Origin of the sequence: Mesorhizobium sp. M0898, assembly GCF_040319695.1 — a bacterium.
In the GTDB taxonomy this organism is placed as follows: Bacteria; Pseudomonadota; Alphaproteobacteria; order Rhizobiales; family Rhizobiaceae; genus Mesorhizobium.
The window spans coordinates 1-53594 of the sequence record NZ_JAMYOE010000016.1; the positions used below are offsets into that span (position 1 = coordinate 1).

The window sequence follows — 53594 nt, forward strand, 5'->3', positions numbered from 1 at the left end:
CCGCCCCCCGTGCGGCGTGCGGGGGGGGGGGGGGCGTCTTCTACTCGCGCGCGGGGGGGGGGGGGGGGCGTCGGGCCGTGGCCTCGTTTGGCCTGGGCCCGCCGGTCTGGGTCCATGGCGACGTCGCCTCGGGCAATCTGCTCGTCGAAGATGGCAAGCTCTACGCGGTCGTCGATTTCGGTAGTTCGGCTATCGGCGATCCTGCCTGTGATCTGGTGATCGCGTGGACGGAATTTTACGGCGAGAGCCGTCAGGCGTTCCGCGACGCCATTGCCCTTGACGAGCACAGCTGGGCGCGCGCACGGGGCTGGGCGTTGTGGAAGGCGCTGATCGTCGCTTCGGGACATGACGGCAACCAGCGCGAGGCGGAAAAATCGTGGCGGGTCATCGATGAGGTGCTGGCGGATCACACAAACAGTCGAAGCGGGAAGGCTAATTCAGTCTGAACGCGTCCCGCTCGAATAACGAAAGCATTACTGCCCGCCCATCTCCTTCCTGAACGTATCGAAATCGACCTGCATGCCGTTGAAGATGGTGCTCCAATGGCGGGTCAGCGCTGAAACGGCGACCGCCTCCTGGATCTCCTCGTCGGTGGCGCCGGCGCGCTTGGCGTCCTGCGTGTCCGACCAGATACAGTAGTTGCACGGGATTTGCGCCGCTACTGCCAGCGAGATCAGCGACTTGACCTTCGGCGGCAGCGCCGTCTTGTCGCTGAGCTGGATGGCCTTGACCTCGGCCCATGCACCAGGCAGACCGACTTTCGGGAACTGCATTACGAAACTCGGTACGCCGCCCATGGTCGACTGGATGTCCTTGACGGTCGCGTCATACTCATCGGCATAAGAAGGAGCTGCAGCCAGGGTCAGCACACAGGTGGCGGCGAGCAGGCAGGCGCGGCGGATGGAAGAATGCGTTGATGAAAGAGTACGATAGGCAGACATGACATTCTCCTCTGGCGTTTGTTGGCCTTACGGTGTAAGGTAACGTCGAAAATGAACCTTACATCGTAAGTTGTCAAGCGGCACCATGGACACATCGATCAAAAAAAAGCGACCGCGCGGCCGGCTGTCTCGCGAGATGATCGAGAATGCCGCTTTGAAGGTGATCGAGAGCGAGGGCCTCGCCGGGTTTTCGATGCGCAAGCTGGCGGCAGAACTCGGCTGCGAAGCCATGAGCATCTATCACCACTTTCCTTCGGTGGCGCATCTCTTCGAAGCCTTGGTGGATCGGCTGATCGGCTCCCTCGAAATGCCCGACGCGGACCTCCCTTGGCGACAAAGGTTACGCATTGCCGTGCAGGATTTCCGCCGCGTCGCGCGTGAGCACCCGGCCTTTGCCACGTTCCTTGTAACCTACCGGATGAATTCGCCGACGTGTCTCACTTGGCTGAACGGCATCCTTGGCCTGTTCGAGGCCGGCGGCTTCGGACCGGAACTGGGTGCGCGGCTGTTCCGCACCACTGGCTATTATCTGATGGGTGCCATCCTCGACGAGACTGCCGGCTATGCAAAGGGGCCTTCGGCCGTGACCATCGTCAGCGACGAGCAACTGGCGCAGGATTTTCCAAAAATAGCTGCGGCCGGGCGTTATTTCGGCACCGCCGACTTCGACCGGACGTTTGATCTTGGCCTTGACATGCTCCTGGACGAAATGGAGAACGCCCGCGACCGCGCCATCGCGCCGAACACCGGGTCTTGATGTCATGCGCTCCCTGTTCGCCCTGATACTGCTCATCGGTACCGGCATCGGCGTCGTCTATCCCTGGGCGATGACCAATTTCTCCGGCCGTGAGATCGGCACCTGGCGAGTTTACGACCAGGGCCGGTTCAAGCCGGTGACCGTGCCCCTGAGCGCACGCGACGGGCCGCTACGCCTGCTGGTCGACCTTACGGCAAGAGCCGAGCGCATCGTCTCGCAGCAGCGCACTGTGTTGACCCTCACTGCCGCCACCGGCGGCAGGACGGTGCTCGCCTCGACGCTGCAGTTCAACCATTCCGACAATCCGCGCCAGGTCAGCCCGCAACTGCCGGACAGGATCTTTCGCGACGAGGCTGGCCTGATCCCGACCGTTACCCCTGGTTCCTACATCTTCACCGTCGGTCCGGGCGACGCCGAAGGCATTCCGATGCGGGCCGTCGATCTCGTCCTGCGCTCGGGGGCCGGCGAGGTCGACCGCCGGGCGCGCCCGGTTGGTTTTTCCCTGATGGCGGCGGGCCTGGTCGGGCTGGTGCTGGCATTCCGTTTCGGCGGCCGCCGGCCGGAAAATCCGAACTCGCAGCCGCCACCGCCGCGCTGGGGCAGGGGCTCCAATTGAACTATCGCCATGCCTACCATGCCGGGAACTTCGCCGACGTCGTCAAGCATGTCGTGCTCAGCCGGCTGATTGAATATCTGAAACAGAAGGACAAGGCGTTTCGGGTCATCGACACCCATGCCGGGATCGGCCGTTACGATCTGTCCTCGACCGAAGCGCAAAAGACCGGCGAATGGCAAGGCGGCATCGGCCGGCTCGTCGATGCGGCCCTCGATGCGCCGGCGGCAGCACTGCTGGCGCCGTATCTTGAAGCCGTCCGCTCGCTCAATCCGGACGGCGGCGTGAAAAAATATCCGGGTTCGCCGTTGATCGCCCGGCACCTGATGCGCAAGCAGGACCGGCTGTCGGCGGTCGAACTGCACCCTAAGGATGCCGCCAGGCTGAAGGCGCTGTTCGACGGCGACTTCCAGACCCGGGTGATCGAGCTCGACGGTTGGCTGGCCCTCGGCGCGCATCTGCCGCCAAAGGAAAAGCGCGGCCTCGTGCTCATCGATCCGCCTTTCGAGGAAGAGGGCGAGTTCGGTCGCTTGGTCGACGGGCTGCAAAGAGCCCATCGGCGCTGGCCAGGAGGGATTTACGCGCTGTGGTATCCGCTCAAGGACCGCAGGGCGGTCGCCGCCTTCCGCAAGGCGCTGAAGCAGACGGGCATTTCGAAGCTGCTCGACATCGGTTTTGAGATCAGGCCGGACGCCGTCGAGCCGAGCCTCGACGGCTGCGGCATGGTGGTGGTCAATCCGCCCTTCACGCTGGAAGGCGAGTTACGGACGCTGCTGCCGGCGCTGCACCGGCTGCTTGCACTTGAGCAGCCGTCGCATTGGACGCTGGACTGGCTGGCGGGAGAGTAGTTTGAGGGCGCGGCCCTGCCGTTCCGTCAGCGCAACCATCGTCACCACAACCACGGTCGCTACAACCGCTTGACCGCGCGTCAGCGAATCCGCACAGTGCGCGCAGTCGACCTTGAGAGGCTGCCATGACTCGCTTCGCCCAATCCGCCCTTGCCGCACTGCTCGCCTTTTGCACGCCGCTGGCCGCGCCTCTTGGCGTCACCCAGGCAGTCCAGGCGGCCGACCTTGCAATCTATACCGACGAGGATAGCGGCGTCTGCGGCGAGGCCTGGGTGCTGAACAAGATCACCGACCGCTTCTCCTATCAGGTGCATCACGTGCCGCATCTGCCGGATGTGCAGATCGTCGACTTCCAGCGCATCCACCAGCATCGCTATCTGCCGGCCGACGACACCTGGCCGATCGGCCGCCGTTATTGCGGCGCCACCGTCAGCCTCTCCGACGGCGGCGCTCGCACCATCTGGTACCTGATCGAGGAAGGCCAGGGCTTTGCCTCGATCGGCGACAATGTCGAATTCTGCGTCTCGGGCTTCGACCGCTGGATGGTCTACAACGGCCGGTGCCGCGTCCTGCGCTGACCAGCGCCTTCCGATCCCGACGGATTGTTGCGTCACTTAGGTGGTCGAGAAAAGGAACACCTGACGGCCATCAGGATCACGGACGATCACACGTCTGCCCATAGCCGTCGCCTTGACGTCCGCAATGATTCCAAAGCCGTTGGCCTTGGCGGCAGAAGCAGCTTCATCTGCGTTGGCGACTTCGAAGCCGATCATCGTTCCCGCTCCTTCCGGCGTCGTTGCTTCTGCCGGGTAGAGTTCGATCGCAAGCCCTTCACCTTGGAACGCGAAATGTATCGGACCGGAGCCATGCTGCTCTTGCCTGAAGACAATTCCAAAATTCGCGTAGAAAGCCGCGGCTGATCTGGGATCAGCCGAAAACCATGTGACAAATGCCAAGCTCGGCAAGGAGGACATTCATACCTCTCTGGTGTTGAGGGTCCAAGGTCGGACGAGGTTGCGAAAATCGGAGACTTCCATGCATGTCAACGCCAACCGACCACATCGATCATTTTGCGGGGGAAACAGCACCACATGGATTCGCTTGTTTATACTGTTACTCTCGGCGCGGTCGTTGCAGGCTTCGTCCAGGGGCTTTCCGGGTTCGCTTTCAGCCTGGTTGCCATGTCCATTTGGGTTTGGACCGTGGAGCCCCAGCTTGCTGCCGCCATGGCGGTCTTTGGGGCGCTCACCGGCCAGATCATCGCCGCCGTCACCGTCCGCCGGGGCTTCGACCTCAAGCTTCTGCTGCCATTCCTGATCGGGGGGATCATCGGGATTCCGGTCGGTGTCGCCATCCTGCCTTTGCTGGATGTGCAGTTGTTCAAGTTGGTGTTCGGAGCGCTGCTGGTCGTTTGGTGTCCCTTGATGCTCTTTGCGCCTCGCCTCCCTCCCATCACGGTCGGGGGTCCTGTTGCAGACGGTGCAATAGGTCTGGTCGGCGGCATCATGGGTGGACTTGGCGGCTTCACCGGCCCGGTTCCAACGCTGTGGTGCGTGCTGCGCCAATGGGAAAAGGACAGGCAGCGTATTGTCATCCAGAATTTCAACCTTGTGACCCTCTCCATGACGATGGCTGCCTATCTTGCGGCCGGAAAGATCAAGCTCGAAATGCTGCCGATGTTTGCCCTCGTCGCGCCGGCGATGTTGATACCGACACTCCTTGGCGCGAGACTCTACATCGGCGTTAGCGAGGCGACTTTTCGAAAGATCGTCCTCACACTCTTGGCCGCATCAGGTGCGGCATTGTTGGCATCGTCCTTGCCGCGCCTCATAAGCCGGGTTTGAACGACACACAGAAATCCCGACTTCCGCCGTGCCATGCGCTATCGACCGATGCGGCCTGCTCCCGATAGGTAGGCGCAGATCAGTTCGACGAGTTGCTTTTGCAGCTCCGGCGCGGCGAGCATGTTCCGGCGTGCCGCGTTGTGGATCACACCTTCGATCGCTGACGACAGCACGCGCGCCACGGTCTCCGTGTCGGCGCCTTTCCTTGGCTTGCGATAAGTGGCGACAGCAGTCGCATAGTGATTGAGGTATTGTGCCTGGAACGAAGCATGGGCGGCCCTGGAGCCGCGATCGCCCGGCGCCTCGTCGAGCAGCACCTGATGTAGTGTCGGGTGAATGCTGTGCGCCGCGATCATGCCGCGCACCAGCTCCTGCGCGAATTTCCTTAGCGGCTTTTGGTCTTCCGCCGAATCGCGAATGACCGACAGCACATGATCGAAGTGACGGCGCCGGACGGCAGCGAGCAGGGAAAGCTTGTCGGGAAAGTACTGGTAGAGCGTGCCGATGCTTACACCTGCTGTCTCGGCAACCTTGTTGGTGGTGAAGCCGGCCCAGCCCAGCCCGCTCAGAACATGAGCCGCCGCCTCGATGATCGCCTCGACGGTTGCCCTGGAACGCGCCTGGCGCGGCTGTTTGCGCATGCGCGGATGCGGTTTTGCAATGCGAGTAGACACGTTCGCCCATTCTCCTGAAAATATAAACAACATACTCGCATTTCCGGAAAAGGACACCGACCATGAATGCGCTCGCTCTGCTTCGCAGCCTGTTTGCCTATCAGGCCTGGGCCAATGACGAACTGCTGGAAAAGCTCGCGAGTCTCGACCCGCATGTTCACGGCAAGGAACGGCAGGCCGTGATAGGGCTCATCGATCACAGCCATGTGGTGTCGCGGATATTCTCGGCGCACCTGGTTGATGCAAGCCATGGCTACTCCGCCGACACCACCGAGGACACGCCGGCGTTCGACGAACTTCGCGCCGCGGTCGCAGCGACCGATCGCTGGTATCTCGATTATCTCGAAACCGTTTCGTCGCGGCAGCTGTCCGAGTCCGTCGCATTCGTGTTCACCGACGGGGATAAGGCATTGATGTCGCGACAGGAAATGCTGACCCACGTCGTACTGCACGGCGGCTATCATCGCGGTGAAGCGGGGCGCATCCTGGCGCAGATTTCGGTCATGCCGCCATGGGATACCTTCGCCGTCCATCTCCACAGGGCCGAGCCTTCGCGCCGGCTGCAGATGAGCCGTGAGCCGCTCGGCGCCTGAACGGCCGAGCGCATTCGATCACGAGGTCGGCTCGACCGGATCTATCGAGCGATATCCTGTCCTTCAGAAATGCGAGCTATCTGCTTACTTTCATCGCGTCGTGCAAGATAGTGCAGCGGCGTGCTCGTCGCGTTGCTTCCTACTTACCTGTAGTTTATCTTTTCGAACAAGACGAGGCGGGCGACCGCCTTCGTTCTTGACAATGTTCGCGCTGAGCGTCGGACGTTGAAGCGCAAAAGCTGGTCGAAAAGGTCCTGAGCTTGACGAGAAGACCGGTCGAGATAGAGCGACCAGAATTTCTGTCGCAGAACTTCGCTGCGGGACACAAAGATTCGCAGCCGGTTTTTGCGCGGGTAAAATGGTCGCGCGCTCGCCGTAACCGAAACTTAAGCTGCAAAAATCATTCTAATGCTTCGCTGGCTAGCAAGCCGCGAGTCAGATATGCAATGCGCGCCGGGTCAATAACGGCCGTCGGCACAACGGAAGGGGCATGATATGGCTAAGCAGTCATCCAAAGCGCCGGCATCCAAGGCACCGGCAAAGTCACCGGCAAAGAAAGCACCGGCAAAAGCAGCCGCGGCAAAGGCCGCAACTGCTGTGAAGAAAGCAGCACCCGCGGCCAAAGCGAAGGCCGCTGCGCCTAAGGCAAAAGCAGCGCCGGCCAAAAAGCCGGCCGCCAAGGCCGCGGCAAAACCGGCCGTGAAGAAAGCAGCACCTGCCAAGGCGAAAGCAGCACCGGCCAAGGCCAAGGCTGCACCGGCCAAGAAGCCGGCTGCAAAGGCCGTGGCGAAGCCCGCTGCGAAGAAGGCAGCACCGGCAAAGGCCGCCGCTGCGAAATCTTCTGCAGCAGTGAAGAAAGCAGCGCCCGCGGCCAAGCCGAAGGCAGCGCCCGCAAAGGCGAAGGCCAAGAAGTAGTCGCCGTTCTCCGATCGCCGGGGACAGTACTCAAGACAGCCATGGCGGGATGCCTAATAGGCGCCTCGCTTGCTGGCTGACGGTCGGGCAGGACGAGAAAGAGGCGGGAGGAAGACATCTTTTCGCAGCTCCCAGGACTTCGCCGTGCGGCGAAGTCCGGTGGGATTTTTGTGGCTGCCAAAACCAAACCTTCGGTGCAAGGCCTAGTTGGTAGTTGCTCGGATCTGGATTGTCCGACGTGCTCGCGTCTGCCGACGCACCTCCGATTCATCGCATCCGAACGCGAGACAATGGTTGTACGCTGGCGGCGGGGTTTTCCGCCTCTGGCCGTTGATGAACCCTGCATGATCGGTCAACAGTGCCCATGCACGAGCCCCTGTCGGAATCGATTTTCGGTGAGGGTCATGCGCGAAGTCACAATGCTACCGCATCCTTTGCGCGTCCAATGAGGCATATGGAGCTGTAGCCGGCAAACAGGAATCGACAATGCCCAGACTGCTCTACGCGTCTACTTCTCCCTACAGTTCCAAGGTGCGCATGGCAGCACTTCATGCCGGCATCGCCGTCGATCTCGTGCCGATAAAGACCGAGGAAAGACCGGCCGCGCTGATCGGCGCCAATCCGCTCGGCAAGATCCCGGTGCTGGTGCTCGACGACGGCCGCTCGGTCCATGACAGCCGCGCCATCACCCAGCATCTCAACCGGATGTCGAAGAACGCATTGTTTCCGCGCAATCCCGACAAGCGCCTCGAGGCGGAGGTGCTGGAGGCATTGGCCGACGGCATCTGCGACTGCGCGCTGTCGATGGTCTACGAGCGGCGCACACGGCCGGAAGAGATGGTCTACCAGCCTTGGCTCGAGCGCCAGTGGACGAAGATTTCGGACGCGCTCGATCTGCTCAACGCGAACCCGCCGAAGCTGCCGAAGAAAATCACCCTCGGCCAGATCGCATTGCGCGCCTGCCTCGGCTATCTCTCGCTGCGCTTCGCTGGAAAATGGGAAAAGGGCCGCGGCCGGCTGACGCGCTGGGCGGCACGCTTCGACGAGAAATTCCCGGAGCTGAAGCCCGCCATCCCGGCTTGAGGGCGGGCGGCCTCAACCGGTGCCACAAAAAAAGCCGGGCGCGAGGCCCGGCTTTTTCGTGTCGTGGCTTGGACGACTTAGAACTTCATACCGACGCCGAAAGTGACGCGATTGTCGGTCGACTTGACCTTGCCGATACCGTCGAAGTCCTTCCTGCCGAAGTCCGTGTAACGATACTCGACACGGCCGAACACATTGTCGGTGATCTTGATGTCGGTACCGACGCCGGCTGTCCAGCCAAACTGCGTGTTGGTATCGCTTACGCCGGCAGCTTCAATCTTCTGGTTCTTCAGCGCGCCACCGGCGGTGCCGTAGAGCAGGATGTCCGGGGTGACAGCGTAGCCGAGGCGGGCACGCAGCGAGCCCTCGAAGCCACCCTTGGCCTCGATGCCGGCATCGTCGCCCTTGACGCCGTTGTAGCCGATATCGGCTTCGGCACCGTAGACGAAGTTCTCCTGCTGCCAATTATAGCCGCCGAAGACGCCGCCGACAAAACCCTTGGTGTCGACGTCGACACCAATGTCTTTGGCTTTGGCGTGGCCGGCGAAGCCGTAGCCGACGCTCACACCGGCATAGGGACCGGCCCAGGATGCGACCGGAAGTTCTGCGATCGGGGCAGGTGCCGGCGGCTCTTCCTGAACCACGTCCGCGGCATAGGCGGTTCCGCCGAGGGCGAACAGCCCAAACGCCACCGCGAGCGGTCGCGCAAATTTAAGATTGGCTTGCATTGTTCTTTACTCCTTAAGCCACAGGACACAGGCTTGTTGTTTATGAGCGCCCTCAACCCGTCCGGGGGATGAAACGGATCCGGCGTTCAACGGTTCCAAATGTCGTGTCGAAATGCGGCTGAAGCGAACCTGAACTTGGGTCATTCCCTGGCACGAATGAGGCAGAACCTTGACGTTGCATCTTCGCAACAGCGAATGTCAGCAGGTTCGCCGTGCTGCACTGCACACGGCTTGGTGTAAGGGCTCCAGAGCCCTATATTGCGGGCGGGCTGGCCCGAATTCCGGTCGAGCCAAAACGCCCACCGGGCACTTTGCCACAATCCTGCCCCAGGTGGAAATGGGATTTAACGCTTGGCGGGCCATAATTTGCCGGCGCGATCCCGGCAGGCCGGAATCGGCATCGGATTAAGGATTGACAGATGAGCAAGGTCGCCGCGACGGCACTGGTGACGGGCGGTGCGAAACGGATCGGCAGGGCGATCGTCGAAGATCTTGCCGCGCATGGTTTTGCCGTCGCCATTCACTGCAATCGCTCGCTGGCCGAGGCGGAGGCACTGGCGGCCGAAATCAACAGTGGTCATTTTGGTCGACATGGCCGGGCCGCAGTGATTGCTGCCGACCTGACCGAGATGGACGCCGTCAGCAACCTGGTCGGTCGCGCGGCGGCGGCGCTCGGGCCGGTGTCGCTGCTGGTCAACAACGCCTCGCTGTTCGAGCACGACAGCGTTGAGGATTTCGACTGGCCGGCCTGGGATCGCCATTTCGCCATGCATGTCAAGGCGCCGGCGCTGTTGGCACAGACTTTCGCCCGGGCCTTGCCGCAGAACAGTGAGGGGCTGATCGTCAACATGATCGATCAGCGCGTCTGGCGACCGACGCCGCGTTATTTCTCCTATGCGCTGTCGAAGTCGACCTTGTGGGCGGCGACCGAGATGATGGCGCAGGCGCTGGGTCCCCGCATCCGTGTCAACGCCATTGGTCCTGGCCCGACCTTGAAGAACACGCGCCAGCACGACAGCGATTTCGATGCCCAGATTGCCGGGCTGATCCTGAAACGCGGCCCGGAATTGCCGGAATTCGGTGCCACTATCCGTTATCTCTGGGCGGCACGCTCGGTCACCGGCCAGATGATCGCGCTTGACGGCGGCCAGCATCTTGCATGGCAGACGCCCGATGTGACAGGCATGACGGAATGAGCCCCATGGACCAGAAACAAAAAACGCGCGGTGGCGCCGACGACCTGCCGCCCGAAATCGACCTCGAGGACGAGGCGGCCGAGGAAGTCGTCGAGCCTGCAGCCAGCGGTCCGGACGTTACCTTCACCGCCATCGACTGGACCCCGCATGCCGGCGACGCCGACGGCATGGTCGGCGCCGAGGTGATCCAGACGCTGGTAAAGCGGCTGCCCAATGCGCCCGGCGTCTACCGCATGATGAATGCCGCCGGCGACGTGCTCTATGTCGGCAAGGCACGCAGCCTGAAGAAGCGGGTCACCAGCTACGCGCAAGGCCGGTTCCACACCAGCCGTATCGGCCGCATGGTGCGCGAGACATCGACCATGGAGTTCGTCGTCACCCGCACCGAGATCGAAGCGCTGCTGCTTGAAGCCAACCTCATCAAGCGCTTGCGGCCACGCTTCAACGTGCTGATGCGCGACGACAAGTCGTTCCCCTATATCCTGTTGACCGGCGACCATGTCTCGCCCGGTATTTACAAGCACCGCGGCGCGCGCTCGCGCAAGGGCGACTATTTCGGCCCCTTCGCCTCGGCCGGCGCGGTTGGCCGTACCATCAACTCGCTGCAGCGCGCCTTCCTGCTCAGGAGCTGCACCGACTCCTTCTACGAGAACCGCACCCGGCCTTGCCTTTTGTTCCAGATCAAGCGCTGCGCCGGCCCGTGCACCGGCGAAATCTCGCACGGCGACTATGCAAGGCTTGTCGCCGAGGCGAGGGATTTTCTCTCCGGCCGCAGCCAGAAGGTGAAGACGGAGATCTCCGCCGCCATGCAGCAGGCTTCGGAGAACCTCGATTTCGAACGCGCCGCCATCTATCGCGATCGGCTGGCGGCGCTGTCGCATGTGCAGAGCCATCAAGGCATCAATCCGCAGACCGTCGATGAGGCCGATGTCTTCGCCATCCATCAGGAGGGCGGCCAGGTCTGCATCCAGGTGTTCTTCTTCCGCACCGGCCAGAACTGGGGCAACCGCGCCTATTTTCCCAAGGCCGATCCGGCGCTCGAAGCCGGCGAGGTGCTGGGATCGTTCCTGGCGCAGTTCTACGACGACAAGCCGACGCCGCGCACCATCCTGTTGTCGCATGGCGTCGAGGACCAGGAATTGCTGGCGGAGGCCCTCTCCACCCGCGCCGGCCGCAAGGTGTCGATCTCCGTGCCGCAGCGCGGCGAGAAGAAGGACCTGACCGACAACGCGCTGCAGAACGCGCGCGAGGCGCTCGGCCGGCGGCTCGCCGAAACTTCGACCCAGGCGCGGCTGCTCACTGGCTTTGCCGAGACCTTCGGCCTGGAAAAACCGCCGGTGCGCATCGAGGTCTATGACAACTCGCATATCATGGGCACCAATGCCGTCGGCGCTATGGTCGTCGCCGGGCCGGAAGGTTTTGTGAAGAACCAGTATCGAAAGTTCAACATCCGCTCGACCGAGATCACGCCAGGCGACGATTTCGGCATGATGCGCGAGGTGATGCAGCGGCGCTTTTCGCGGCTGTTGAAGGAACATGGCGACGCCCCGCAAACCGAGGGCGCGGGCGAGGCGAGCCCTACCGAACCGGGCGACGATATCGAGGACGCGGGCGGCTTCCCCGCCTGGCCCGACGTCATCCTCATCGACGGCGGCCAGGGCCAGATGACGGCGGTGCGCGAGATCCTCGCCGATCTCGGCATCGAGGACCGCGTCGTGGCCATCGGCATCGCCAAGGGTCAGGACCGCGATGCCGGCCGCGAACGCTTCTTCGTCAAGGGCAAGGCCCCATTCTCGCTGCCCGTTCGCGATCCGGTGCTCTATTTCGTGCAGCGGCTGCGCGACGAGGTCCATCGCTTCGCCATCGGTTCGCACCGCGCCCGCCGCAAGAAGGAGATGGTCAAGAGCCCGCTCGACGAGATCAGCGGCATCGGACCTGGCCGCAAGCGCGCGCTGCTGATGCATTTCGGCACGGCCAAGGCGGTCAGCCGTGCCGCCGTCGAGGACCTGGTCAAGGTCGACGGCATTTCCGAGCAGGTGGCGAAATTGGTCTACAATCATTTTCACGAGAGCTAAGACGTATTGCCGACATTTCGGCTGGCTAATCGATTCTGGCCTGTTGACCCCCCACATTCGCTTCTGATTTGACTAAGCAGGCAGAAAGAGTTCCCAAAACATGGCTCAGCGCGCATTCAACCTGCCCAACATGCTCACCTATGCCCGCATCCTGGCGGTGCCGCTGGTGGTGCTGTGCTTCTTCCTGGAAGGGCATCTGAAATCGAGCGACTTCGCGCGCTGGTCGGCGCTCATCATTTTCCTGCTCGCCTCGATCACCGATTACTTCGACGGCTATCTGGCGCGCGCCTGGCAGCAGACCTCCAACATCGGCAAGATGCTCGACCCGATCGCCGACAAGCTGCTCGTCGCCACATGCCTGCTGCTGCTCGCCGCCGACACCGATCGCCATGCCGGCATCGCCGGCTGGTCGCTGTGGGCGGCGATCATCATCCTGTGCCGCGAGATCCTGGTCTCGGGCCTGCGCGAATATCTGGCGGCCTTGAAGGTCTCGGTGCCGGTGACGCAGCTCGCCAAATGGAAGACCACCATCCAGATGATCGCCATCGCCTTCCTGCTTGCAGGTCCCGCCGGCGACAAGATCTTCCCGCTGACCACGCAGACCGGGCTGGTGCTGCTGTGGATCGCAGCCCTGGTGACGCTCTACACCGGCTACGACTATTTCCGCGCGGGCCTCAAGCACATCATGGATGAATAGAATGTCGACGAAGCTCATCTATTTCGCCTGGGTGCGCGAGCGGATCGGCAGACCGGAGGAAGAGGTCGAACTGCCGGCCGGCATCGAAACGGTCGCCGACCTGCTGCGCTGGCTGAAATCGCGCGGCGAGGAGTACGAGAACGCGCTGCAATATCCTGACGTGATCCGCGTCGCCATCAACCAGGAACATGTCGAGCACCGCGAGAAAATTGCCGGCGCGCGCGAGATCGCGCTGTTCCCGCCGATGACCGGTGGCTGAACCATGTCCGCGGTGGTGCCCGTCGTGCGCATCCAGGCTGAGGATTTCGACGTCGCCGCCGAGATCGCCAGGCTGACCAGGGGTCGCAAGGACATCGGCGCTGTGGTGACCTTCTCCGGCCTTTGCCGCGACGAGCAAGGCAGGCTCTCGGCGCTCGAGCTCGAACATTATCCCGGCATGGCGGAAGCCGAGATATCCCGCATCGCCGGCGAGGCAATCGAGCGCTGGCCGCTGCAGGGGCTCACCGTCATCCATCGCCACGGCAAGATCGCGCCGGGCGAAAACATCGTGCTGGTGGTGTCCGCTTCCGCCCACCGGCAGGCGGCGTTCGAGGCCGCGAATTTCCTGATGGATTATTTGAAATCACGGGCGCCGTTCTGGAAAAAGGAACACCATAGCGACGGTTCCGAGGGCGGCTGGGTCGACGCCAAGGATGCCGACGACAAGGCGGCGAGCCGCTGGAAGCAGCCGCCGTCCGAATAAATCCCGCGACAGCCATTCATTGACCGTAATCCTGCGAAACCCTTTGCCGGAAGGGGAGCAGGATCATGCTGGACAGGATCGCCGAGTTCTTCATCTTCGGACTGGTGCCGCTGGCCGTCGGCATCCTGGCCGTCCCGGATCGTTCCGCGGCTGCCGAAAAGACCCTCAAGGGCGAGGTGATGTATCGCGAGCGCATCGCGCTGCCGCCCAATGCCGTGCTTTCCGTGCAGCTTGCCGACGTGTCGCTGGCCGACGCGCCGGCCGCAATCATCGGCGAGCGCAAGGTGGTGCCGGCCGGCCAGGTGCCGATCAAGTTCGAGATCAGCTTCGACCCGCGGGTGATCCGGCCTGATATGACCTACGCGCTGCAGGCGCGCATCACTGTCGACGACCGGCTGCTGTTCGTCACAGATGCGCGCCATCAGGTCGACCCGCTCAGCGACGCGCCACAGACCATCATGCTGAAAATGGCGGCGCCGAGCGATGCGCCGGCGGCAGCCTCGGTGTTCGGCCAAAGCTGGCTGGTCGAATATATCGACGGTGTCGGCGTGATTGCCGAGCCGCGGGCGACATTCCGCATCAGCGAAGCCGGCAAGGCCGGCGGCAGCGGCCCTTGCAACGTCTATTTCGCCACTGCCAAGGTAGACGGCTCGACGATCGCCGTCAGCGACATCGGCTCGACCTTCAAGGCCTGCGCGCCTCAGGTCATGGCCGAGGAAAAGGCGCTGTTCGAGGCGCTGGCCAAAGCAGCATCCTACCACGTCGACGCCGGCAAGCTTGTCATCGCCGACAGAGACGGCCGCGACATCCTGCGCTTCAACGCCGCGAGCTAGCGCATCACCCAAGCCGATTACTCTCTGCGGCAGCTGCATGCCGATCACATTGTGTTTCAGCGGGAATAGGCCGGGCAGAGGGCGCGTTAGTTCCACATAAAATGGCGGGTAAGGCAAAAGGGACGTTGTCCCTTCGTTGAAGCCGCCAGAATGGCTGCGGCTCGTTCTGGCCTTAACTCAAAGGAGTCCAGACATGAAAACGCACACGCTTATCCTTGCCGCCACCGGTGCATCGCTCCTTGCCTTTACCGGCCTTGCCAAGGCGGACGACCATCTCGTCAATGCTCTTGACCACGGTCTCAAAGCGGACAGCCAACCGTTCCAGACCAACAAGGCCGGCCATAGCGGCGATCTCGCACCGGGGCAGGGCAGCCCGTTTTCAGGTGAAGAGACCAAGACCCCGTCCACCGACACGGAAGCGGCGAACGAACATGCGAACGTGAAGGAACGCGAGGCGAAATAGACTGGCAGAACCCGCCGCTAGGGGGCGGCGGGCGACATGTATCGGGCGACGATGCCGCATTTCATGCGATATTTCTCAATTCGTCGCGAGTTTGAATACCGCGCCATAGTGATAGGGCGGCACATCAACCAGCTCGGCGAGCTTGAACCCGCTCGCTTCCACCGACGCGGTGGTCTGTTCGGGTGACAGCCTCAGCTCGGTCTTTGGCCCGCGCGGCTCGCCCAGGACCGTGGTCTGCTCGCGCGGATACTGGTGCCAGTTGACGATGGCAAAACGACCGGCAGGGCCAAGCGTCGCGCGCACGGCGCGGGCAAGCCGCGGCCGATCCGGAACGCCGTGGAAAGCGTTGGCGATAAAGACGAAGTCGACGGTTTGAGGCACCAGCCTGGCAAGTTCATAGGCGTCGCCCGCCAAAAACTCGCAATTGCTCGCGCCTCCTTCGGCCAGCCGCAGCCTGGCGACTTCGAGCAGATCGGCATCGATGTCGATGGCGATTACATGACGGGCGACCCTGGCGATTGGCAGCGTGAACCAGCCGTCGCCGCAGCAGAGATCGACCACGTCCGTGCCGGGCTTCATGCCGACCGCCGCCAGGACGCTGGCGGGCTCGGGCCACAGCGCTTCCCACCAGCCGCCGGTTGGCATTTCGGTGCCTTGGAAGAAACCGGGAATGGTGCTGGTCATGGCCTGGTCGGCTCCATTGTCGGGACCGCGTTTGATCCGCCCCTCCGAGCTTAACGCACCCGTGACCCGTCGAGGAGCCTGAAGCTGAAAATGTCCGCCACTGCATGTCGCGCAAAACTGTGCAGCGGTTTTGCGATAACGACATGCATCAAGACAAGAACCTGAAGCCCGTCGCAGGAGGCCGGTCGAACGCGACGCGCTTTAGCAAAAAAGGCCGGCTTTGTGCCGGCCTTCTTGATGGGGTTCGGGATGCCGGCTCAGCCGACGATCTCGGTGTCCGAGAACCAGTATTTGATCTCCTGCGCGGCGGTTTCGGGCGCATCGGAACCATGCACGGAATTCTCGCCGATCGACAGCGCGTGCAGCTTGCGGATGGTGCCTTCGGCGGCGCTTGTCGGATTGGTGGCGCCCATCACTTCGCGGTTCTTGGCAATGGCGTTCTCGCCTTCCAGTACCTGCACGACTGTCGGGCCCGACGACATGGATTCGACCAGCTCGCCGAAGAACGGACGCTCCTTGTGGACGGCATAGAAACCTTCCGCCTCGCGGCGGCTCATCCACACCCGGCGCGAAGCGACGACGCGCAGGCCGGCATCTTCCAGTATCTTGGTGATAGCGCCGGTGAGGTTGCGACGGGTCGCGTCCGGCTTGATCATGGAAAAAGTGCGTTCGAGCGCCATGGGATCGTCCTTGTGATGGAGAGTGGAATTGAAGGTGGCGGGCTCTATACAAGCCGCCCGCCGGCTTGCCAAGGGGAGGCCGGTGCAGCGCGCATTTCTGCGCTGGGGCAGCGGACTTTCAAGTCGAACCATGCCGCCGCTCATCTTTTTGCTGAGCATCGGATTTTCCGACAACCGGTACCCACTTTGGAGCCGACCGACTGGCCGCCCTATAGCGCGTCGTCGCCAGCCTGAGACTACGTCGTCATAACTGCATCTCGATCGTCAGGTTGGCCGTGTCGCCAGCCCCGAGGCCTTCGCGAACCCGCACCGCGGTCTTGATCGGCAAGAGCAGGCTGCCGGATTTCTTGTCGGGAAACAGCGATGTCCGCCATCTGGTCTGGCCGATGACGGCTTCCACGCCAAGCGAGCCCCAGGGTCTTGCCATCCCCACCATCGCCGTCTTGATCCGGGCTCCAAGCTCCGGCGGCAGCGTCACGAAATGCCAGCCGCCCTTGCCCGGATAGACCCAGATCTCGGCCTGCATGTCGTAGCGAAACATTCTATGCCCTTCCTCAGGTCAAGCCCGTCACGACTGGCTTTGCCATGGTGTCTTGCTGGCAATGATGACGATCGGCGAAACCATCCATGACATCCACAGCCCTGCAGGAAGGAGTCATTTTTCCCCGCGCCATTCCACTACCGCCTTGTCACGATAGACGGCCGCCGCGTTTCCCAGCCTTCCCGTTCCAGTTCCGGCACGCTGTGGTTCTCGCTGGGGTAGCCGATGCAGAAGTAACCGATCAGCGTCCACTCCGGCGCCACATCCAGGATCGTCGCCATCTCGGCCGGATCGAGGATCGAGACCCAGCCCATGCCTATTCCTTCGGCGCGCGCCGCCAGCCACATCGTGTGGACCGCCATGACAGCCGAATAGTCTATGGTGGCTGGCATGGTCTGGCGGCCGAGCCCATGCCCTTGCTCGGTTGCGCGGTCGGCGAAAACCGCAAGCTGGCAAGGCGCCTCATTCAGGCCGGCAAGCTTTAGGCGCGAATACAGGGCGGCGCGTTCACCGCAAAAGCTTTGGAGTGCCTCCGCGTTGCAGCGCTCGAAGCAGGCCCTGACGGCGGCGCGGCATGCTTCGCTCTCGGCGACGACGAAGCGCCAGGGCTGGCTCAGCCCGACGGACGGCGCGGCGCTGGCAAGCTCCAGTAGCCGCTCCAGCGCTCCATCGGGGAGCGGCGTCGGCTTAAATCGCCTGACGTCGCGCCGCCACAGGAAAAGGTTAGCGAGCGCAGCGCGAAAATCGGCCGGGAACTCTGGGTTTGCGGTCATGGCGCGCTGCCTTTGTTGTGATTGCCCGGTTCGCCGGATGTTCGTCTTGTTTGCTTCGATCCAGGCGCTGATGAGGCGCTTCGAGCGACACTTCGTCTACCCGCATTGTCGCATTTCGCCGGCTGGCAACTTTCAGCTAAGGCCGGACGACATCGCCGCGATCTTCGCCGTTGGACCTCGATCGGCAAAACAAAACCCGCCTCGGCAGGCCGGGCGGGCGTCGGTGCGAATCATCACCATATCGAGATTAGTAGCATAGCTGCCGGCACAAAGCAAGAACAAAATGTGCCGCCGCCGATGAAAACTGCCGATTTCAACTCTCAAGGCGGGAGATCGCGGCCGCCGCGACGTTGCGGCCGAGGCCGCCATGGAGATCGAGGCATCGTTCGAACCATTGCGCCACGACGTCGCCGTCGTCGAGCAGCCGGTAGGGCGTGGCGATGCGCGCCCATTGCAACGCGCCGAAGACGATGTAATCGGCAAACAGCGCCGACCGGCCGCCGATGAAGGGCTGATAGCCAAGCATCGAGCGCAGCGGCTCCAGCGAGGCGCGGAAGTCGGCGAGCCCGGCGTCGCGGGTGGCGTAAATCGCCTCCAGGGGCTCGCCGAAGCGCTGCTCGCGGTTCTGCCGGAAATAGGCGGCGTTCGCCTCGTCCTGCATGGCGTGCAGGTCCAGTATCGCCGCGGTGGTGACGTAGGGATGGATGGTCAGCTGCGACCAGCGTTCGATGAAGCGCGCCGTCGCCTTGCCGCCGTCGCCGGAAAACAATGTCGGCCGCTCGGGATAGGCCTCCTCGAGATAGAGCGCGATGGCGAAGGAATCGGCGACCACCGTCTCGCCGTCTCGGATCACCGGAACGAGCTTCGAGACGCCGCCTTCCACCTTCGGCACTTCGAGGAAACGGGTCGGCACGCTGGTGATGTCGAGCCCTTTGTGGGCCAGCGCCATCGCCGCCTTCCAGCAATGTGGGCTGAATGGGCGGGCGGCATCGCGTCCGACAAGGTCATAGAGCAGAATGGTCATTGGCGGCAGCGTCCTTGCAGTCTAACTATGCCCGAAACGGACCCGCGCAGGGGGTCTCGCAGGTCGGGAGAAAATGAAACAGCATTTCAGGATGTTTGCGGCCTACAATCAATGGGCCAACGGCCGCATCTACGATGCCGCCGCCGATCTCGACGAGGAAGAGTTCGACCGCAATGTCGGCGTCTTCTTCGGTTCGATGATGGGAACGCTCAACCACCTCCTGGCAGCCGACCGTATCTGGATGAAACGCTTCACCGGCGAGGGCGACGCGCCGGCAAGGCTCGACACGGTCCTGCACCGCGCCTTGCCAGGCTTGCGGCTGGCGCGCGAGGCCGAGGACAAACGGATCATCGACTGGGTCGACGGCCTGAGCGACAAGGCGCTGTCGGGCCGCTTCTCCTACATGACCGTCTCGGATATGCGCACCGTCTCTCAGCGGCTGGCGCCGGCGCTCGACCACTTCTTCAACCACCAGACCCACCACCGCGGCCAGGCGCATGCGATCCTGACCATTCTGGGCAAGCCAAGCCTCGGACTGGACCTGACGATGTTCCAGCGCAGCGAGGAGGGCAGGGCTTTCGCCTGAATCTGGGGCGGCTGGTGACGCGGACGGTGGATAGAGGACAATCTGCCGAGATTGCAAAACGCGCCGAAACATTTTATGGAGCGGACGGTCGTGAGGGCGGCCGCTTCAGCAGCATTCAGCAGCAACAGCGAGAATTGGCACGCATGCCCAATGAACCCTTGCGCCTCGTGGCGTTCTTCGCCGTGGTCCTGGCGCTTCTCAACTCCGGTTATTATTTCCACCAGGGCGACATTGTCGCGACCATCTATTTCATGATCGGCGCCATTCTTGTGACCGCGGTCACCCGGATGAGCATCAGACGGCAGCTGATTTAGGACCGATCTCCTTATCTGGCCGCCATCTCGACGGCTGGTTTCGCTTCGACTGCGATCGAATTGAAGCAAAGTCTTAGGACTTCGTTTGCGCTGTTGCTTCAAGGTAGCCGGCTGAAGCAGGAGCAAAAGCATGCAGATCGATTTGTCCCCGACGAGCTGGGGCAGGGTCGTGGCGGTTACCGTCGCGGGCACGGCAGTCTGCATTGCAGCCGCATTCCTCGTCGATTCCTTCAATTTCCCGTATTTGTCGCCGGAAGCGCTGTGGCGGGCGCAGCTCACAGACCTGCTGCTGCCGCTTGTCCTGGCCAGCTCGTTCTTCTTCTTCCTCATGTGGAAAATGCGCCAGCTGGCGATCGCGCAGAAGGTACTGGCCGTCGTCGCGGCGACCGACAGCCTGACGGCGGTATTCAACCGGGGTGCATTTTCCATGCTCGTCGAGGCCTATCTCGAACAGGCCCGCAGCCATTCCGTCGTAAATGCCGGAGCCTTGCTGATCGTCGATGCCGACCATTTCAAATCCGTCAACGACCGCCTCGGCCACGACTGCGGAGACCAGGCGCTCAAGCTGATCGCCAGGACAATCCAGGGCCAGCTGCGCGGCGCCGACATCGTCGGCCGGATCGGCGGCGAGGAATTTGCGGTTTTCCTTCCCGGCGCAGATCCTTCGCAGTCCTGGCTGGTGGCGGAGACAATTCGCCGGCGCGTCCGTGAGGCGGAGTTCTCGCCTGGCGGCCGGCCCTGTCCTCTCTCGGTCAGCATCGGCGGCGTCGCCTTCAGCGGGCCGACCACCTACGCCGAGATGTTCGTGGTGGCGGACAAGCACCTTTACAGGGCCAAATCGAACGGCCGTGATCAGGTCAGTTTCGAAACCGCGGCAGCGGGCGACCCGCCGGGCGGCGGCCCGATGACGGTCCATTGATGGTCGTTTCTGTCAGGCGGCGTAGCCGCCGAGGCCCCGGGCGACCGGCTTGACCGAGACCGCCGGCTGGGCGGCCGGCCAGAGGATGCCTGCCGTTACGGCAAAGGTGATCAGGGCGTCGCGTGCCGCTTCGGCCGAGATATCGCCGGCACGTGCCGCCTCGCAGGCCTTCACCGCGGCGCCATAGCTCAGCCGGCGGCGCGAAGGCGGGAACTCGGTCAGGAATTCGTGCATCTCGGAGAACGAAGCGATCGTACGCTTGTAGCCGGCGCCAACGGTTAGGGCGACCGGGGTGGAAAACGTCCTGTCGTGCATTCTGGCCTCTCGAATGGGCGGAGGTCACGGCGGACGCCGTTCTCCGGTCTGGGGGTCGGGCAGAAACGCGGATCACGGCGCGAGGTTCCATGTTGCCGGGATTGTTTTTTCGCCGGCTCCGGGAGCGGTCGCCGGGCGAGCAGCGCCGACGTCGAGGCGGGTGCCTATTTCCACATGCCGCGCATGCGGGCGCCGAGGTCGACACGTACCTGCGGCTGGCGGCGCGGATCGTCTCTGGCCTGGACGCTGGCCCATGCCACCTGCTCGAAGGCGCCGAGGATCGAGCGCGGGATGAAGCGCGTGCGCGAGGCATAGACATGGCGGTCGCCGCGCGCCGCCTGGCCATGGACGAAAAAGCGATGCGGCATGACCAGGTGCAGGCTGTCCTTGGCCCGCGTCATCGCCACGTAGAGCAGCCGCCGCTCCTCGTCGACATCCTCCTTGCTGCCGACGCCGAGATCGATCGGGATGCAGCCGTCGACGGTGTTGAGCACGAAGACGTTCTTCCACTCCTGGCCCTTGGCCGAATGGATCGTCGAAAGGATCAGATAATCCTCGTCGCGGTGTGGCGGGCCGGCCTCGTCGCTGGTCGCGTCCGGCGGATCGAGTGTCAGCTCGGTAAGGAAGCGCTCGCGCGACGCATAGCCGGAAGCGATCTGCTCGAGCTGCAGGAGATCGGCCCGGCGCGTCGTTGCATCCTCGTGGATGCGTTCCAGATGCGGCTCGTACCAGAGCCTGACCTGTTCGATGTCGGCCGGCCATTTTTGCGCGCCGGCGCGCAGGCCGCTATAGAGCGCGACAAAGCCCGGCCAGTCGTCGGCGGCACGCTGCGGCGGCCGATAGCGGGCAAGCCCCATCGTCTCGTCAAGCGAATTTGCCATGGTCTCGACGATCGCATTGGCGGCCGAAGGGCCGATGCCCGGCAGAAGTTGCAGCACGCGAAAGCCGGCGACGCGGTCGCGCGGGTTTTCGGCAAAGCGCAGCACGGCCAGCATATCCTTGACGTGGGCGGCATCGAGGAATTTCAGCCCGCCGAACTTGACGAAGGGGATGTTGCGGCGCGTCAGCTCGATCTCCAGCGAGCCGCTATGGTGCGAGGCGCGAAACAGCACCGCCTGTGCTTTGAGAACGGTGCCGGCCTCGCGTTCGGTGAGTATCGCCTGGCAGACATAGCTCGCCTGCTCGGTCTCGTCGCGCACGCTGACCAGCTTCGGCTTTTCCGCAGATTTGCGCTCGGTCCAGAGATTTTTGGTGAAACGTTCCGACGCTTCGCCGATTACCGCATTGGCGGCCGCCAGGATGGTCTCGGTCGAGCGGTAATTGCGCTCCAGCATGACGACTTCCGCCGGCTGCGCGAACTGCTTGGGAAAATCCAGGATATTGCGCACTTCCGCGGCGCGGAACGAATAGATCGACTGCGCGTCGTCGCCGACCACCGTCAGCCCCGATCCGTCGGGCTTGAGGGCCGTCAGGATCGAGGCCTGCAGCCGGTTGGTGTCCTGGTATTCATCGACCAGCACATGGTCGAAACGCGCACCCAGATGCGCGGCGATTTCCGGCTCGCCGGCCATCTGCGCCCAGTAGAGCAGCAGGTCGTCGTAATCGAGCACATTCTGCGCCTGCTTGGCCTCGACATATCGGGCGAACAATTGCTTCAGCTGTTCGGCCCAGCCGGCGCACCACGGGAACACCGAACCCAGCACCTCGCCGAGCGGCGCCTGTGCGTTGACGGCGCGCGAATAGATCGCCAGGCAGGTGCCCTTGGTCGGGAAGCGGGCTTCGGTCTTTGAAAACCCAAGCTCGTGGCGGGCGAGGTTCATCAGGTCGGCGGAATCCTCGCGATCGTGGATGGTGAAGGCCGGATCGAGACCGATCTCCAGCGCATAATCGCGCAGCAGCCTGGCGCCGATGCCGTGGAACGTGCCGGCCCAGCTCAGCGCATCGGTAATCACCGAGGCATCGCGCCCCAGCACCTCGCCGGCGATGCGCTCGACCCGCTTGGCCATTTCCGCTGCGGCACGGCGCGAAAATGTCATCAAAAGGATGCGGCGCGGGTCGGCACCCCTGACGATCAGATGCGCGACCCGGTGCGCCAGCGTGTTGGTCTTGCCGGAGCCGGCGCCGGCAATGACCAGCAACGGTCCGGCGATCTTGCCGTCGCCATGTTCGACGGCAAGCCGCTGCTCGGCGTTGAGCTTCGCCAGATAGGCCGGCTGGAAGGACGAATCACGGGCGGCGAGGTTCATCGCCCATCAAGCATCGTTTCTGCTTTGTTCGCAACGGTTTGCGGAGCCGGAATAGGCCCCGTGAGCGAAGAAGCCTTGCGGGCAGGCTTGTCGACTAACGCTCGGGCTCGACGCCCATCCTTGCCGATTGCCGCCGTAGCGCCTCGCGATCGTCCTGTGGCGGTGGCAACAGCAGCGGATCGAAATCGTCGGGCACCTCATCGATCACTTTCTTGGCGACGCGATAGGCGACATAGACGATTGCCCCGGCGATGAGCAGACGGATCATGCCTTCCTCCATTGATTGTGCAGCAACCGGAGACGCGGCATTTTGTTCCCGGGCCCCTTGGCGAATGCGGGAACGACACCGGCCGCGCAACCAAATCGCCGACGCCTCGTTGTCGGGCGAGAGGAGACTGCGATGAAAAAGCGCTCAATCCTGCTGCTTATGGCAGCTCTGACTGTTGCGGGTTGCGACAACAACATCCAGCCGACCAAGGCCCCTGGCGACACGGTCGATCAGAACCCGCAGGTCGACAAGAATCCGGTGCCGAAGTCGACGACCGGCGGCGATCAGCCCGGCACGCCGCCGAAACAATGACCGCCTCAAATGGCGTCGGCGCCGGTCAAGGAAGGTGGCCGGCGCCGCTTGGGAGGAAGCTGATGGCGCCGGCCAGGCGGAGATCAGGCCCGCCGCACATCCAAGGATAGCCGAGTCTTTCCGCAGCGTCATGGTCGATAGCGTACAGACGGCACGCCCCTGTGGACAAACCTGCCGGCCACAGCAGCGTTTGTTCATCACATAGTTCATTCTTCCCATGGAACAAACCAAGCTGCTGCGTGTTTGGATGTCGATCGGACGCTCCCAAGGCCGCCGTTCACGAAACAGCCCGCTCTCCTTGTCCCCCCTCAGGATAGCGGGTTCTTTTTGCGTTTTGCGGGAAGTCGCGGCGCGCGGGGTCGACATCACCAGCTTTGTCGGTTTTCGCGGCTTATGCGGCGAACCGGGGCTCAAGCCCTTGCGAAGCATGGTTGTCCCGTGCAAAAGCCCGGCCATGCTGATCATCAACGACCTTTCGCTCCGCATGGCCGGACGCCTGCTTCTCGACCATGCCTCACTGACCTTGCCGGCGGGTAGCAAGGCTGGCCTTGTCGGCCGCAACGGCACCGGCAAGACGACCCTGTTCAAGGCGATCACCGGCGACCTCGCCTCCGAGACCGGCTCGATCAGCCTGCCCAAGAACACGCGCATCGGCCAGGTGGCGCAGGAAGCGCCGGGCACCGAGGAGCCGCTGATCGAGATCGTGCTCAAGGCCGACCTCGAACGGAGTGCGCTGCTCGAAGAGGAAAAGACGGCGGCCGACCCGCACCGCATCGCCGACATCCACATGCGGCTGGCCGATATCGATGCGCACTCGGCCGAGTCACGCGCGGCCACCATTCTCGCCGGCCTCGGCTTCGACGATGCCGCGCAGCGGCGCCCGGCCTCGTCCTTCTCCGGTGGCTGGCGCATGCGCGTCGCGCTGGCCGCCGTGTTGTTTGCCGAGCCCGATCTGCTGCTGCTCGACGAGCCGACCAATTATCTCGACCTCGAAGGCACGCTGTGGCTGGAAAACTACGTGTCGAAATATCCGCATACCGTGCTGCTGATTTCGCACGATCGCGACCTGCTCAACCGCGCCGTCAATTCGATCGTCCATCTCGACCAGAAGAAGCTGACCTTCTGGCGCGGCGGCTACGACCAGTTCGAGCGCCAATACACCGAGCAGCGCGAATTGCAGGAGAAGGGCCGCGTCAAGCAGGAAGCCGCGCGCAAGCACATGGAATCCTTCGTCGAGCGCTTCCGCGCCAAGGCATCGAAGGCGAGGCAGGCGCAGTCCCGCATCAAGGCGCTGGAGAAGATGAAGCCGATCGCCGCGATCGTGAACGACACGGTGCGGCCGTTCTCCTTTCCGGAGCCGGTGAAGACGGTGGCCTCGCCGATCATTGCGCTGAACAGCGTCAATGTCGGCTATGTCGAGGGTGCGCCGATCCTGAAGAAGATGACGCTGCGCATCGATGCCGACGACCGCATCGCGCTGCTCGGCGCCAACGGCAACGGCAAGTCGACCTTCGCCAAGCTTTTGGCCGGCCGGCTGAAGCCGGAGACCGGCTCCATGACCGTGGCGCCCGGGCTGAAAGTGGCAATCTTCGCCCAGCACCAGCTCGACGACCTCAGGCCCGATGAAAACGCCTATGAACACGTCCGCCGGCTGATGCCGGACGCGCCGGAATCCAAGGTGCGCGGCCGCGTCGCCCAGTTCGGCCTGACCACCGAAAAGATGAATACCGCGGCCAAGGATCTGTCCGGCGGCGAGAAGGCGCGGCTCCTGATGGGCCTGTCGGCCTTCGAGGGGCCGAACCTTTTCATCCTCGACGAGCCGACCAACCATCTTGATATCGACAGCCGTGAATCGCTGATCCATGCGCTGAACGATTTTCCCGGCGCGGTCATCCTGATCTCGCACGACCGCCATCTGCTCGAAGCGACCGCCGACCGGCTGTGGCTGGTCAAGGACGGCGCGGTTAATCCGTATGACGGCGATCTCGAGGATTACAAGACACTGGTCACCGGCGTCTCCGGCGACCGCCGCGGCAAGCGCGAGGCGGACAAAGCCTCGAAGGCCGACCGCCGCCGCGACGCAGCCGCGCGCCGCGCCGCCTTCGAGCCGCTGGCCAAGGAAATCCGCGCCACCGAAGCGCTGATGGACCGCCTCCGCAAGCGCATCGACCTGATCGAGGACGAACTCGCCAACCCGGCCGTCTACGAAAAGGACCCGTCGACCGCGACAAGGCTGGCCAAGGAGCGCTCACAACTTGCGCAACAGCTGGCCGGCCATGAGGAAAAATGGCTGTCGATGTCGGCGGAGTACGAGGACGGCACGGCGGAGTAGGACGATGTCGACAAAACTTTGGATCGAAGCTGCCAAGGTTTTGGTTGTCAATTCCGAAGCTGTCGTAAAATGCCCTGAGTGTGGAGACGGCAATCTGCTGGTCATCGACGCCGGAGCCGGATCATCGCATGTCGAGCGCCACATACATTGCCCGAAATGCGGCGCCTACAACACCTTGCTCAAGCGCATTGATGGCGGGTAACTGGCCCTACACGCCGCCGCCATAAACGGCTAGTTTGCACCCATGAATCAGTATGCCAAGCTCAAAATCGGCCATTCGGCCTGCCCGCATGATTGCCCCTCGACCTGCGCGCTCGAGGTCGAGCTGCTCGACGACAAGCGCATCGGCCGTGTCCATGGCGCCAAGGCCAACAGCTATACGGCCGGCGTCATCTGCGCCAAGGTCGCCCGTTACGCCGATCGCGTCCATCATCCCGACCGCCTGATGAAGCCGCTGGTCCGTGCCGGCGGCAAGGGCGCGGGCGCCTGGAAGGAAGTGAGCTGGGAGGCGGCGCTCGATCTGGTCGCTGAAAAATTCATCGCGGCGGAGGCAAAATACGGCTCGGAGACGGTCTGGCCCTATTACTATGCCGGCACGATGGGTCTGGTGCAGCGCGACGGCATCGAGCGGCTCAGGCACGCCAAAAAATATTCCGGCTTCTTCGGTTCGATCTGCACCAATCTGGCCTGGACCGGCTGGATGATGGGCGCCGGCGCGCTGCGCGGCCCCGACCCGCGCGAAATGGCAAAGTCCGACTGCGTGGTGATCTGGGGCACCAACGCCGTGGTCACGCAGGTCAACGTCATGACCCACGCCATCAAGGCGCGCAAGGAACGCGGCGCCAAGATCGTCGTCATCGACGTCTACGAAAATGCAACGATGAAGCAGGCCGATCTCGGCCTGGTGCTGAAGCCCGGCACTGACGGCGCGCTGGCCTGCGCGGTGATGCACGTGCTGTTCCGTGACGGCATGGCCGACCGCGCCTATCTGGAAAAATACACCGACGATCCGCACGGTCTGGAAGCGCATCTCAGCACAAAGACGCCGCAATGGGCCGCTGATATCAGCGGGCTTTCTGTCGACGAAATCGAGGCCTTCGCCCGTCTCGTCGGCACGACGAAGAAGACCTACTTTCGCCTCGGCTACGGTTTTTCGCGGCAGCGCAACGGTTCGGTCAACATGCACGCCGCGGCCTCGATCGCGGCGGTTACCGGCTGCTGGCAATATGAGGGCGGCGGCGCCTTCCATTCCAATTCGGGCATCTTCAAGCTCAACCAGGAACTGCTCGAAGGCACACGGATGCGCGACCCCGCGATCCGTCATCTCGATCATTCGCGGATCGGCCCGGTGCTGACCGGGGCTGAGGATGCGCTCTATGGCGGCCCGCCGGTGACGGCGCTGCTGATCCAGAACACCAATCCGGTGAATGTCGCGCCGGAGCAGCGGCTGGTGAAGCAAGGTTTTCTGCGCGACGATCTGTTTTCCTGCGTGCACGAGCAGTTCATGACCGACACCGCCAAGCTCGCTGATGTGGTGCTGCCGGCGACGATGTTTCTCGAGCATGACGACGTCTACAAGGGTGGCGGCAACCAGCACATCACACTCGGGCCGAAGCTGATCGACCCGCCGGAAGGTCCGCGCACCAACCATTTCGTCATCGAGGAGCTCGGCAAAAGGCTCGGTGTCGCCGATCGTCCTGGCTTCGGCATGACCGAGCAGCAGCATATCGACATCATTCTGGGCAAGCGCGGGCTGGGCAGCTTTTCGAGCCTGAAAGAGCAGAAATGGGTCGATTTGCAGCCGGATTTCGCGGCCGCGCATTTCCTCGACGGCTTCGGCCATGCCGACAAGAAGTTCCATTTTCGCGCCGACTGGACGGGCCAGGCCGCGCCCAACCGGCCACCGAAAAGCATGGGCCTGTTCGGGCCGGTGGCGAGCCTGCCGGAATTCCCCGACCATGTCGACCTGATCGAAGTGGCGGACGAGGCGCACCCGTTCCGGCTGACCACCTCGCCGGCGCGCAATTTCCTCAATTCGACCTTTGCCGAAACGCCGGTATCGCAGGCAAAAGAGCGCCGGCCGGAGCTGCTCCTGCATCCCGATGATGCGGCGGCACTCGGCGTCGCCGACGGCGGCCGTGTCGAAGTCGGCAACCAGCGTGGCGAGGTGGTGCTGCACGCAAAGCTGTTCGACGGCATCAAGCGCGGCGTCGTCGTCGCCGAAGGCATCTGGCCGAACAGCGCCCATGAGCGCGGCGAGGGCATCAACGTGCTGACCGGCGCCGATGCGCCGGCGCCCTATGGCGGCGCCGCCTTCCACGACAACAAGGTCTGGCTGCGCCCGGCGGATTGAGCGTCGGAACGATATCTCCATCCGGCCGTTTTCGCGTGGCGGGTGGAGGCATTGTCATGGCAGAAGTGTTGCCGGCGCCGGATCCCATCGGAAGGACACTGTCGTCCGGCGAACTCGTAACCACGATGTCCCACTTTCATCGCGCCGAGATTGCGCGCATGGCTGGGTGGCGTGACCGCCTGGACCGGACGAGCAACTGGGCGATAACCGTTGTCGCAGCAATGCTGTCCGTTTCGCTTTCGACAGCCAGCGCTCACCATGGTGTGCTGCTGTTTGCCATGCTGCTTGTTCTGCTGCTGCTGTGGATAGAGGCCCGCCGATATCGCTTCTTCGACTTCTACCGGGCTCGCGTGCGCCAGTTCGAACGGCACTATTTCGCGCAGATATTCTCGCCGCAGCCGGACTTCGCGTCCGATTGGCTGTTGATCGTCGGCGAGAGCCTGCGCGCGCCGAAATTCCTGATTTCGCAACGCATGGCTTTGGCGCGCCGCCTGCGTCGCAATTACATCTACATGCTGCTGATCCTGCTGCTGGCCTGGATCCTCAAACTGTCGACCCCCAGTCTTCTGACCGAAGGCGTCCGCATCGGCTTCGTCGGGTCGATGCGTGAGGCGGTCGCCAGTGCTGCCTTGGGTCCAATTCCGGGCGCCGTCATCGTCGTGCTGGTCGCCGTCCTCTATGCGGGCCTGCTGGTGACAGCATTTCTGACAGAGAGCGACGACGGCGAACTCTCCTTCGGTGACGTCCACGTCTAGCAACGCAACGCCCTGTCTAGCAACGCAACGCCCTGTCGCGCGTTGTTGGACACGTGCATTGGGCGATGGGGGTTTCATGGCTTGGCAGGCTCCGACACGTTCCAGCCTGGCGCTGCTGGTTTGCGCTTTCGTCCCCGCGGGGGCGGCCTGGGCAGCGCAGACGCTCGTTGCCGGTACCCGGGCCTCCGGCATGGGTGGTTCGGGCGAAGGCGCTTTCGTCGCCGAGATCGTGCTTCTGCTGCTTGTTGGGCGCGGCCTGGGCGAAGTGCTGCAGCGTTATGGCCAGCCGGCAATCATGGGCCAACTGATCGGCGGCATCCTGCTCGGTCCTTCGCTGTTCGGCTGGCTGTGGCCGTCGGCCCAGCACCTGATCTTTCCCAGTGATCCTGCGCAAAAGGGCATGATCGACGCCGTCTCGCAGCTCGGCATCCTGATGCTGCTTTTGCTGACCGGCATGGAGACGGACCTGCGGCTGGTGCGCCGGGTTGGCGCGGCCTGTTTTTCCATTTCGGCTACCGGCGTCGTGGTGCCCTTCATCTTCGGTTTTGCGCTGGCGCAGTTCCTGCCGGACGCATTGCTGGCTGACCCCACGCAGCGCACCGTCGCCGGGCTGTTCCTGGGCACGGCGCTGTCGATCTCGTCGGTCAAGGTCGTCGCCATGGTGGTGCGCGAGATGAACTTCATGCGCCGCAACCTCGGACAGGTGATTATTTCCTCGGCGATCATCGAGGACACGATCGGCTGGCTGGTCATCGCCGTAACCTTCGGCATCGCCACCAATGGCAAGCTACAGTTCGCGCCGCTGGTGACCACCATCGCCGCGGTGGCACTGTTCATGGTGTTCTCCTTCACCATTGGCCGCCGTCTTGTCTTCACCTTGATCCGCTGGACCAACGATCAATTCCGCAGCGAGTTTGCGGTGATCACCATGATCCTCATCATCATGGGAGCGATGGCGCTGATCACTAATCTGATAGGCGTCCATACCGTGCTGGGGGCGTTCGTCGCCGGCATCCTGGTCGGGGAATCGCCCATCCTCTCCAGCCATATCGAAGGCCAGCTGCGCGGCGTCATCACCGCCCTGTTCATGCCGATCTTCTTCGGCATGGCGGGGCTTTCCGCCGATCTCACAGTGCTCGCCGATCCAACCCTTGCCATGCTGACGGGCGCTCTCGTGGTCATCGCCAGCATCGGCAAGTTTGGCGGCGCGTTCATCGGCGCCAAGCTCGCCGCCATGTCGCTCAAGGAAGCAATCGCCGTCGGCAGTGCCATGAACGCGCGCGGCTCGACCGAGGTGATCGTCGCCAGCATCGGCCTGTCGATGAACATCCTGTCGCACAATCTCTTCACCATGATCGTCACCATGGCCGTGATCACCACCTTGGCCATGCCGCCGATGCTGCGCTGGGCGCTCGGCCGGCTGCCGGTTGGGCACGACGAGCAGCAGCGTGTCGAGCGCGAGGCGTTGGACGAATACGGCTTCATTTCCAGGCTGGAGAGGCTGCTGGTGCTGGTCGACGACAGCAGGATCGGCAAGTTCACCGCATATCTCGCCGGACTGGTCGGCGGAGGCAGCGGTATGCCCACCACCTTGCTTCGCCTGCCCACCACCTTGCTTCAGCCGAAAGACGGCCGAGTTGACAGGCCGACCGACAGCAAGGGACAGGAGCGCGCCCTCCAGGAAATCAAAAAGGGCGCAAAAAAGAGCGCTCAGGCGGTGAAACGGACCGAAGATACGCTTGTCGACAAAGTCCATCTGACGGCCCGCACCGAATTGGAGGCCACGGGTGAGACGATCGCCGAAGAGGCCCGCAAGGGATACGGCCTGTTGCTGGTCGGCCTGGACAATGTGCTGACCGCCGATGGCGCCTTCGCGCCGGCCCTCAACGACATTGCCGCAGGATTTGACGGCCCGCTTTGCCTGGTCCTGAACGGCGGCAATGCTGGCGAAAAGATGCCGACGCTGAGGGCCGGCACCAGCATTCTCGTCCCCGTCAACGGTACCCAGGTGGCGCGTCGCGCCGCCGACTTGGCGCTGGCGCTGGCCCGTCCAAACCGGGCGCGGATCAAGGTTCTCTACGTCTCGCAAAAGGCAGCCAAGGGCCGCAGGTCGACATCGGTGTCGCATAGCCGCGAAGAGGCCGTCCTGAAAGACATCGCTGATCTGGCGGGCCGCTACGGCCTGCATATCGACACAGCGTTCCATACCCGCGTCACACCCGACAAGGCGATCACCCGGGAGGCGGCCAAAGGAGCGGCGATCGTCGTGATGGGCGTCACCCAACGTCCGGGTGAGGACCTGTTCTTCGGTGAAACAGCCGGCGCTGTTTTAGCCGCCTGCAACTGCCCGGTCGTGCTTCTGGCCAGCGCGCGGCCCAAGCACGATGCCGCCGGCGCTGAGCTGGCAGCGTGAATTTCACGGCGCCCGTAGGCAGGAATGTCGATCGAGCCTCTGAAAGCGCTGATCAGCCAACCGTAAAACTACTCGAACCGAACGGTTCGGTTCTGCTGACAGAGCGTACAGGAAAGGGTGAACGCCGGCTCAAAGAATGTTCGCGCGGCAAATCACCACTGACCGCGTAACTAATTGAAATAAAACAGAAGATTGTGGCAGAAGGGGACCTTATGCCGGATTTCAAGCGGCCAATTTGGCGCACCGGCACAAAATTTTCGTGATTGGAAACGACAGACTTGCCGACCCATCTCGGGGTGGTCCGAGCGACGCGAATTCCTCCCGAGGCACGCTACTTGACGGACAGACCAGAGAACTACCGGAGTACCCGAAATGACCAAGCTCGCTCTTGCCGCCGCCGCCATCCTCGTTGCCACCGGCACTGCTTTTGCCGGCAGCGGCCATTATGGCTCGGACAACGTCAACCAGCCGGCTGCTACTGCTGCCAACGTCGACAACACCTTCACCGGTTCGATCCGCAAGCCGGTCACTTCCGAGCATACCGGTGCCAAGATAACCTCCGAGTCGGTGGCGCCTGAATCCGGCCAAGGCATCTGGGGCCGCTGATTATCACGGCCTGCAACACATAGAGCGGCGGGCTTGGCCCGCTACTCTTGCTTTCGCGTATCAACGGGCGTGTGCGCCGAATAGCATCCTGCGCCAATCGAATACTTTGATTTGCAGGTTTCATCTGTAGCCACAATCTCGGTTGCTGAAATCGTCCAGCAACGTGCACATCGGAAAAAGCCGGGTGCGTATTCGTCGGCGCGGACAGCGCTCTCATCTCGAATGCGTCGAAAGCAACGACAACTCACGAATGACCAGTACACTGGAGTACCTGAAATGACCAAGATTGCTCTTACCGTCGCCACCGTCGTCCTCGTCGCCACGGGCAGCGCCTTTGCAGGCAGTGATCACTATGGTTCGGACGGCGTCAACCAGCCGGCCGCGCCTGTTGGCAACGCGCCTGTCGGCAGCATCGACAGCGGGTTTACCGGTTCCATCCGCAAGCCGCTGACGACCGAGCACAACGCTGTCGACACCGAGGCGACGACCCGGTTCGGCGCGGATCAACCCGTAGTGCCCCAATCTGGCCGGGGCAACTGGGGCCGATAGTTCCTCAAACCCCGGAGCACGAAGAGCGGCGGGCTTGGCCCGCCGCTTTTGTTTGCGCGAAGCCGGGTTTGGTCGAAAGGTCGGCGATCCCCCGGCCTGTCAGGCAGTCGCTAGCGAAGATCCTTCGGCCAAATGCAGTGCGTCAGTCGGGCGCTGCCGAAGGTGAGACCGGTCCAATCGCCGTCGACGTCGAACCGAGCCAGGCCCGCGGTGGGGTATTTTTCCGCCAGCTTCTTCAGCGCCGCTTGGTCCGATCCAGCCCCGGCAACCCCGCGCGCGAACTCCTCCAGCCCGGGATTGTGGCCAAGCACCAGCAGCGTTCCAGTCCCCGCCTTTACTTGCCGCACCTTGGCGAGGATGTCCGCCGCCGCTGCCTCGTAGAGCGCCTGGGAAAATTTGGCCTGCACCTTCGCCGGCAATTCCGCCGAGACCAGCCGCCACGTGTCGCGGGTGCGCAGCGCCGGCGACACCAGCGCCAGCTCCGGCAGCCAGCCGCGCCGGGCCAGTTCGCGCCCGACCAGTGGTGCTGCCTTCAGCCCGCGCGCGGACAGCGGCCGGTCGAAGTCGATGAGGTTGGGATCGTCCCAACTCGACTTGGCGTGACGCAGGAGCAGCAGTTGCTTCATGGATTCAAAATAAGGCCGAAGCGTCGCGTGCGCCATGCACGACGCGGACGATCTCGACGCGCTGTTCGGCCAGGCGATAAAGCACGAGATAGTTGCCGATCGTCAACGCCCGCACCTCGGCAGCGATGTCGGGCCTCTTGGGACCGGATTCCGGGAATGTGCCCAATTGCACGATGCGCTCGGCAATAGCATCCAAAAAGCGGTCCGCGGCAAGCGGGTTGTCCCTTGCAATGCCAAACCAAATATCGATCAGGTCGTCTTCTGCCGCCGGGCTGTGGACAATGCGGATGTCAGCCATTCCGCCGGTTTTTGCCGGTGTTGCCCAACCGGCCGCGGGCTTTCTGTTTTATGTCCTCGATGTCGAACGGCGCAAACGGACCGCTCTCCAGCCCTTCCGTCCAGACTTTCCGCAACCGCTCCGCTTCGGCCTCGCGCAAGGGCTGGCGAAGCCGCCATTCGCGCAGTGCCTCGCGGATCACTTCGCTTGCCGAACCGTACTGCCCGCTGGCCACCGCGCGTTTGACCATGTCCAGCAGTTCCGGGGAAAGCGCTACGCTGACTTTTTCGACTGTCGCCATCAAGCCGTCTCCTCGCGAAAACGGTAGCAAAATTTGCTACCAAATTCAAGAACTGACCCTCACGGCGTGATCCGCGCCAGGTGCTCGAGATCGGTCTCTTCGCGCAGCGGGTCGGGCGCGATCACCACCGACGTGGCGTTGTCGGCATCGTCGGCGAAGCGCGAAAACACCGTGCGGCCGCCTTCCATCCGCGCCTTGCCTTCGGCGACAAGGCCCAACGCCAGCGGATAAAGTTGGTGCTCGGCCTTGAGCACGCGCGCGGCTAGCGTGTCCTCATTGTCGCCGACCATCACCGGCACGGCGGCCTGGGCGATGATCGGCCCGTCATCCATGTCGAGCGTGACGAAATGCACCGTGCAGCCATGGATGCGCATGCCCGCGCGGAGGGCCCGCGCATGCGTATCCAGCCCCTTGAAGGCAGGCAGCAGGGCAGGGTGGATATTGATCATGCGGCCCTGCCACTTCTCTACGAAGCGCGCGCCGAGGATGCGCATATAGCCGGCCAGCGCGACGATCTGGGCGCCGAACGACAAGAGGGCCGCATCGATCGCCTCGTCATGCGCTTGCTTGCTGGCATAGTCGGAGCGCGAAATCACTCTGGTGGCGATGCCGCGCGCCGCGGCGATGCCAAGGCCGGCAGCATTGGCGCGGTCGGAGATGACGCCGACGATCTCGGCCGGATAGGCCGGGTTGCTCGCCGCCGCAACCAGCGCCGTCATGTTGGAGCCGCGCCCCGAGATCAGTACGACCGTCCGTTTCCTGGTCATAGGCCAATCGAGCCCCGATAGATGACGCCGGCATCGCGGCGCGGCACGATCTGGCCGATCGGCGTCACCGTCTCGCCGGCCTCCTGCAGAACGGCGGCGACCTGCGCCGCCTGGCCGGAGGCGACGACCAGGATCATGCCGATGCCGCAATTGAAGGTCCGCATCATCTCTTCCGGCGCGACGCCGCCGGTCTTGGCCAGCCATGAGAACACCGGCGGCACCTCGATGGCGCCGAGATCGAGCTCGGCCGAAAAATCCTTGGGCAGAACGCGCGGGATATTTTCGGGAAAGCCGCCGCCGGTGATATGGGCCAGCGCCTTGATGCCATGCGTGTTGCGGATCGCCTTGAGGATCGACTTGACGTAGATGCGCGTCGGCTCGAGCAGCGCCTCGGCCAGCGTCGCCTCGTCATTGAACGGCGCCGGATCGCCCCAGCCAAGGCCGCTTACCGCGACGATGCGGCGGACCAGCGAAAAGCCGTTCGAATGCAGGCCCGACGAGGCGAGGCCGAGCAGCACATCGCCCTCGACGATGTCGTCGGTCGGCAACAGCTGGCCGCGTTCGGCGGCACCGACGGCAAAGCCGGCAAGGTCGTAATCCTTGTCGTGATACATGCCGGGCATTTCCGCCGTCTCGCCGCCGATCAGCGCGCAGCCGGCCTGCCGGCAGCCGGCAGCGATACCGCCGACGATCGAAGCACCCTGGTCGGGATCGAGCTTGCCGGTGGCGAAATAGTCGAGGAAGAACAGCGGCTCGGCGCCTTGCACGACGATGTCGTTGACGCACATGGCGACAAGATCGATGCCGATCGTGTCGTGCTTGCCGGCGTCGATGGCGATCTTCAGCTTGGTGCCGACGCCGTCATTGGCGGCCACCAGCACCGGATCGGTGAAGCCGGCGGCCTTGAGGTCGAACAAACCGCCGAAGCCGCCGATCTCGCCATCGGCGCCTGGCCGGCGGGTGGCGCGCACCAGCGGCTTGATCTTCTCGACCATGAGATTGCCGGCGTCGATGTCGACGCCCGCTTCGGCATAGGTGAGCCCGTTCTTGCGCTTGCTCATTTCCGGCGCCTGCTCATCTGTTGCGCTTGCCTGTCGCTGGTTTCATTCGCGTGCGGGCTCTTCGCATGAACGGTTTTGCCCCGCAAGGCAAGCGCGCGATGAGGGTGTTTTCAGTTGGATGCCGGGGGAACCGGGCGCGATACACTCCAACAATAAAAAGAAATCCCTGCCAGAATTGCGGCGAGGCCTCCGACGGTGGCAAGAGACCTGATCTCACCGTCGAAGGGCAGGGTCCCATACGAGAAGCCGGCGGCGATCAACGCCGCCGCGGCAGCCCACAGACCTGGATTTGCAACGACTGATCTTGAGAAAACGAACGCGACGACAGCGGCGGTCAGCCAGAGGGGCCAAGAGACGACCACGCCCACGGCCAGCTCAAGAGCGAAGGCCCACAGGAGATCTTGCGTCGCCACCTTGCGGTGCGGGGCTCCCAAAAATGCGAAGACCAAAAGACTTTCTGTCAGTCCGGCCAGATAACAAAGCGTTACTCGCCAAGCGATTGTGATTCTCTGCGCCATCGTCATTCAGCAGTGGGGAAATAGGCTGTCGCTTCACGGGCTCTTCGCATGGGCAACAGCGTCTTGCAAGGACGGCAGCGGAATACCGGGCACTTACGTCTCTTCCAGGAAAGGCACCGCCGTTTCGTCCGTCCAGAGGCGACCGCCCTTGGGGAGGGTCTGCTGCTGTCCCATAAATCGTTCATCGTGCCCGCGTCCTCCCGGTGACTGGAAGAAGGCATATTGAACATGTCTTGGGTTCCAACGCGCCCCGGCTGGATGTCCCTCATGAACGTGCCGCCAGATCGAACCCCAACTGGGTTCCCAGATATCAATGAACTTGAGAAATAGGCCGAGCAAAACCTTTGTATTCACCGGTTCGGCTCCAGCTATGTAGCTAAACTCCAGCGAAGCATTGTTCTGGCTGTCTTCCGACAGATATTTGGACCAGGAACTGCAATGGACTGATGTGGACGCCTCTATATTTGCCTGGCGCTGGTTCCACAGCGACACATTGTATCCCAGTTCAGGAACGGGCTGTCTCGGAGGCATGTCCGTCTTGTTCCGGCCCTTTAACAGCCAGCGATGGAGAACCTCGCACGACGAGGTGTTGACCGGCTTGAGGCGATTGCTTTTTTGAGCGATCTGCCGCGCGGGGCCCACCTCGCGAACCTGTCGTCGGCTTCGTCAAAGGCCCGGAAATGCGCCTGCAGCTGCGGGACCAGCTCTTCGGCGTCCTTTCTCCTCGCCCCCAGTAGACATAGATGTTGATCGACATGGCGTCCCCTCGAATACGGGAGACGTACCAGCTTTCTTGACTGGCGTCGCCAAAGGAGAGCGCGCGCGCTTCGGGCTCGCTTCCATTTGGTTAGTTCAATGCTGGCTAATCTTCACGCCCCCTCTGCGTTGATCGCAAATTGCGCGGCGAAAGCCCGGATATAGGCCGGCCGTGCTTCCCCGCGCGCTACATAGGCAGCCAAGTTTTGATATTCGTCCAAAATGCCTGACATTCTTAGTCGCAGCAGCACCGACACCATCAACAAATCGCCCGCGCTGAACGCATCATCGAGCCAGTCGGCGACACCCAAGTGAGCCGAGAGTTTGTCCAGCCGAGCGCGAACACGGTCCTTTACCAACGGCAAGCGCTCCTCGCTCCAAGGCTTGTCACGTTCGAATATTCTTGCCGTCGTTAATTCGAGGATCGGTGGTTCGACGGTGTTAAGTGCGGCAAACATCCACGTGATCGCACGCGCGCGGGCATTGCGATCCTTCGGCAGCAATCCCGCATGCTGCTCAGCAAGATGAAAGACGATCGAGCCGGTCTCGAACAGCGAGAGAGAACCTTCCTCATAGGTGGGGATCTGGCCGAAGGGATGGATCGCCAGATGTTCAGGCGCCTTCATCTCTGCGAAGGAAACAAGACGAACCTCATACGGCTGCCCCACTTCTTCGAGCGCCCAGCGAACGCGCGTATCACGCGCCAGTCCCTTGCCGCCATCGGGCGATCGTTCAAATGCTGTGATAGTGATTGTCATCGCGTCCGTTTCCTTGCCTGGGCAAATTTCCTTGGCTTCCTATCGTGAGACGAATGAGCCTCCCCGAAATCGACATCTGTCTTGACCTATTTCATTGCTGGCGCCCTCGTGGGGAGATTGGCAGCTTCTGTGTCGCTTCTCACTTGCCGTAACCCTCCATCTCCATCATGTATCGGCAAACAAGAGCGACGGGATATGCGTTTGACCATCCCCAACATGATCACGATCATGCGCTTCGTGCTGGTGCCGGCGGTGGTGCTGGCCATGCTGCAGGACCGCTGGGACTGGGCCTTTGCGGGCTTCCTCATTGCCGGCATTTCCGACGGCGTCGACGGCTTCATCGCCCGCCATTTCAATCAGTTTTCCAGGCTCGGCGCCTATCTCGATCCGATGGCCGACAAGCTGCTGCTGGTCTCGGTTTTCGTGGTCCTGGGCTTCAGCGGCGAACTACCGCTGTGGCTGGTCGTTACCATGGTGTCGCGCGACGCACTGATCGTCTGCGCCGTGCTTTTGTCCACCGTCATGGCGCATCCCGTCGAGATGAAGCCGCTCCTGGTGTCGAAGGCCAACACCGCGATCCAGATCGTGCTGGCGGCAGTGGTGTTGGGCGAACTCGCCTTCGACATCCATCTCGATCCGCTGAGGCCGGCCCTCATATTGCTGTCCGGGGTCTTGACCGTGGCTTCGGCCGCGGCCTATCTCGTGGCTTGGCTGAGGCATATGAGCGGCTATGGCGAAGGCTCCACACCCGGCACCTGACGAACGGTCCATCGACGCTGAAGCTGAGGCTGCGGCAGCGGAGGCTGCGGCATCGGCATCGTTTCGCCGCCAGATCCGCTTCTGGCTGATCAGCGCCATCATCCTCGCCGTCTTCGTCTATGTCTTCAGCGGCATCCTTCTGCCCTTCGTCGCCGGCATGGTGCTTGCCTATTTCCTCGACCCTGTCGCCGACCGGCTGGAGCGGCTCGGCCTCTCCAGGCTGATGGCGACGGTGGTCATCCTCATCGCCTTTATCGTCGTCCTGGTGCTGGCCGTCGTCATCCTGGTTCCGGTGCTCGCCTCGCAGATGGCTGATTTCGCCAGCAAGCTGCCGGACTATCTGACCCGGCTGCAGGGCCTGATCACCAGCTTCGACCCGAAATGGCTGGAAGAGAAATTCGGCGTCGACGCCAACGGCCTGCGCGAAGGCCTGAACTCGCTGCTGACCTCCGGCTTCGGCCTCCTGACCACCGTGTTCACCTCGATCTGGAGCTCCGGCGTGGCGCTGGTCTCGGTGGTCAGCCTGTTCGTGGTGACGCCGGTCGTCGCCTTCTACATGCTGCTCGACTGGGACCGCATGGTGACAATCGTCGACAGCTGGGTGCCGCGCGACTATGTCAAGACCGTCAGGACGATCGCCAGGGACATCAACACGGCGACCGCCGGCTTCGTGCGCGGCCAGGGCACGCTGTGCCTGGTGCTGGGCGCCATGTATGCCACCGGCCTGACGTTGACGGGCCTGAATTTCGGCATCCTCATCGGCCTGTTTGCCGGGCTGATCTCGTTCATCCCCTATGTCGGCTCGCTGACCGGCCTGGTGCTGGCCGTCGGCGTCGCCTTCGTCCAGTTCTGGCCCGACTGGACCATGATCGCAGCGGTGGCCGGCGTGTTCTTCGTCGGCCAGTTCATCGAGGGCAATATCCTGCAGCCGCGACTGGTCGGCAAAAGCGTCGGCCTGCATCCGGTGTGGCTGATGTTCGCGCTGTTTGCCTTCGGCGCGCTGTTCGGCTTCGTCGGCCTGCTGATCGCCGTTCCGGCTTCCGCCGCCGTTGCCGTTCTGGTGCGCTTCGCCATCGCCCGCTATCTCGAATCGCCGCTCTACAAGGGCCACGCCGACGAGCCGGTGCCGCCGCTGCAGGTGCGCCGCCGCGGGGGCGCGCGCGGTTGAGCCAGATGCCGGACAAGATCGATCCGCCGCGTCAATTGCCGCTCGATCTAGGCCACGGCACAGGCTATTCGCGCGACGAGCTCGTCGTCTCCAGCACCAACAGCCAGGCGGCGGCGCTTGTCGACCGCTGGCCGGACTGGCCGTCGCCGGTCGTCGTGCTGGCCGGGCCGGCCGGCTCGGGAAAAACCCATCTGGCCTCGATCTGGCGGACCCGCGCCGACGCCGTGAAAGTGGAGGCCGGCCGCATCGGCGACTGCATCGAAAACCTCGGCCCGCATCCGGCCGTGATCGACGATATCGACGCCGAACCGATCGATGAGCACGGCCTCTTCCACCTGATCAACGCGGTGCGCGGCGCCGGCTCGAGCTTGCTGTTGACGGCGCGGCGCTTCCCGTCCGCCTGGGGCGTCAGGCTGCCCGATCTGGCGTCGCGGCTGAAGGCGGCGGCGACCGTCGAGATCCACGAACCCGACGATCTTCTGCTGGCCGGCGTCATCACAAAGCTGTTCGCCGACCGCCAGGTCGAGGTCGAGCCGCATGTCGTGCAATATCTGGTGCGCCGCATCGAACGCTCGCTGGCCACTGCCATGCGGGTGGTCGAACGGCTCGACCGCACCGCGCTCGAGCGCAAGACGCCGATCACCCGCGCGCTCGCCGCCGAGACCGTCAGCGCCATGGACGAAGGGCAGGGCGAGTTCGAGATTTAGAGGATACAAAATGACGTCTGAGTTCAGTGCATACGACATCATTGATCCGTTACTGATGTCGTGGGCAAATCGGCACGGAATACGGGTCGCCACTAAATATCGCGACGACGATGTCCGTTCTATCTGGGTTTACGACAAGAATGGCAATCGTCGTGCTCAGTTGTGGCTCGATTTGCCTGACGTCAACGGCAACGCAACCATTGTGGCGTCGGTGCTGGATCCTAAAAGCGCTACAAAATGGGGTGCCAGAGAGGAACGCCACGCGTCTCCCGAAATGCTGCAGGCCGCCCTTGAAGAACTACGGCCAATGGTTTTTGGCTGGGCCGGGGAAGGTGCATACACCTAGTTCTTACCTCGGCCGGTGTCTCATTTCGGGAAACAAACCTGGCATCTGTCTTGCACCTGACAGCTTGCCGGCTAATCCCGGTCCTGATTGCGTATCAAATCAGGTAGTAGGCTCGCCGGGAGATGGGTGGTTGGGGTTCTCGCCCGGCGAGCTTGCCTTTGGCAGCATCGAATCGATAGCGCCATTGCGCGGCTGGCCTCAGCTCTCTCCGCCTGCAACCGCCGCTCGTTCCACGCCAAACCGCCGGCGATAGTCGCCGGGCACCAGGCCGGTTATCCTGGCGAATACCTTGCGGAAGGAGCCGGGATCGTCATAGCCGACCTCCCAGGCGATCTGGTCGATCGCTCGTATCGTGGTTTCCAGCATCTCGCGCGCCTTGCCGACCCGCAGGTGCTGACAATATTCGGTCGGCTTGAGGCCGGTGGCGCTGCGGAAGCGCCGCAAAAAAGTTCGCTCCTCCAGCCCGGCGTGATCGGCCATGGCGCCAAGCGTCACATCGCGCGCGCCGTTCGCCTGCAGCCAATGCTGCACCTTGAGAATCGCTTCATCGCCGTGGGTCAGCCGCGGCGCAAACGGACTGTAAAAACGTTGCTCGCGGCCCGGCGGGTCGACCAGCATGAAACGCGCCGTGTCCATCATGACGGCTGACCCGAGCACCCTGTCCACCAGCTTCAGGCCGAGATCGGTCCAGGCCATGTAGCCGCCCGCGGTGATGATATCGCCATCGTCGATGACCAGCCTGTCGGCGTCGAGCAGGATGTCTGGAAAGCGTAGCGCCAGCGCGTCGCGATAGGCCCAGTGCGTCGTCGCGGCACGACCGGACAACAGGCCGGTTTCGGCAAGCACGAAAGCGCCGGCACAGACCGAACCGAGCGTCGCGCCTGCCGCATGACGGCCCCTGAGCCAGCCGGCATAGGGCGCGGCTGCTTCCCGAGCGATCGGATCTCCCAAGGTTGGCGGGATGATAGCCATGGCTGGTTCATTGTCGGCGCCGGGGTCGCTGTCGAAGGTGCGGACTACGGTGTGGCCCGCGTCCTCCAATTGCCAATGACTGACGCGAAGCCTCGCCGCGTCCGGCGACCGCTCGACAGCCAGCCGGTTTGCCAGCAGAAAGAGATCGGTCAGGCCGAGCACGGCCGCTTCCTGCACGCCGGGATACAAGACAAGGCCGATTTCGATCAGATCAAGCGCAGCCGCCATTTGTCAGTTTTGCCACGTTGAATGTCCGTTTTGCCAATGCTCACCCTGGCCGCACTGTTATAATTTGTCCAGCAGAAGGGGGCTAAAAGCTTCCCTGTTACCCCCAACTTTTCCATTAAGGAGTAGGACGATGAGCACATTCACCACCCATGACGGCACCGAGATTTTCTACAAGGATTGGGGCAAGGGCCAGCCGATCGTTTTCCACCACGGCTGGCCGCTCAGCGCCGACGATTGGGACAACCAGATGCTGTTCTTCCTCGAAAAGGGCTACCGCGTCATCGCCCATGACCGCCGAGGCCACGGCCGCTCGTCGCAGACCGCGACCGGCAATGAGATGGACACCTACGCTGCCGACGTCGCGGCGCTGGCGGCGCATCTCGATCTCAGGGATGCGATCCACATCGGCCACTCGACCGGTGGCGGCGAGGTGGCGCGTTACGTCGCGCTTTATGGCGGCGGCGGCCGTGTTGCCAAGGCGGTGCTGATCGGCGCCGTGCCGCCGATCATGGTCAAGACCGACAGCAACCCCGGCGGCTTGCCGATCGAAGTCTTCGACGGCTTTCGCGCTGCTCTGGCCGCTAACCGCGCCCAGTTCTACAGGGATGTGCCGGCCGGCCCGTTTTACGGTTTCAACCGCGACGGCGCCAAGGTCTCGCCAGGCGCTATCGACAATTGGTGGCGCCAAGGCATGATGGGTGGGGCCAAGGCCCATTACGACTGCATCAAGGCCTTTTCCGAGACCGACTTCACCGACGACCTCAAGCAGATCGACGTGCCCGTCCTGATCATGCACGGCGACGACGACCAGATCGTGCCTATCGCCGACTCCGCGCTGCTTGCGGCCAAGCTGGTGAAGCACGGCACGCTCAAGGTCTACAAGGGCCTGCCGCACGGCATGTGCACCACCCACCCGGAGATCATCAATCCGGATCTGCTGGCTTTCATCCAGGGCTGACGGCTTGCATGTCGGACGGGCAGCGCGGGCTCGTGCTGTCCGTCCGTCGCTTAAACATGACCGGCGACGGGAGACACACTCGAGCGTGATCCGCTTGCCCTGCCGACGAGATTTGCTTGATGAATGGTCGGAGTGGAGAGATTCGAACTCCCGACCCTCTGGTCCCAAACCAGATGCGCTACCAGGCTGCGCTACACTCCGAACGGTCTGTTGCCTAGTGATTTCAGCCCGCCAAAGCAAGCGTAAAAAGCCATCGGCCTTGCTGCCGGCGGCATTGCGCAGTAATGACGGGCTAGTGCATGGCCAGAGGACAGTAATGTGGTCTCGGGGTCGTGTGCTTGCAACCAGCAATGAGGTGGTCATGTCAGCCCGCATTTTCAGCCCAGCCAAAACCGCGATGCAGTCCGGCAAGGCCAAGACCGGCTATTGGGTGCTGGAATTCGATCCGGAGCAGCGCAAGAAGATCGATCCGCTGATGGGCTACACCACGTCCGGCGACATGCGAAGCCAGATCAGGCTGACCTTCGACACAAGAGAAGAGGCGGTCGCCTATGCCGAGAAGGAAGGGCTGGCTTTCCGCGTCGAGGAGCCGAAGGAAATCAAGCGCCGCCAGATTTCCTATGCGGAGAATTTCCGCTATGACCGCAGGACACCCTGGACGCATTGATCCCATACCGGCCCTGCCGGCACAATCCGCCGGTCATGCGGCCGGCCAGCGGTCCCGTAGCTCAGCTGGATAGAGCACCGGCCTTCTAAGCCGATGGTCACAGGTTCGAATCCTGTCGGGATCGCCAATATTTTCAGGGTCCATTCCGGACAGGTTCACTCGCCAGTCGCACAGGATTTCCAACACATGACAGCGATGGGCGCGGCGGCACTGCTGATCCTGGTCCTGACCTATGCCGGCGTCGCCATCGGCAGGATACCCGGGCTGCGCCTCGACCGGGCAGGGATCGCGCTGCTCGGCGGTGCGGCGATGATCGCCATCGGCGCGCTCGACATGGAGGACGCCTACCGCGCCATCAGCTTCGACACCATCACGCTTCTGCTCGGCATGATGATCGTCGTGGCGCATCTTAAAGTGTCGGGCGCCTTTCGCGCGCTCGGCGGGTTCGCCATCGAGCATGCGCATGCGCCGTTCATGCTGCTGGTGATGGTGACGCTGTTGACCGGCCTCCTGTCCGCATTCCTGGTCAACGACGCCATCTGCCTGGTCATGGCGCCGATCGTCGTCCATGTCACCCGCGTCATCAACCGCAACCCGGTTCCCTATCTGATCGCCACCGCCACCGCCTCGAATTGCGGCAGCGTCGCCACCATCACCGGCAATCCGCAGAACATGGTCATCGGCGCGCTGTCGGGGATTTCCTATCCGGCCTTCTCGGCGGCGCTGGCGCCGGTCGCGGCGTTCGGCCTCATCGCCGTCATCGTCATCATCCGCATCGTCTACCGCGCCGAATTTTCGCGCAAGGCCGAGCTCAGCCCCGAAGTCTACCGCGGCCGCATGCTGCCGGGGCAGGTGCTGAAGGCGGTGGTCGTCTGTGTCGGTTTGGCGATCGCCTTCTTCGCCGGCGTTCCAGTCGCCAAGGCAGCGCTGATCGGCGGTGCCATTCTTCTTTTGACCCGCGCCATCAAACCTGAGCGCATCTATCGCGAGATCGATGGGCCGCTGCTGTTCATGTTCGCCGGGCTGTTCATCGTCGTCGCCGGGGCGGAGAAGACACTGCTGACGCCCGATATCGTCGCCTCGGCAAAGGACCTCGGGCTGAATGATGTGTGGCGGCTGTCCGGCTTCACCGCGGTGCTGTCCAACATCATGAGCAATGTCCCGGCCGTGCTGGCGCTGAAGCCGTTCGTGCCCGGACTGGAAGATCCCAAGCGGGCCTGGCTGGTCGTCGCCATGAGCTCGACGCTGGCCGGCAATTTCACGCTGCTCGGCTCGGTCGCCAATCTGATCGTTGCCGAGCACGCGCGGGTCTCCGGCAAACCGCTGGGCTTCATCGCCTTCTTCAAGGTCGGCCTGCCGTTGACGCTGGTCACGCTTCTTGTAGGGACGGCATGGCTGGCGGCCTAAAAGCGCGCCGCATTAGACCGGCCTCATGCGACGCGCATTGGGCTCTTGTTTTATGCATGTCGTTATCGCAAAACCGCTGCACACCTTTGCGCGGCATGCATCAGCCAGTCAGGGCAACGTCACCGTCAGATGGCCTTTCATGTTGGGATGGAAGCGGCAGAAATAATCGACCGATTCCGCCTTCTTCACCGTCAGGCTCGCCGCCTTCTTCGGCGGGATCATCACTTCCCAGGCGCCGTTGACGGTTGCCGTGTGGGCGAACACGTCCTTGTTCACCCACCTGATCGTGTCGCCGACCTTCGCCTCGATCTTTGCCGGCGAAAACACAAGCTTCTCGATCGTCACCTCGATGGTGTCGGCCTTGGCCGGCTGGGCACCCATGGCCAATGCCAGCGCAACCCACAGATGCCGCCCCGACGCCATTGGCTCGATCCTCACTTCAGCATGCCGGCGACGTGTTCGGCGTGCTGTTCGTGGCCCTGGAATATTTTCAGACCGGTTTCCAGCAGGCTCTTCAGCTCGGCATTGCTGGCCGACGGGATCAGCAGAGTTTCGAGCGCGCCATTGACCTGCTTGTGGTAGGCCACCTCGTTGGCGACATAGGCCTTGTCGAACGCCGCGCCCTTGAGCTTGGCAAGCTTGGCTCGTTCCTCGGCCGCCGCCTTGGTCAGCGCCTTGCTGGTCGGATTGTCCTCAGGCGTGACCTTGAGCTTCTTGACCAGGTCGAGAGCCTGTTTGTTGACCGCCTCGTGATCTCGCACCATGTCCTTGGCGAAATCCACGACCTCCTTGTTCTTCGATTTCTTCAGCGCCTGCTTGGCCGCCTCGACGTCAAGCACGCCTGCTGTGTAGGCGATATGTGCGATCTGCGGATCGGTCGGTTTGTCGGCAGCTTGCGACAAGGGCGCTGCGCTAAGCAGCAAAAATGCGGCCAGTGCCGTGGTCGATCGAATGAACATGATGCTCTCCTTCGCCCCGACGCGGAACTGCATCGGGCTTCGTTTCAGTGATGCTCATTGGATGCAGGTCACGGGAAAACGTTCCCGCGAAAATCGGCGCGACCTATCCGGAAAGACCGAGCCGCTGCATCACGGCATTGGTCAGCCGTTCGCAGCGCCGGCCCGCGAAGGGAAAGGCGTCGAGCAGCACCGGGCCGATCTGGTCGTCCAGCGCCTTGCGCACCAGCGCGCGGGCGCGGTGCAGCCGGGTCTTGATGGTTTCTGGTCGCACGCCAAGCAGTTCGGCGGTTTCTTCGATGCTCAATCCCTCGATGACGCGCGCCACGAACACCATCCGGTAGACATCGGGAAGACTGTCGGTTGCCCGTTCGACAAGCTCAAGGATCTGCCGTTGCGCCATCGTCCGCTCCGGATCGTCGCTCGGGTTGAGGGGAAACCGGATGATTTCGGCTTGCGGGTTTTCAGGCATCGCTACCATTCGCCGCCTTTTGCGCAAGCGGCCGAGCGCTTCGTTGATGACGATACGCGATAGCCACGTGGCGAGCGAGGCATCGCCGCGAAAGGCCTCGAGATGGGCAAAGGCGCTGACATAGGCCTCCTGGACGATGTCCTCGGCTTCGCTGTCGTTACGCACGACGCCTCGGGCGATGCGGTAGAGCCTTTGGTTGTGCGTCTTGATGATGGTGCGGAATGCATCGCTATCACGTGCCAGCGCGCGGCCGACAAGCTGCATGTCGCCGGAAGCGGCGGGCGTTGCGGTCAACGCAGCAGGCATGGCCGATCTCCTGATAGGCTTCTCATCGGACATTGGATGAATCGGCCGACAAAAGGTTCCCGACCGATCCGCCGGCCGGCCTCGATCCGTTTCAAGCGCCGGCAGAGGCTATTCTAACGCCTCCACCACACCGGCGTCTCTATTTTGTAGACGCCGTGTCATCGGCTGATCGGTCGCCATGACATCACTCAGGATCGCAATTTTTCCAAGCTGTTACGCCGATTTCCTGACTCAGCCTGGAAAGGTGCTGGCTCAGGCCTGTGCGGCCGCCGCCAGCCCGCGCGCCAGGTCGGCCTTCAAATCCTCGACATCCTCGAGCCCGATCTGCAAGCGCACCAGCGGCCCGTCATACGGGCCCTTGGCGATTGTGCGGTCGCCAAGGAATACCGGCACGGCAAGGCTCTCATAGCCGCCCCAGGAATAGCCGAGGCCGAAAAACTTCAACGCGTCGAGGAAGGCGTGCTGCTGCTTCTGTCCGCCGCCCGCGAGAACGATCGAGAAGATGCCGCTCGATCCGCAAAAATCGCGCTTCCACGTGGCGTGGTCGGGATGACTGGGCAGCCCGGGATGCAGCACCTGCGCTACGCCCGGCTGACCCTCGAGCCAGCCGGCGAGGGAAAGCGCGCTCTTTTGATGATGCTCCAGCCGCACACCCATCGTGCGCAGGCCGCGCAGCACCTGGTAGACGTCGTCAGGCCCGGCGCAGCAGCCCATCGTGTTGAACGTCTCGAAAAGCTGCTTCCAGCAGTCCGCATTGGCCGACACCGTGCCGAGCAGCACGTCGGAATGGCCGGCCGGGTATTTCGTCGCCGCGTGGATCGAGATGTCGACGCCATGGTCGAGAGGGCGAAAGTAGAGCGGCGTCGCCCAGGTGTTGTCCATCATGACGATGGCGCCGGCGGCATGCGCTGCCTTGGCGATGGCCGGTATGTCCTGTACCTCGAAAGTGTTGGAGGCCGGCGATTCGGTGAACACCACCTTGGTGTTGGGCTTGATCAGCGCCGCGATGCCGGCGCCGATGCGCGGTTCGTAATACTCGACCTCGATGCCCAGCCGCTTCAGCATCGTGTCGGCGAAGTTGCGGGTCGGATGATAAACGGAATCGACGATCAGCAGATGATCGCCGGCCGACAGGAAGGCGAGCAGCGGCAGCGTCACCGCCGCCAGGCCGGACGGTACCGCGACCGTGCCTGCCGAACCTTCCAGCGCATCGATCGCGCTGTTCAGCGCATCGGTGGTCGGCGTGCCGCGCGTGCCGTAGGTGTATCTCTGGCTGCGTGAAGCCATCGCCGCCGCATTGGGATAGAGCACGGTCGAGGCATGCACCACCGGCGGATTGACGAAGCCGAAATAGTCATGCGGGTTGTTGCCGGAATGGGCGAGCCGCGTGTTGACGCCCATCTCGCTGTCGTCTTTTGCCATTGCTTTTCGTCCCATGTGGTTGGTCGTTAGCCATAGTGCGGCGGCATTGGCCGCGCAACCGCACCGCACTCGCCAGGCCAAGGTCTTGAATATGCCAATTCAGCAACGAGCCGTGGACCTGCGGGAAGGCTGCCAGGTGCGCTTGGCAACTCACGGTCGGACTTTGCCGGCTTTATTGGCGCGCTGGCCGATTTGCGAGCGCGTTTGTCTGCAATTTCAGGCATTTCAGGCGGTTGGTTTTCAAAGTCTTTCGGATTTGGTCATTTCCCTTGACCTCACAGGAATAATCGCCTTCGATGTTGTTCGTGAATGGGAGGCAGCGCGTCGGTTACGATGCGGGATTCCGGTAATGGGCCGGGATACATAGCTGCGTTCACACGGGAAAAAGTCAGGTTCGCCTGGAAAAAACAGAAAAGGGTCTGTGGGTCATGAAACACATTGCAATCGGCGTTTTGGGCGCCGCCGCGTTTGGATTCGCGGCTTCGGCGGCTTCGGCGGCCACGCTCGACGATGTCAAAGCGAAGGGCTTCATCCAATGCGGCGTCTCGACCGGTCTGGCCGGCTTCTCGGCGCCGGACGACAAGGGTGAGTGGCAAGGCATCGACGCGGACTTCTGTCGCGCTGTGGCAGCCGCCGTGTTCGGCGATGGCACCAAGGTGAAGTTTACGCCGCTCAGCGCCAAGGAGCGGTTTACCGCTCTGCAGTCGGGCGAGATCGACATCCTGTCGCGCAATACCACCTGGACCATCAATCGCGACACCGCACTCGGCCTGAACTTCATCGGCACGACTTATTACGACGGCCAGGGCTTCATGATCAACGCCAAGAAGCTACCGGGCGTGAACTCGGCGCTGCAGCTTTCGGGCGCGGCGGTCTGCGTGCAGAGCGGCACCACGACCGAGCTCAACCTTGCCGACTATTTCAAGTCGAACAAGATGGAGTACAATCCTGTCGTCTTCGAAAAGCTGGAAGAGGTTAACGCCGCCTATGACGCCGGCCGCTGCGACGTATACACCACCGACCAGTCGGGCCTCTATGGCATCCGCCTGACGCTCGGTGCGCCGGCCGACCACGTCGTGTTGCCCGAGATCATCTCCAAGGAACCGCTTGGGCCGGCCGTACGCCAGGGCGACGACCAATGGTACCACATCGTCAAGTGGACCTATTTCGCGTTGCTCGACGCCGAGGAACTCGGCATCACCAAGGCCAATGTCGACGAGATGAAGAACTCGGACAGTCCAGAGATCAAGCGCGTGCTCGGCCAGGAAGCCGACACCAAGATCGGCACCGATCTCGGCGTCTCTAACGACTGGGTCGTCAACATCGTCAAGGCCGTCGGCAATTACGGCGAGATGTTCGAGCGTAATGTCGGCTCGGGCAGCCCGCTGAAGATCGCGCGCGGCATCAACGCGCTGTGGACCAAGGGTGGCCTGCAGTACGCTCCGCCGATCCGCTGATCGAAAATGGATCCGGAAGGCAGATCGTCTGCCTTCCGGTCTCTCTTTCCAGGGGACTGTCGAATGGCATCGCAGGAAGTTCTTCGCGAGGAGCCAAGCCGCGGTTCCTTCATCAATGATCCTCGTGTCCGCGGAATATTCTTTCAAGCGCTGGTCCTCGTCCTGCTGGTAGCGGGGGTCTGGTGGGTTACCCACAACGTCATCGTCAATCTGACGCGCTTGCACATCGCTTCCGGCTTTGGCTTCCTCAGGGGCCGCGCCGGCTTCGACATCAGCGAAAGCGCGATCGCATATTCGTCGGATTCGACCTATTTCCGAGCCATCCTGGTTGGCTTTATCAACACCGTGATCGTTGCCGTCGTCGGCATCATCACCGCCACCATCATCGGTTTCATCGTCGGCATCGGCCGGCTTTCGCGCAACTGGCTGATCAGGAAGATCTGCACGGTCTATGTCGAGGTCTTCCGCAACATCCCGCCGCTGCTGGTCATCTTCTTCTGGTATTCCGGCGTGCTCGCCGTGCTGCCGCCGCCGCGCGAGAGCATTAATTTGCCGTTCGGCTCTTTTCTCAACCAGCGCGGCTTCTATTTTCCGCGCGCTGTCTGGGGCGAGGGCTCCTGGCTGATCCTGGTCGCCCTGCTCCTCGCCCTTGCCATGGCCTGGTTCGTCGCCCGCAAGGCGCGGCAGCGGCAGATGGCGACGGGTCAGCCGTTCCCGGTGCTCTGGACATCCATAGCGTTGATCGTCGGCCTGCCGCTGCTGGCCTACGCGCTGAGCGGCTTTCCTCTGACCTTCGAATTCCCGAAACAATCGACTTTCAACCTGGTCGGTGGCTTTCAGGTCAGACCAGAGTTCCTGTCACTCTATCTGGCGTTGTCCTGCTATACGGCCGCCTTCATCGCCGAGATCGTGCGCGCCGGCATCAGGGGCGTCAGCACGGGCCAGACCGAGGCGGCCGCGGCACTCGGGCTGCGCTCGGGATCGATCCTCAGGCTTGTCGTCGTGCCGCAGGCGATGCGCATCGTTATTCCGCCGCTGACCAGCCAGTATCTGAACTTGACCAAGAACTCTTCACTCGCCATCGCCATCGGCTATCCGGACCTGACGGCGACTGCCGGCACTGTCTTGAACCAGACCGGGCAGGCGGTTGAAGGCGTGGTGATCATGATGGCTGTCTATCTCGCGCTCAGCCTGATCACGTCGGCGATCATGAACGTCGTCAATGCCAGGATGGCGCTGGTGGAGAGGTAGAGCCATGCAGGAACACGACATGTCCTGGGTGCGGACGGAGATGGCGCTGGCCCAACCGGCGCCGTCGAGCGAGCGTGGCCTCACCGCCTGGATCCGCAAGAACCTGATTGCCACCACGGGCGACACCATTCTCACCATCGTTGGCATCGCGCTGGTCGCTGTGATCCTGCCCCAAATCATCAATTGGGCCTTCATCAACGCCCAGTGGACCGGACCGGACCGCTCGGTCTGCGCCACCGTGGCGCAAGGCGGCATCCAGCCGGATGGCTGGACCGGTGCTTGCTGGGCATTCGTCAACGCCAAGTTCGGCCAGTTCATGTTCGGCACCTATCCTATCGAGGAGCGTTGGCGGCCGATCGTGGTGGCCATCCTGTTCGTGGCACTGCTGGTGCCGTTGCTCATTCCGCGCGTGCCGCGCAAGGGGCTGAATGCCATTCTTCTCTTTTTTGTACTGCCGGTCGCCGCCTTCGTTCTGCTGGTCGGCGGCATGTTCGGCCTGCCGCATGTCGAGACGTCGCGTTGGGGTGGACTGCTGGTGACGCTCAGCCTGTCGTTCGTCGGCATTGCCGTGTCGCTGCCGATCGGCATCGTGCTGGCGCTCGGCCGGCGCTCGAACATGCCGATCGTCAAGCTGCTGTGCGTGATCTTCATCGAGACGGTACGCGGCATCCCGCTGATTACGGTGCTGTTCTTTGCCAGCGTGATGCTGCCGCTGTTCCTGCCGGCCGGCGTCAGCTTCGACAAGTTCCTGCGCGCGCTGATCGGCGTGTCGCTGTTTGCCGCCGCCTACATGGCCGAAGTGGTGCGCGGCGGCCTGCAGGCGATCCCCAAAGGCCAGTATGAGGGCGCCGATTCGCTCGGTCTCAGCTACTGGCAGAAGATGGGCCTGGTCGTCATGCCGCAGGCGCTGAAGCTGGTCATTCCCGGCATCGTCAACACCTTCATCGGCATGTTCAAGGACACCAGCCTGGTCATCGTCATCTCGATGTTCGACCTCCTCGGCATCGTCAAGCAGAACTTCTCCGACGCCAATTGGGCGACGCCACAGACGGCCAGATCCGGCCTGGTGTTCGCGGCGTTCATCTTCTGGCTGTTCTGCTTCGGCATGTCGCGCTATTCAATGTACACGGAACGCCGTCTCGACACCGGCCACAAACGCTAAAAAGGGGACCTTGTCATGGCCATAGAAAACGCCGTCAGCGCGGAAGAGATCAAGGTCAATGCCGCCAAGATGCACATTTCCACCACCGATGTCGCCATCGACATCATCGCCATGCACAAATGGTACGGCGAATTCCATGTGCTGAAGGACATCAATCTAAAGGTGATGCGCGGCGAGCGGATCGTCATCTGCGGCCCGTCGGGCTCCGGCAAATCGACGATGATCCGCTGCATCAACCGGCTGGAGGAACACCAGAAGGGCAAGATCATAGTCGACGGCAAGGAACTGACCAACGATCTGAAGAAGATCGACGAGGTGCGTCGCGAGGTCGGCATGGTGTTCCAGCACTTCAACCTGTTCCCGCATCTGACCATTCTGGAAAATTGCACGCTGGCGCCGATCTGGGTGCGCAAGATGCCGCGGAAACAGGCCGAGGAAATCGCCATGCATTTCCTCAAGCGCGTCAAGATCCCGGAACAGGCCAACAAATATCCCGGCCAGCTTTCCGGCGGGCAGCAACAGCGCGTGGCGATCGCCCGCTCGCTGTGCATGAACCCGCGCATCATGCTGTTCGATGAGCCGACCTCGGCTCTCGATCCGGAAATGATCAAGGAAGTGCTGGAGACGATGGTCGGGCTGGCCGAGGAAGGCATGACCATGCTCTGCGTCACCCACGAAATGGGCTTTGCGCGCAAAGTCGCCAATCGGGTGATCTTCATGGATCAGGGTCAGATCGTCGAGCAGAACACGCCGGCCGAGTTCTTCGACCACCCGCGCCATGAGCGCACGAAGCTGTTCCTGTCGCAGATCCTGCACTGATCCTTACTCCGGTTCGGGACAAGACCGGCGGATCACGCCTCTCTGTCTTGCTGGCTTCGCGCGTATTCGGCGAGCGCTGACCGTGCGCTACGCGAGAAGATAGCAAGCGTGCTTCAGGCCGTTCGAGTGGTCACGTTGCAACCTGGTAACTAGCGCCGGCACGGATCATAAGCGCGCCGGCTGCGTTCATTGCCATTGGGAGTTGTATAACGAGCCGCGTGGGCGCGTGCGGCGGCAGGTCACGGGTTCATCCTGATGCTCATCCAACCGATCGATTATTTCCTCGTCGTCTGGTTCGCGCTGGCGCTGGCTTCGACGCTTTACGTCGGCTTCGACCAATATCGCAACAATCCCGAGCCGGTGGTGATGAAATGGGGCTTCATCCTGGTCACCCTCTATATGGGTCCGCTCGGCTTGCTGCTCTACGTGCTCGCCGACAAGGAGCCCCGGCCGGGCGATCATGAACTCTTCACCCGGCCGCTCTGGAAGCAGGGCGTCGGCTCCACCATCCACTGCGTCGCCGGCGATGCCACCGGCATCATTCTTGCCGCCGCCGTCACGGCGGCGCTCGGCCTGCCGATGTGGATCGACCTGATCGTCGAATATCTCGCCGGCTTTGCCTTCGGCCTGTTCATCTTCCAGTCGCTGTTCATGAAATCGATGATGGGCGGCACCTATTGGGAAAACGTACGCAAGAGCTTCCTGCCCGAGTTCATCTCCATGAACTTCATGATGGCCGGCATGGCGCCGGTCATGAGCTTCCTGATGATGGGCCGCGACATGCGCGCGATGGAACCGACG

63 protein-coding genes, 2 tRNA genes and 1 pseudogene (1 of these 66 running past the window's edge) are annotated in these 53594 nt (G+C 62.8%); 40 read left to right on the forward strand and 26 right to left on the reverse strand.

The annotated features are described in order from the left end of the window. Positions 1–74: 74 nt before the first annotated feature. A pseudogene (locus NKH90_RS17830) lies at positions 75–446 on the forward strand (phosphotransferase); the annotation flags it as partial. 27 nt (positions 447–473) lie between these two features. Here NKH90_RS17830 and NKH90_RS17835 read toward each other — a convergent pair. Continuing rightward, positions 474–941 (reverse strand): carboxymuconolactone decarboxylase family protein, encoded by a 468-nt coding sequence (locus tag NKH90_RS17835; protein ID WP_352685017.1) that lies wholly within the window; start codon positions 939–941, stop codon positions 474–476. An 85-nt stretch (positions 942–1026) separates the two neighbouring features. On the opposite strand from NKH90_RS17835, the gene NKH90_RS17840 reads away from it, so the two are divergent. The 4 genes from NKH90_RS17840 to NKH90_RS17855 all read left to right on the forward strand — a co-directional run bounded on the left by NKH90_RS17840 (position 1027) and on the right by NKH90_RS17855 (position 3737). After that, a complete protein-coding gene (locus NKH90_RS17840) occupies positions 1027–1698 on the forward strand; it encodes a TetR/AcrR family transcriptional regulator (protein WP_352820217.1) in 672 nt (223 codons plus the stop codon). Positions 1699–1702: 4 nt separating this feature from the next. Next, complete coding sequence (locus NKH90_RS17845; protein ID WP_352472592.1) at positions 1703–2314, forward strand: hypothetical protein; 612 nt, start codon at positions 1703–1705, stop codon at positions 2312–2314. Beyond that, entirely contained in the window at positions 2311–3159 is an 849-nt protein-coding gene (locus tag NKH90_RS17850) for a 23S rRNA (adenine(2030)-N(6))-methyltransferase RlmJ (RefSeq protein ID WP_352771103.1), read from the forward strand. Before NKH90_RS17845 ends, NKH90_RS17850 begins: the two co-directional genes overlap by 4 nt. A 125-nt stretch (positions 3160–3284) precedes the next feature. Further along, entirely contained in the window at positions 3285–3737 is a 453-nt protein-coding gene (locus NKH90_RS17855) for a hypothetical protein (RefSeq protein WP_023677684.1), read from the forward strand. Between the two features lie 36 nt (positions 3738–3773). Here NKH90_RS17855 and NKH90_RS17860 read toward each other — a convergent pair whose 3' ends face one another. Then, entirely contained in the window at positions 3774–4133 is a 360-nt protein-coding gene (locus tag NKH90_RS17860; RefSeq protein ID WP_352472594.1) for a VOC family protein, read from the reverse strand. Between the two features lie 117 nt (positions 4134–4250). On the opposite strand from NKH90_RS17860, the gene NKH90_RS17865 reads away from it, so the two are divergent. After that, positions 4251–5003, forward strand: a complete 753-nt coding sequence (locus NKH90_RS17865) for a sulfite exporter TauE/SafE family protein (RefSeq protein ID WP_352820218.1) — start codon at positions 4251–4253, stop codon at positions 5001–5003. A gap of 38 nt (positions 5004–5041) precedes the next feature. Here NKH90_RS17865 and NKH90_RS17870 read toward each other — a convergent pair whose 3' ends face one another. Beyond that, on the reverse strand, positions 5042–5677 hold the full coding sequence (locus tag NKH90_RS17870) for a TetR/AcrR family transcriptional regulator (RefSeq protein ID WP_376704967.1): 636 nt from the start codon (positions 5675–5677) through the stop codon (positions 5042–5044). A gap of 62 nt (positions 5678–5739) precedes the next feature. Here NKH90_RS17870 and NKH90_RS17875 point away from each other — a divergent pair, with 62 nt between their 5' ends. From NKH90_RS17875 to NKH90_RS17885, 3 genes are all read left to right on the forward strand, one after another. Beyond that, positions 5740–6270 (forward strand): DinB family protein, encoded by a 531-nt coding sequence (locus NKH90_RS17875; protein WP_352617672.1) that lies wholly within the window; start codon positions 5740–5742, stop codon positions 6268–6270. Positions 6271–6765: 495 nt separating this feature from the next. Continuing rightward, positions 6766–7185, forward strand: coding sequence for a hypothetical protein (locus NKH90_RS17880; RefSeq protein ID WP_352493235.1), 420 nt, complete (start codon positions 6766–6768; stop codon positions 7183–7185). A gap of 486 nt (positions 7186–7671) precedes the next feature. Continuing rightward, the gene (locus NKH90_RS17885) at positions 7672–8268 is read left to right on the forward strand and encodes a glutathione S-transferase family protein (protein WP_352472598.1); all 597 of its coding nucleotides are present in this window, start codon (positions 7672–7674) and stop codon (positions 8266–8268) included. 77 nt (positions 8269–8345) lie between these two features. Here the strand turns inward: NKH90_RS17885 and NKH90_RS17890 are convergent, their stop codons facing one another. Further along, positions 8346–8996, reverse strand: coding sequence for an outer membrane protein (locus NKH90_RS17890; RefSeq protein ID WP_292662341.1), 651 nt, complete (start codon positions 8994–8996; stop codon positions 8346–8348). Positions 8997–9415: 419 nt separating this feature from the next. Between NKH90_RS17890 and NKH90_RS17895 the strand changes: the two genes are divergently transcribed. The 7 genes from NKH90_RS17895 to NKH90_RS17925 all read left to right on the forward strand — a co-directional run bounded on the left by NKH90_RS17895 (position 9416) and on the right by NKH90_RS17925 (position 15002). Next, positions 9416–10192 carry an SDR family oxidoreductase gene (locus NKH90_RS17895; protein ID WP_352472599.1) on the forward strand — a complete coding sequence of 259 codons (777 nt, stop codon included), beginning with the start codon at positions 9416–9418 and terminating at the stop codon, positions 10190–10192. Next, positions 10189–12267, forward strand: a complete 2079-nt coding sequence (uvrC, locus tag NKH90_RS17900; RefSeq protein WP_352685006.1) for an excinuclease ABC subunit UvrC — start codon at positions 10189–10191, stop codon at positions 12265–12267. Before NKH90_RS17895 ends, uvrC begins: the two co-directional genes overlap by 4 nt. 100 nt (positions 12268–12367) lie before the next feature. Next, positions 12368–12964, forward strand: coding sequence for a CDP-diacylglycerol--glycerol-3-phosphate 3-phosphatidyltransferase (gene pgsA, locus NKH90_RS17905; protein ID WP_352481786.1), 597 nt, complete (start codon positions 12368–12370; stop codon positions 12962–12964). 1 nt (position 12965) lies between these two features. Next, on the forward strand, positions 12966–13223 hold the full coding sequence (gene moaD / locus NKH90_RS17910; RefSeq protein WP_023677674.1) for a molybdopterin converting factor subunit 1: 258 nt from the start codon (positions 12966–12968) through the stop codon (positions 13221–13223). A gap of 3 nt (positions 13224–13226) precedes the next feature. After that, positions 13227–13706, forward strand: a complete 480-nt coding sequence (locus NKH90_RS17915; RefSeq protein WP_352820220.1) for a molybdenum cofactor biosynthesis protein MoaE — start codon at positions 13227–13229, stop codon at positions 13704–13706. A 65-nt stretch (positions 13707–13771) separates the two neighbouring features. After that, entirely contained in the window at positions 13772–14539 is a 768-nt protein-coding gene (locus NKH90_RS17920) for a YbaY family lipoprotein (RefSeq protein ID WP_352820222.1), read from the forward strand. Positions 14540–14732: 193 nt separating this feature from the next. Beyond that, complete coding sequence (locus NKH90_RS17925) at positions 14733–15002, forward strand: hypothetical protein (RefSeq protein WP_023677671.1); 270 nt, start codon at positions 14733–14735, stop codon at positions 15000–15002. 75 nt (positions 15003–15077) lie between these two features. On the opposite strand, the gene NKH90_RS17930 is transcribed toward NKH90_RS17925, so the two are convergent. The 5 genes from NKH90_RS17930 to NKH90_RS17950 form a co-directional block, all read right to left on the reverse strand. After that, entirely contained in the window at positions 15078–15686 is a 609-nt protein-coding gene (locus tag NKH90_RS17930; protein WP_352684997.1) for a class I SAM-dependent methyltransferase, read from the reverse strand. 257 nt (positions 15687–15943) lie between these two features. Next, a complete protein-coding gene (gene ndk / locus NKH90_RS17935; RefSeq protein WP_352820224.1) occupies positions 15944–16366 on the reverse strand; it encodes a nucleoside-diphosphate kinase in 423 nt (140 codons plus the stop codon). Positions 16367–16610: 244 nt separating this feature from the next. Next, positions 16611–16907 carry a DUF1905 domain-containing protein gene (locus NKH90_RS17940; RefSeq protein ID WP_352479261.1) on the reverse strand — a complete coding sequence of 99 codons (297 nt, stop codon included), beginning with the start codon at positions 16905–16907 and terminating at the stop codon, positions 16611–16613. A 137-nt stretch (positions 16908–17044) separates the two neighbouring features. After that, positions 17045–17680 carry a 5,6-dimethylbenzimidazole synthase gene (gene bluB / locus NKH90_RS17945; RefSeq protein WP_352820226.1) on the reverse strand — a complete coding sequence of 212 codons (636 nt, stop codon included), beginning with the start codon at positions 17678–17680 and terminating at the stop codon, positions 17045–17047. A gap of 313 nt (positions 17681–17993) precedes the next feature. Further along, complete coding sequence (locus tag NKH90_RS17950) at positions 17994–18704, reverse strand: glutathione S-transferase family protein (protein WP_352820228.1); 711 nt, start codon at positions 18702–18704, stop codon at positions 17994–17996. Positions 18705–18777: 73 nt separating this feature from the next. Between NKH90_RS17950 and NKH90_RS17955 the strand changes: the two genes are divergently transcribed. From NKH90_RS17955 to NKH90_RS17965, 3 genes are all read left to right on the forward strand, one after another. After that, positions 18778–19290, forward strand: a complete 513-nt coding sequence (locus NKH90_RS17955) for a DinB family protein (RefSeq protein ID WP_352472607.1) — start codon at positions 18778–18780, stop codon at positions 19288–19290. 14 nt (positions 19291–19304) lie between these two features. Next, positions 19305–19604 carry a hypothetical protein gene (locus NKH90_RS17960; protein ID WP_352617699.1) on the forward strand — a complete coding sequence of 100 codons (300 nt, stop codon included), beginning with the start codon at positions 19305–19307 and terminating at the stop codon, positions 19602–19604. Positions 19605–19734: 130 nt separating this feature from the next. Beyond that, on the forward strand, positions 19735–20523 hold the full coding sequence (locus NKH90_RS17965) for a GGDEF domain-containing protein (RefSeq protein ID WP_352684985.1): 789 nt from the start codon (positions 19735–19737) through the stop codon (positions 20521–20523). A 12-nt stretch (positions 20524–20535) separates the two neighbouring features. On the opposite strand, the gene NKH90_RS17970 is transcribed toward NKH90_RS17965, so the two are convergent. The 3 genes from NKH90_RS17970 to NKH90_RS17980 all read right to left on the reverse strand — a co-directional run bounded on the left by NKH90_RS17970 (position 20536) and on the right by NKH90_RS17980 (position 23352). Next, entirely contained in the window at positions 20536–20838 is a 303-nt protein-coding gene (locus NKH90_RS17970; RefSeq protein ID WP_023677662.1) for a DUF982 domain-containing protein, read from the reverse strand. 164 nt (positions 20839–21002) lie between these two features. Then, positions 21003–23084 carry an ATP-dependent helicase gene (locus NKH90_RS17975; protein WP_352820231.1) on the reverse strand — a complete coding sequence of 694 codons (2082 nt, stop codon included), beginning with the start codon at positions 23082–23084 and terminating at the stop codon, positions 21003–21005. Between the two features lie 94 nt (positions 23085–23178). Continuing rightward, on the reverse strand, positions 23179–23352 hold the full coding sequence (locus NKH90_RS17980; RefSeq protein ID WP_023677660.1) for a hypothetical protein: 174 nt from the start codon (positions 23350–23352) through the stop codon (positions 23179–23181). 132 nt (positions 23353–23484) lie between these two features. Between NKH90_RS17980 and NKH90_RS17985 the strand changes: the two genes are divergently transcribed. From NKH90_RS17985 to NKH90_RS18020, 8 genes are all read left to right on the forward strand, one after another. Next, positions 23485–23664, forward strand: coding sequence for a hypothetical protein (locus NKH90_RS17985; protein ID WP_023677659.1), 180 nt, complete (start codon positions 23485–23487; stop codon positions 23662–23664). Positions 23665–24118: 454 nt separating this feature from the next. Then, entirely contained in the window at positions 24119–25996 is a 1878-nt protein-coding gene (locus NKH90_RS17990) for an ABC-F family ATP-binding cassette domain-containing protein (protein WP_352820232.1), read from the forward strand. 4 nt (positions 25997–26000) lie between these two features. Then, the gene (locus tag NKH90_RS17995; protein ID WP_352820233.1) at positions 26001–26198 is read left to right on the forward strand and encodes a hypothetical protein; all 198 of its coding nucleotides are present in this window, start codon (positions 26001–26003) and stop codon (positions 26196–26198) included. A gap of 42 nt (positions 26199–26240) precedes the next feature. Then, positions 26241–28349, forward strand: a complete 2109-nt coding sequence (locus tag NKH90_RS18000) for a molybdopterin-containing oxidoreductase family protein (RefSeq protein WP_352820234.1) — start codon at positions 26241–26243, stop codon at positions 28347–28349. A 56-nt stretch (positions 28350–28405) separates the two neighbouring features. Continuing rightward, positions 28406–29104 (forward strand): DUF2270 domain-containing protein, encoded by a 699-nt coding sequence (locus NKH90_RS18005; protein WP_352472615.1) that lies wholly within the window; start codon positions 28406–28408, stop codon positions 29102–29104. A gap of 190 nt (positions 29105–29294) precedes the next feature. After that, positions 29295–31517 carry a cation:proton antiporter domain-containing protein gene (locus NKH90_RS18010; RefSeq protein ID WP_502898860.1) on the forward strand — a complete coding sequence of 741 codons (2223 nt, stop codon included), beginning with the start codon at positions 29295–29297 and terminating at the stop codon, positions 31515–31517. 372 nt (positions 31518–31889) lie between these two features. Then, complete coding sequence (locus NKH90_RS18015) at positions 31890–32123, forward strand: DUF680 domain-containing protein (protein WP_352820237.1); 234 nt, start codon at positions 31890–31892, stop codon at positions 32121–32123. A 276-nt stretch (positions 32124–32399) separates the two neighbouring features. Beyond that, positions 32400–32672, forward strand: coding sequence for a DUF680 domain-containing protein (locus NKH90_RS18020; RefSeq protein WP_352541641.1), 273 nt, complete (start codon positions 32400–32402; stop codon positions 32670–32672). A gap of 110 nt (positions 32673–32782) precedes the next feature. On the opposite strand, the gene NKH90_RS18025 is transcribed toward NKH90_RS18020, so the two are convergent. The 8 genes from NKH90_RS18025 to NKH90_RS18060 all read right to left on the reverse strand — a co-directional run bounded on the left by NKH90_RS18025 (position 32783) and on the right by NKH90_RS18060 (position 37736). Beyond that, entirely contained in the window at positions 32783–33298 is a 516-nt protein-coding gene (locus NKH90_RS18025) for a SixA phosphatase family protein (protein ID WP_352820239.1), read from the reverse strand. 4 nt (positions 33299–33302) lie between these two features. Beyond that, the gene (locus NKH90_RS18030; RefSeq protein WP_352472620.1) at positions 33303–33596 is read right to left on the reverse strand and encodes a type II toxin-antitoxin system RelE/ParE family toxin; all 294 of its coding nucleotides are present in this window, start codon (positions 33594–33596) and stop codon (positions 33303–33305) included. Continuing rightward, positions 33589–33876: a type II toxin-antitoxin system ParD family antitoxin gene (locus tag NKH90_RS18035; RefSeq protein WP_352472621.1), complete on the reverse strand. Its 288-nt coding sequence runs from the start codon at positions 33874–33876 to the stop codon at positions 33589–33591. The genes NKH90_RS18030 and NKH90_RS18035 overlap by 8 nt, the downstream gene beginning before the upstream one ends. A 59-nt stretch (positions 33877–33935) precedes the next feature. Then, complete coding sequence (gene purN / locus NKH90_RS18040) at positions 33936–34643, reverse strand: phosphoribosylglycinamide formyltransferase (protein ID WP_023677650.1); 708 nt, start codon at positions 34641–34643, stop codon at positions 33936–33938. Then, positions 34640–35704 carry a phosphoribosylformylglycinamidine cyclo-ligase gene (gene purM / locus NKH90_RS18045; RefSeq protein ID WP_352472623.1) on the reverse strand — a complete coding sequence of 355 codons (1065 nt, stop codon included), beginning with the start codon at positions 35702–35704 and terminating at the stop codon, positions 34640–34642. Before purM ends, purN begins: the two co-directional genes overlap by 4 nt. 110 nt (positions 35705–35814) lie before the next feature. Beyond that, positions 35815–36228, reverse strand: a complete 414-nt coding sequence (locus NKH90_RS18050) for a hypothetical protein (protein ID WP_352771148.1) — start codon at positions 36226–36228, stop codon at positions 35815–35817. An 87-nt stretch (positions 36229–36315) separates the two neighbouring features. After that, the gene (locus NKH90_RS18055) at positions 36316–36864 is read right to left on the reverse strand and encodes a hypothetical protein (protein WP_352820241.1); all 549 of its coding nucleotides are present in this window, start codon (positions 36862–36864) and stop codon (positions 36316–36318) included. A gap of 227 nt (positions 36865–37091) precedes the next feature. Next, positions 37092–37736: a glutathione S-transferase family protein gene (locus tag NKH90_RS18060; protein WP_352541636.1), complete on the reverse strand. Its 645-nt coding sequence runs from the start codon at positions 37734–37736 to the stop codon at positions 37092–37094. Between the two features lie 201 nt (positions 37737–37937). Between NKH90_RS18060 and NKH90_RS18065 the strand changes: the two genes are divergently transcribed. From NKH90_RS18065 to NKH90_RS18080, 4 genes are read left to right on the forward strand one after another with little or no spacing between them, the layout of a single operon-like run. Next, complete coding sequence (locus NKH90_RS18065) at positions 37938–38495, forward strand: CDP-alcohol phosphatidyltransferase family protein (protein WP_352472672.1); 558 nt, start codon at positions 37938–37940, stop codon at positions 38493–38495. Then, positions 38467–39663 (forward strand): AI-2E family transporter, encoded by a 1197-nt coding sequence (locus NKH90_RS18070; RefSeq protein WP_352820242.1) that lies wholly within the window; start codon positions 38467–38469, stop codon positions 39661–39663. The genes NKH90_RS18065 and NKH90_RS18070 overlap by 29 nt, the downstream gene beginning before the upstream one ends. A gap of 5 nt (positions 39664–39668) precedes the next feature. Beyond that, entirely contained in the window at positions 39669–40370 is a 702-nt protein-coding gene (gene hdaA / locus NKH90_RS18075; protein ID WP_352820308.1) for a DnaA regulatory inactivator HdaA, read from the forward strand. Between the two features lie 10 nt (positions 40371–40380). Further along, a complete protein-coding gene (locus NKH90_RS18080) occupies positions 40381–40716 on the forward strand; it encodes a hypothetical protein (RefSeq protein ID WP_352820244.1) in 336 nt (111 codons plus the stop codon). 198 nt (positions 40717–40914) lie between these two features. Here the strand turns inward: NKH90_RS18080 and NKH90_RS18085 are convergent, their stop codons facing one another. Next, positions 40915–41916, reverse strand: a complete 1002-nt coding sequence (locus NKH90_RS18085; protein WP_352820245.1) for a GlxA family transcriptional regulator — start codon at positions 41914–41916, stop codon at positions 40915–40917. A gap of 130 nt (positions 41917–42046) precedes the next feature. Between NKH90_RS18085 and NKH90_RS18090 the strand changes: the two genes are divergently transcribed. Beyond that, entirely contained in the window at positions 42047–42874 is an 828-nt protein-coding gene (locus tag NKH90_RS18090) for an alpha/beta fold hydrolase (RefSeq protein WP_352820246.1), read from the forward strand. A gap of 124 nt (positions 42875–42998) precedes the next feature. Here NKH90_RS18090 and NKH90_RS18095 read toward each other — a convergent pair. After that, positions 42999–43075 (reverse strand) — tRNA-Pro (locus NKH90_RS18095). A 160-nt stretch (positions 43076–43235) separates the two neighbouring features. Here NKH90_RS18095 and NKH90_RS18100 point away from each other — a divergent pair. The 3 genes from NKH90_RS18100 to NKH90_RS18110 all read left to right on the forward strand — a co-directional run bounded on the left by NKH90_RS18100 (position 43236) and on the right by NKH90_RS18110 (position 44948). After that, positions 43236–43541 (forward strand): ETC complex I subunit, encoded by a 306-nt coding sequence (locus tag NKH90_RS18100; protein WP_023677641.1) that lies wholly within the window; start codon positions 43236–43238, stop codon positions 43539–43541. 50 nt (positions 43542–43591) lie between these two features. After that, positions 43592–43668: transfer RNA gene (locus tag NKH90_RS18105), tRNA-Arg, on the forward strand. A 59-nt stretch (positions 43669–43727) separates the two neighbouring features. Beyond that, a complete protein-coding gene (locus NKH90_RS18110) occupies positions 43728–44948 on the forward strand; it encodes an anion transporter (RefSeq protein WP_352820247.1) in 1221 nt (406 codons plus the stop codon). Between the two features lie 108 nt (positions 44949–45056). Here NKH90_RS18110 and NKH90_RS18115 read toward each other — a convergent pair whose 3' ends face one another. The 4 genes from NKH90_RS18115 to NKH90_RS18130 form a co-directional block, all read right to left on the reverse strand. Beyond that, positions 45057–45371 (reverse strand): cupredoxin domain-containing protein, encoded by a 315-nt coding sequence (locus NKH90_RS18115; protein WP_352820248.1) that lies wholly within the window; start codon positions 45369–45371, stop codon positions 45057–45059. An 11-nt stretch (positions 45372–45382) separates the two neighbouring features. Then, on the reverse strand, positions 45383–45907 hold the full coding sequence (locus NKH90_RS18120) for a DUF4142 domain-containing protein (protein ID WP_352820249.1): 525 nt from the start codon (positions 45905–45907) through the stop codon (positions 45383–45385). Positions 45908–46010: 103 nt separating this feature from the next. Beyond that, entirely contained in the window at positions 46011–46682 is a 672-nt protein-coding gene (locus NKH90_RS18125; protein ID WP_352820251.1) for an RNA polymerase sigma factor, read from the reverse strand. A 252-nt stretch (positions 46683–46934) separates the two neighbouring features. Next, the gene (locus NKH90_RS18130) at positions 46935–48104 is read right to left on the reverse strand and encodes a cystathionine beta-lyase (RefSeq protein WP_352820253.1); all 1170 of its coding nucleotides are present in this window, start codon (positions 48102–48104) and stop codon (positions 46935–46937) included. 428 nt (positions 48105–48532) lie between these two features. Between NKH90_RS18130 and NKH90_RS18135 the strand changes: the two genes are divergently transcribed. From NKH90_RS18135 to NKH90_RS18155, 5 genes are all read left to right on the forward strand, one after another. Next, positions 48533–49561 carry an amino acid ABC transporter substrate-binding protein gene (locus NKH90_RS18135; protein WP_254820740.1) on the forward strand — a complete coding sequence of 343 codons (1029 nt, stop codon included), beginning with the start codon at positions 48533–48535 and terminating at the stop codon, positions 49559–49561. A 63-nt stretch (positions 49562–49624) separates the two neighbouring features. Continuing rightward, the gene (locus NKH90_RS18140; RefSeq protein ID WP_352472636.1) at positions 49625–50812 is read left to right on the forward strand and encodes an amino acid ABC transporter permease; all 1188 of its coding nucleotides are present in this window, start codon (positions 49625–49627) and stop codon (positions 50810–50812) included. A gap of 4 nt (positions 50813–50816) precedes the next feature. Then, complete coding sequence (locus NKH90_RS18145) at positions 50817–51974, forward strand: amino acid ABC transporter permease (RefSeq protein ID WP_352820255.1); 1158 nt, start codon at positions 50817–50819, stop codon at positions 51972–51974. 69 nt (positions 51975–52043) lie between these two features. Continuing rightward, entirely contained in the window at positions 52044–52793 is a 750-nt protein-coding gene (locus NKH90_RS18150; protein ID WP_031212005.1) for an amino acid ABC transporter ATP-binding protein, read from the forward strand. 255 nt (positions 52794–53048) lie between these two features. After that, a protein-coding gene (locus tag NKH90_RS18155) for a multicopper oxidase domain-containing protein (RefSeq protein ID WP_352820257.1) crosses the window boundary here: on the forward strand, positions 53049–53594 show its start. 1371 nt of this gene lie beyond the right edge of the window; 546 of the gene's 1917 nt are visible here — the first part of the coding sequence; the start codon lies at positions 53049–53051; the stop codon falls past the right edge of the window.

Bases quoted from the DNA above. Each gene is read 5' to 3' on its own strand.
- NKH90_RS17970 (WP_023677662.1), bottom strand. From the start codon at position 20,838: ATGCACGACAGGACGTTTTCCACCCCGGTCGCCCTAACCGTTGGCGCC.
- NKH90_RS17915 (WP_352820220.1), top strand. From the start codon at position 13,227: ATGTCCGCGGTGGTGCCCGTCGTGCGCATCCAGGCTGAGGATTTCGAC.
- NKH90_RS17855 (WP_023677684.1), top strand. From the start codon at position 3,285: ATGACTCGCTTCGCCCAATCCGCCCTTGCCGCACTGCTCGCCTTTTGC.
- NKH90_RS18020 (WP_352541641.1), top strand. From the start codon at position 32,400: ATGACCAAGATTGCTCTTACCGTCGCCACCGTCGTCCTCGTCGCCACG.
- pgsA (WP_352481786.1), top strand. From the start codon at position 12,368: ATGGCTCAGCGCGCATTCAACCTGCCCAACATGCTCACCTATGCCCGC.
- NKH90_RS18070 (WP_352820242.1), top strand. From the start codon at position 38,467: ATGGCGAAGGCTCCACACCCGGCACCTGACGAACGGTCCATCGACGCT.
- NKH90_RS17840 (WP_352820217.1), top strand. From the start codon at position 1,027: ATGGACACATCGATCAAAAAAAAGCGACCGCGCGGCCGGCTGTCTCGC.
- NKH90_RS18150 (WP_031212005.1), top strand. From the start codon at position 52,044: ATGCACATTTCCACCACCGATGTCGCCATCGACATCATCGCCATGCAC.
- NKH90_RS17895 (WP_352472599.1), top strand. From the start codon at position 9,416: ATGAGCAAGGTCGCCGCGACGGCACTGGTGACGGGCGGTGCGAAACGG.
- NKH90_RS17985 (WP_023677659.1), top strand. From the start codon at position 23,485: ATGAAAAAGCGCTCAATCCTGCTGCTTATGGCAGCTCTGACTGTTGCG.
- NKH90_RS18090 (WP_352820246.1), top strand. From the start codon at position 42,047: ATGAGCACATTCACCACCCATGACGGCACCGAGATTTTCTACAAGGAT.
- NKH90_RS17930 (WP_352684997.1), bottom strand. From the start codon at position 15,686: ATGACCAGCACCATTCCCGGTTTCTTCCAAGGCACCGAAATGCCAACC.
- NKH90_RS18060 (WP_352541636.1), bottom strand. From the start codon at position 37,736: ATGACAATCACTATCACAGCATTTGAACGATCGCCCGATGGCGGCAAG.
- purM (WP_352472623.1), bottom strand. From the start codon at position 35,704: ATGAGCAAGCGCAAGAACGGGCTCACCTATGCCGAAGCGGGCGTCGAC.
- NKH90_RS17880 (WP_352493235.1), top strand. From the start codon at position 6,766: ATGGCTAAGCAGTCATCCAAAGCGCCGGCATCCAAGGCACCGGCAAAG.
- NKH90_RS18115 (WP_352820248.1), bottom strand. From the start codon at position 45,371: ATGGCGTCGGGGCGGCATCTGTGGGTTGCGCTGGCATTGGCCATGGGT.
- NKH90_RS18110 (WP_352820247.1), top strand. From the start codon at position 43,728: ATGACAGCGATGGGCGCGGCGGCACTGCTGATCCTGGTCCTGACCTAT.
- NKH90_RS17975 (WP_352820231.1), bottom strand. From the start codon at position 23,084: ATGAACCTCGCCGCCCGTGATTCGTCCTTCCAGCCGGCCTATCTGGCG.
- NKH90_RS18145 (WP_352820255.1), top strand. From the start codon at position 50,817: ATGCAGGAACACGACATGTCCTGGGTGCGGACGGAGATGGCGCTGGCC.
- NKH90_RS17980 (WP_023677660.1), bottom strand. From the start codon at position 23,352: ATGATCCGTCTGCTCATCGCCGGGGCAATCGTCTATGTCGCCTATCGC.
- NKH90_RS17950 (WP_352820228.1), bottom strand. From the start codon at position 18,704: ATGACCATTCTGCTCTATGACCTTGTCGGACGCGATGCCGCCCGCCCA.
- NKH90_RS18015 (WP_352820237.1), top strand. From the start codon at position 31,890: ATGACCAAGCTCGCTCTTGCCGCCGCCGCCATCCTCGTTGCCACCGGC.
- NKH90_RS17920 (WP_352820222.1), top strand. From the start codon at position 13,772: ATGCTGGACAGGATCGCCGAGTTCTTCATCTTCGGACTGGTGCCGCTG.
- NKH90_RS18025 (WP_352820239.1), bottom strand. From the start codon at position 33,298: ATGAAGCAACTGCTGCTCCTGCGTCACGCCAAGTCGAGTTGGGACGAT.
- NKH90_RS17995 (WP_352820233.1), top strand. From the start codon at position 26,001: ATGTCGACAAAACTTTGGATCGAAGCTGCCAAGGTTTTGGTTGTCAAT.
- NKH90_RS17860 (WP_352472594.1), bottom strand. From the start codon at position 4,133: ATGTCCTCCTTGCCGAGCTTGGCATTTGTCACATGGTTTTCGGCTGAT.
- NKH90_RS18100 (WP_023677641.1), top strand. From the start codon at position 43,236: ATGTCAGCCCGCATTTTCAGCCCAGCCAAAACCGCGATGCAGTCCGGC.
- NKH90_RS17885 (WP_352472598.1), top strand. From the start codon at position 7,672: ATGCCCAGACTGCTCTACGCGTCTACTTCTCCCTACAGTTCCAAGGTG.
- uvrC (WP_352685006.1), top strand. From the start codon at position 10,189: ATGAGCCCCATGGACCAGAAACAAAAAACGCGCGGTGGCGCCGACGAC.
- NKH90_RS17990 (WP_352820232.1), top strand. From the start codon at position 24,119: ATGCTGATCATCAACGACCTTTCGCTCCGCATGGCCGGACGCCTGCTT.
- NKH90_RS17865 (WP_352820218.1), top strand. From the start codon at position 4,251: ATGGATTCGCTTGTTTATACTGTTACTCTCGGCGCGGTCGTTGCAGGC.
- NKH90_RS18120 (WP_352820249.1), bottom strand. From the start codon at position 45,907: ATGTTCATTCGATCGACCACGGCACTGGCCGCATTTTTGCTGCTTAGC.
- NKH90_RS18000 (WP_352820234.1), top strand. From the start codon at position 26,241: ATGAATCAGTATGCCAAGCTCAAAATCGGCCATTCGGCCTGCCCGCAT.
- NKH90_RS18005 (WP_352472615.1), top strand. From the start codon at position 28,406: ATGGCAGAAGTGTTGCCGGCGCCGGATCCCATCGGAAGGACACTGTCG.
- NKH90_RS17925 (WP_023677671.1), top strand. From the start codon at position 14,733: ATGAAAACGCACACGCTTATCCTTGCCGCCACCGGTGCATCGCTCCTT.
- bluB (WP_352820226.1), bottom strand. From the start codon at position 17,680: ATGACCGCAAACCCAGAGTTCCCGGCCGATTTTCGCGCTGCGCTCGCT.
- NKH90_RS17955 (WP_352472607.1), top strand. From the start codon at position 18,778: ATGAAACAGCATTTCAGGATGTTTGCGGCCTACAATCAATGGGCCAAC.
- NKH90_RS18130 (WP_352820253.1), bottom strand. From the start codon at position 48,104: ATGGCAAAAGACGACAGCGAGATGGGCGTCAACACGCGGCTCGCCCAT.
- NKH90_RS17940 (WP_352479261.1), bottom strand. From the start codon at position 16,907: ATGTTTCGCTACGACATGCAGGCCGAGATCTGGGTCTATCCGGGCAAG.
- NKH90_RS18080 (WP_352820244.1), top strand. From the start codon at position 40,381: ATGACGTCTGAGTTCAGTGCATACGACATCATTGATCCGTTACTGATG.
- NKH90_RS18085 (WP_352820245.1), bottom strand. From the start codon at position 41,916: ATGGCGGCTGCGCTTGATCTGATCGAAATCGGCCTTGTCTTGTATCCC.
- NKH90_RS17890 (WP_292662341.1), bottom strand. From the start codon at position 8,996: ATGCAAGCCAATCTTAAATTTGCGCGACCGCTCGCGGTGGCGTTTGGG.
- moaD (WP_023677674.1), top strand. From the start codon at position 12,966: ATGTCGACGAAGCTCATCTATTTCGCCTGGGTGCGCGAGCGGATCGGC.
- NKH90_RS17845 (WP_352472592.1), top strand. From the start codon at position 1,703: ATGCGCTCCCTGTTCGCCCTGATACTGCTCATCGGTACCGGCATCGGC.
- NKH90_RS18135 (WP_254820740.1), top strand. From the start codon at position 48,533: ATGAAACACATTGCAATCGGCGTTTTGGGCGCCGCCGCGTTTGGATTC.
- NKH90_RS17875 (WP_352617672.1), top strand. From the start codon at position 5,740: ATGAATGCGCTCGCTCTGCTTCGCAGCCTGTTTGCCTATCAGGCCTGG.
- hdaA (WP_352820308.1), top strand. From the start codon at position 39,669: ATGCCGGACAAGATCGATCCGCCGCGTCAATTGCCGCTCGATCTAGGC.
- NKH90_RS18010 (WP_502898860.1), top strand. From the start codon at position 29,295: ATGGGTGGTTCGGGCGAAGGCGCTTTCGTCGCCGAGATCGTGCTTCTG.
- NKH90_RS18050 (WP_352771148.1), bottom strand. From the start codon at position 36,228: ATGACGATGGCGCAGAGAATCACAATCGCTTGGCGAGTAACGCTTTGT.
- ndk (WP_352820224.1), bottom strand. From the start codon at position 16,366: ATGGCGCTCGAACGCACTTTTTCCATGATCAAGCCGGACGCGACCCGT.
- purN (WP_023677650.1), bottom strand. From the start codon at position 34,643: ATGACCAGGAAACGGACGGTCGTACTGATCTCGGGGCGCGGCTCCAAC.
- NKH90_RS18035 (WP_352472621.1), bottom strand. From the start codon at position 33,876: ATGGCGACAGTCGAAAAAGTCAGCGTAGCGCTTTCCCCGGAACTGCTG.
- NKH90_RS18140 (WP_352472636.1), top strand. From the start codon at position 49,625: ATGGCATCGCAGGAAGTTCTTCGCGAGGAGCCAAGCCGCGGTTCCTTC.
- NKH90_RS18125 (WP_352820251.1), bottom strand. From the start codon at position 46,682: ATGCCTGCTGCGTTGACCGCAACGCCCGCCGCTTCCGGCGACATGCAG.
- NKH90_RS17835 (WP_352685017.1), bottom strand. From the start codon at position 941: ATGTCTGCCTATCGTACTCTTTCATCAACGCATTCTTCCATCCGCCGC.
- NKH90_RS18030 (WP_352472620.1), bottom strand. From the start codon at position 33,596: ATGGCTGACATCCGCATTGTCCACAGCCCGGCGGCAGAAGACGACCTG.
- NKH90_RS17965 (WP_352684985.1), top strand. From the start codon at position 19,735: ATGCAGATCGATTTGTCCCCGACGAGCTGGGGCAGGGTCGTGGCGGTT.